Annotated in this window: 51 protein-coding genes and 1 pseudogene (2 of these 52 running past the window's edge); 32 read left to right on the plus strand and 20 right to left on the minus strand. The window is 63.3% G+C overall.

Going from position 1 to position 57,146, the window contains the following annotated elements; genetic code table 11:
* The 12 genes from ACUXVA_RS07405 to ccoS all read left to right on the plus strand — a co-directional run.
* Positions 1–201, plus strand: the final stretch of a protein-coding gene (locus ACUXVA_RS07405; protein WP_265080886.1) for an ABC transporter permease. The gene continues 1,026 nt to the left of window position 1, outside the view; only the last 201 of its 1,227 coding nucleotides appear in the window; its start codon lies beyond the left edge, outside the window; the stop codon is at positions 199–201.
* A complete protein-coding gene (locus ACUXVA_RS07410; protein WP_265080885.1) occupies positions 194–877 on the plus strand; it encodes an ABC transporter ATP-binding protein in 684 nt (227 codons plus the stop codon). Before ACUXVA_RS07405 ends, ACUXVA_RS07410 begins: the two co-directional genes overlap by 8 nt.
* A gap of 107 nt (positions 878–984) precedes the next feature.
* Positions 985–1,950, plus strand: coding sequence for a tripartite tricarboxylate transporter substrate-binding protein (locus tag ACUXVA_RS07415; protein WP_265080884.1), 966 nt, complete (start codon positions 985–987; stop codon positions 1,948–1,950).
* A 74-nt stretch (positions 1,951–2,024) separates the two neighbouring features.
* Positions 2,025–2,399: a nuclear transport factor 2 family protein gene (locus ACUXVA_RS07420; RefSeq protein WP_445491483.1), complete on the plus strand. Its 375-nt coding sequence runs from the start codon at positions 2,025–2,027 to the stop codon at positions 2,397–2,399.
* Between the two features lie 267 nt (positions 2,400–2,666).
* Complete coding sequence (ccoN, locus tag ACUXVA_RS07425) at positions 2,667–4,313, plus strand: cytochrome-c oxidase, cbb3-type subunit I (RefSeq protein ID WP_445491485.1); 1,647 nt, start codon at positions 2,667–2,669, stop codon at positions 4,311–4,313.
* 9 nt (positions 4,314–4,322) lie between these two features.
* Positions 4,323–5,057, plus strand: coding sequence for a cytochrome-c oxidase, cbb3-type subunit II (gene ccoO / locus ACUXVA_RS07430; RefSeq protein WP_265080881.1), 735 nt, complete (start codon positions 4,323–4,325; stop codon positions 5,055–5,057).
* A 9-nt stretch (positions 5,058–5,066) separates the two neighbouring features.
* Positions 5,067–5,231, plus strand: a complete 165-nt coding sequence (locus ACUXVA_RS07435) for a cbb3-type cytochrome oxidase subunit 3 (RefSeq protein ID WP_265080880.1) — start codon at positions 5,067–5,069, stop codon at positions 5,229–5,231.
* Between the two features lie 7 nt (positions 5,232–5,238).
* Complete coding sequence (gene ccoP, locus ACUXVA_RS07440; RefSeq protein WP_445491488.1) at positions 5,239–6,111, plus strand: cytochrome-c oxidase, cbb3-type subunit III; 873 nt, start codon at positions 5,239–5,241, stop codon at positions 6,109–6,111.
* A 107-nt stretch (positions 6,112–6,218) separates the two neighbouring features.
* On the plus strand, positions 6,219–7,679 hold the full coding sequence (gene ccoG, locus ACUXVA_RS07445; RefSeq protein WP_265080879.1) for a cytochrome c oxidase accessory protein CcoG: 1,461 nt from the start codon (positions 6,219–6,221) through the stop codon (positions 7,677–7,679).
* Between the two features lie 19 nt (positions 7,680–7,698).
* On the plus strand, positions 7,699–8,199 hold the full coding sequence (locus ACUXVA_RS07450; RefSeq protein ID WP_445491490.1) for a FixH family protein: 501 nt from the start codon (positions 7,699–7,701) through the stop codon (positions 8,197–8,199).
* Positions 8,200–8,209: 10 nt separating this feature from the next.
* A complete protein-coding gene (locus ACUXVA_RS07455; RefSeq protein ID WP_445491492.1) occupies positions 8,210–10,402 on the plus strand; it encodes a heavy metal translocating P-type ATPase in 2,193 nt (730 codons plus the stop codon).
* The gene (gene ccoS / locus ACUXVA_RS07460) at positions 10,402–10,578 is read left to right on the plus strand and encodes a cbb3-type cytochrome oxidase assembly protein CcoS (protein ID WP_265080877.1); all 177 of its coding nucleotides are present in this window, start codon (positions 10,402–10,404) and stop codon (positions 10,576–10,578) included. The genes ACUXVA_RS07455 and ccoS overlap by 1 nt, the downstream gene beginning before the upstream one ends.
* Positions 10,579–10,593: 15 nt before the next feature.
* Here the strand turns inward: ccoS and ACUXVA_RS07465 are convergent, their stop codons facing one another.
* The 4 genes from ACUXVA_RS07465 to ACUXVA_RS07480 form a co-directional block, all read right to left on the minus strand.
* Positions 10,594–10,794, minus strand: a complete 201-nt coding sequence (locus tag ACUXVA_RS07465) for a hypothetical protein (protein WP_265080876.1) — start codon at positions 10,792–10,794, stop codon at positions 10,594–10,596.
* Between the two features lie 39 nt (positions 10,795–10,833).
* Complete coding sequence (locus ACUXVA_RS07470) at positions 10,834–13,572, minus strand: bifunctional acetate--CoA ligase family protein/GNAT family N-acetyltransferase (protein WP_265080875.1); 2,739 nt, start codon at positions 13,570–13,572, stop codon at positions 10,834–10,836.
* Between the two features lie 44 nt (positions 13,573–13,616).
* Positions 13,617–14,060, minus strand: coding sequence for a CBS domain-containing protein (locus ACUXVA_RS07475; protein WP_265080874.1), 444 nt, complete (start codon positions 14,058–14,060; stop codon positions 13,617–13,619).
* 94 nt (positions 14,061–14,154) lie between these two features.
* On the minus strand, positions 14,155–14,634 hold the full coding sequence (locus ACUXVA_RS07480) for an Hsp20/alpha crystallin family protein (protein WP_445491496.1): 480 nt from the start codon (positions 14,632–14,634) through the stop codon (positions 14,155–14,157).
* Between the two features lie 209 nt (positions 14,635–14,843).
* On the opposite strand from ACUXVA_RS07480, the gene ACUXVA_RS07485 reads away from it, so the two are divergent.
* A complete protein-coding gene (locus ACUXVA_RS07485; protein WP_265080872.1) occupies positions 14,844–16,400 on the plus strand; it encodes a bifunctional aminoglycoside phosphotransferase/ATP-binding protein in 1,557 nt (518 codons plus the stop codon).
* A gap of 7 nt (positions 16,401–16,407) precedes the next feature.
* Here ACUXVA_RS07485 and ACUXVA_RS07490 read toward each other — a convergent pair whose 3' ends face one another.
* On the minus strand, positions 16,408–17,400 hold the full coding sequence (locus tag ACUXVA_RS07490; protein WP_265078738.1) for an IS481 family transposase: 993 nt from the start codon (positions 17,398–17,400) through the stop codon (positions 16,408–16,410).
* Between the two features lie 57 nt (positions 17,401–17,457).
* On the minus strand, positions 17,458–19,059 hold the full coding sequence (locus ACUXVA_RS07495; RefSeq protein WP_265080871.1) for a CYTH and CHAD domain-containing protein: 1,602 nt from the start codon (positions 19,057–19,059) through the stop codon (positions 17,458–17,460).
* Between the two features lie 297 nt (positions 19,060–19,356).
* Here ACUXVA_RS07495 and ACUXVA_RS07500 point away from each other — a divergent pair, with 297 nt between their 5' ends.
* Entirely contained in the window at positions 19,357–19,680 is a 324-nt protein-coding gene (locus ACUXVA_RS07500; RefSeq protein ID WP_265080870.1) for a c-type cytochrome, read from the plus strand.
* A 17-nt stretch (positions 19,681–19,697) separates the two neighbouring features.
* Here the strand turns inward: ACUXVA_RS07500 and ACUXVA_RS07505 are convergent, their stop codons facing one another.
* The 3 genes from ACUXVA_RS07505 to ACUXVA_RS07515 are packed head-to-tail and all read right to left on the minus strand — an operon-like array spanning position 19,698 to position 22,726.
* On the minus strand, positions 19,698–20,804 hold the full coding sequence (locus ACUXVA_RS07505) for an ABC-type transport auxiliary lipoprotein family protein (RefSeq protein WP_265080869.1): 1,107 nt from the start codon (positions 20,802–20,804) through the stop codon (positions 19,698–19,700).
* A gap of 3 nt (positions 20,805–20,807) precedes the next feature.
* Positions 20,808–21,587: an ABC transporter ATP-binding protein gene (locus ACUXVA_RS07510; RefSeq protein ID WP_265080868.1), complete on the minus strand. Its 780-nt coding sequence runs from the start codon at positions 21,585–21,587 to the stop codon at positions 20,808–20,810.
* A gap of 2 nt (positions 21,588–21,589) precedes the next feature.
* Positions 21,590–22,726: an MlaE family lipid ABC transporter permease subunit gene (locus ACUXVA_RS07515; protein WP_445491501.1), complete on the minus strand. Its 1,137-nt coding sequence runs from the start codon at positions 22,724–22,726 to the stop codon at positions 21,590–21,592.
* 391 nt (positions 22,727–23,117) lie between these two features.
* Here ACUXVA_RS07515 and ACUXVA_RS07520 point away from each other — a divergent pair, with 391 nt between their 5' ends.
* The gene (locus tag ACUXVA_RS07520; RefSeq protein ID WP_265083888.1) at positions 23,118–24,101 is read left to right on the plus strand and encodes a zinc-dependent alcohol dehydrogenase family protein; all 984 of its coding nucleotides are present in this window, start codon (positions 23,118–23,120) and stop codon (positions 24,099–24,101) included.
* A 10-nt stretch (positions 24,102–24,111) separates the two neighbouring features.
* Here the strand turns inward: ACUXVA_RS07520 and ACUXVA_RS07525 are convergent, their stop codons facing one another.
* Together ACUXVA_RS07525 and ACUXVA_RS07530 are read right to left on the minus strand one after the other, a co-directional pair.
* Positions 24,112–25,965 carry a PHA/PHB synthase family protein gene (locus tag ACUXVA_RS07525; RefSeq protein ID WP_445491503.1) on the minus strand — a complete coding sequence of 618 codons (1,854 nt, stop codon included), beginning with the start codon at positions 25,963–25,965 and terminating at the stop codon, positions 24,112–24,114.
* A gap of 20 nt (positions 25,966–25,985) precedes the next feature.
* The gene (locus ACUXVA_RS07530) at positions 25,986–26,351 is read right to left on the minus strand and encodes a hypothetical protein (RefSeq protein ID WP_265080866.1); all 366 of its coding nucleotides are present in this window, start codon (positions 26,349–26,351) and stop codon (positions 25,986–25,988) included.
* Between the two features lie 212 nt (positions 26,352–26,563).
* On the opposite strand from ACUXVA_RS07530, the gene mgtA reads away from it, so the two are divergent.
* Positions 26,564–29,164, plus strand: a complete 2,601-nt coding sequence (mgtA, locus tag ACUXVA_RS07535; protein WP_265080865.1) for a magnesium-translocating P-type ATPase — start codon at positions 26,564–26,566, stop codon at positions 29,162–29,164.
* Here mgtA and ACUXVA_RS07540 read toward each other — a convergent pair.
* The gene (locus ACUXVA_RS07540) at positions 29,135–29,965 is read right to left on the minus strand and encodes a universal stress protein (RefSeq protein WP_265080864.1); all 831 of its coding nucleotides are present in this window, start codon (positions 29,963–29,965) and stop codon (positions 29,135–29,137) included. The two genes, mgtA and ACUXVA_RS07540, sit on opposite strands and share 30 nt — an antisense overlap.
* Positions 29,966–30,253: 288 nt before the next feature.
* Between ACUXVA_RS07540 and ACUXVA_RS07545 the strand changes: the two genes are divergently transcribed.
* From ACUXVA_RS07545 to ACUXVA_RS07570, 6 genes and pseudogenes are all read left to right on the plus strand, one after another.
* Complete coding sequence (locus tag ACUXVA_RS07545) at positions 30,254–31,006, plus strand: universal stress protein (RefSeq protein ID WP_445491506.1); 753 nt, start codon at positions 30,254–30,256, stop codon at positions 31,004–31,006.
* A 32-nt stretch (positions 31,007–31,038) separates the two neighbouring features.
* Positions 31,039–31,848, plus strand: coding sequence for a universal stress protein (locus ACUXVA_RS07550; RefSeq protein WP_445491508.1), 810 nt, complete (start codon positions 31,039–31,041; stop codon positions 31,846–31,848).
* A 96-nt stretch (positions 31,849–31,944) separates the two neighbouring features.
* Positions 31,945–32,673 carry a CBS domain-containing protein gene (locus ACUXVA_RS07555; protein ID WP_445491510.1) on the plus strand — a complete coding sequence of 243 codons (729 nt, stop codon included), beginning with the start codon at positions 31,945–31,947 and terminating at the stop codon, positions 32,671–32,673.
* 33 nt (positions 32,674–32,706) lie between these two features.
* A complete protein-coding gene (locus tag ACUXVA_RS07560; protein ID WP_265080860.1) occupies positions 32,707–33,111 on the plus strand; it encodes a translational machinery protein in 405 nt (134 codons plus the stop codon).
* Between the two features lie 197 nt (positions 33,112–33,308).
* A pseudogene (locus ACUXVA_RS07565) lies at positions 33,309–35,721 on the plus strand (phosphoketolase family protein).
* A 63-nt stretch (positions 35,722–35,784) separates the two neighbouring features.
* On the plus strand, positions 35,785–36,969 hold the full coding sequence (locus ACUXVA_RS07570; protein WP_265080858.1) for an acetate/propionate family kinase: 1,185 nt from the start codon (positions 35,785–35,787) through the stop codon (positions 36,967–36,969).
* 93 nt (positions 36,970–37,062) lie between these two features.
* Here the strand turns inward: ACUXVA_RS07570 and ACUXVA_RS07575 are convergent, their stop codons facing one another.
* Positions 37,063–37,689: a response regulator transcription factor gene (locus ACUXVA_RS07575; protein WP_413776416.1), complete on the minus strand. Its 627-nt coding sequence runs from the start codon at positions 37,687–37,689 to the stop codon at positions 37,063–37,065.
* A 536-nt stretch (positions 37,690–38,225) separates the two neighbouring features.
* Here ACUXVA_RS07575 and ACUXVA_RS07580 point away from each other — a divergent pair.
* The gene (locus ACUXVA_RS07580) at positions 38,226–38,726 is read left to right on the plus strand and encodes a response regulator (RefSeq protein WP_265080857.1); all 501 of its coding nucleotides are present in this window, start codon (positions 38,226–38,228) and stop codon (positions 38,724–38,726) included.
* On the opposite strand, the gene ACUXVA_RS07585 is transcribed toward ACUXVA_RS07580, so the two are convergent.
* Both ACUXVA_RS07585 and ACUXVA_RS07590 read right to left on the minus strand, forming a co-directional pair.
* Positions 38,723–39,973 carry an EAL domain-containing response regulator gene (locus tag ACUXVA_RS07585; RefSeq protein WP_265080856.1) on the minus strand — a complete coding sequence of 417 codons (1,251 nt, stop codon included), beginning with the start codon at positions 39,971–39,973 and terminating at the stop codon, positions 38,723–38,725. The two genes, ACUXVA_RS07580 and ACUXVA_RS07585, sit on opposite strands and share 4 nt — an antisense overlap.
* A 156-nt stretch (positions 39,974–40,129) precedes the next feature.
* Positions 40,130–40,516, minus strand: coding sequence for an Hpt domain-containing protein (locus ACUXVA_RS07590; RefSeq protein WP_265080855.1), 387 nt, complete (start codon positions 40,514–40,516; stop codon positions 40,130–40,132).
* Between the two features lie 302 nt (positions 40,517–40,818).
* Between ACUXVA_RS07590 and ACUXVA_RS07595 the strand changes: the two genes are divergently transcribed.
* From ACUXVA_RS07595 to ACUXVA_RS07605, 3 genes are all read left to right on the plus strand, one after another.
* Positions 40,819–41,118, plus strand: a complete 300-nt coding sequence (locus ACUXVA_RS07595; protein WP_265080854.1) for a ribbon-helix-helix domain-containing protein — start codon at positions 40,819–40,821, stop codon at positions 41,116–41,118.
* 829 nt (positions 41,119–41,947) lie between these two features.
* Entirely contained in the window at positions 41,948–42,574 is a 627-nt protein-coding gene (locus ACUXVA_RS07600; RefSeq protein WP_445491514.1) for a response regulator transcription factor, read from the plus strand.
* Between the two features lie 476 nt (positions 42,575–43,050).
* Entirely contained in the window at positions 43,051–43,959 is a 909-nt protein-coding gene (locus ACUXVA_RS07605) for an HNH endonuclease (RefSeq protein WP_265080852.1), read from the plus strand.
* A 431-nt stretch (positions 43,960–44,390) separates the two neighbouring features.
* Here ACUXVA_RS07605 and ACUXVA_RS07610 read toward each other — a convergent pair whose 3' ends face one another.
* Entirely contained in the window at positions 44,391–45,299 is a 909-nt protein-coding gene (locus ACUXVA_RS07610) for a sugar-binding transcriptional regulator (protein WP_445491516.1), read from the minus strand.
* A 293-nt stretch (positions 45,300–45,592) separates the two neighbouring features.
* On the opposite strand from ACUXVA_RS07610, the gene ACUXVA_RS07615 reads away from it, so the two are divergent.
* From ACUXVA_RS07615 to ACUXVA_RS07635, 5 genes are read left to right on the plus strand one after another with little or no spacing between them, the layout of a single operon-like run.
* A complete protein-coding gene (locus ACUXVA_RS07615) occupies positions 45,593–46,885 on the plus strand; it encodes an alkaline phosphatase family protein (RefSeq protein WP_265080850.1) in 1,293 nt (430 codons plus the stop codon).
* On the plus strand, positions 46,885–48,009 hold the full coding sequence (locus ACUXVA_RS07620) for an ABC transporter ATP-binding protein (protein WP_265083886.1): 1,125 nt from the start codon (positions 46,885–46,887) through the stop codon (positions 48,007–48,009). The genes ACUXVA_RS07615 and ACUXVA_RS07620 overlap by 1 nt, the downstream gene beginning before the upstream one ends.
* A complete protein-coding gene (locus ACUXVA_RS07625; RefSeq protein ID WP_265080849.1) occupies positions 48,006–48,944 on the plus strand; it encodes a carbohydrate ABC transporter permease in 939 nt (312 codons plus the stop codon). The genes ACUXVA_RS07620 and ACUXVA_RS07625 overlap by 4 nt, the downstream gene beginning before the upstream one ends.
* Positions 48,945–49,000: 56 nt before the next feature.
* Positions 49,001–49,828, plus strand: a complete 828-nt coding sequence (locus ACUXVA_RS07630) for a carbohydrate ABC transporter permease (protein WP_445493263.1) — start codon at positions 49,001–49,003, stop codon at positions 49,826–49,828.
* 16 nt (positions 49,829–49,844) lie between these two features.
* Positions 49,845–51,134: an ABC transporter substrate-binding protein gene (locus ACUXVA_RS07635; RefSeq protein WP_265080848.1), complete on the plus strand. Its 1,290-nt coding sequence runs from the start codon at positions 49,845–49,847 to the stop codon at positions 51,132–51,134.
* A 107-nt stretch (positions 51,135–51,241) separates the two neighbouring features.
* Here the strand turns inward: ACUXVA_RS07635 and ACUXVA_RS07640 are convergent, their stop codons facing one another.
* The gene (locus ACUXVA_RS07640; protein WP_265080847.1) at positions 51,242–51,472 is read right to left on the minus strand and encodes a hypothetical protein; all 231 of its coding nucleotides are present in this window, start codon (positions 51,470–51,472) and stop codon (positions 51,242–51,244) included.
* 121 nt (positions 51,473–51,593) lie between these two features.
* Here ACUXVA_RS07640 and ACUXVA_RS07645 point away from each other — a divergent pair, with 121 nt between their 5' ends.
* Positions 51,594–51,941 carry a hypothetical protein gene (locus tag ACUXVA_RS07645; protein WP_265080846.1) on the plus strand — a complete coding sequence of 116 codons (348 nt, stop codon included), beginning with the start codon at positions 51,594–51,596 and terminating at the stop codon, positions 51,939–51,941.
* A 98-nt stretch (positions 51,942–52,039) separates the two neighbouring features.
* Here ACUXVA_RS07645 and ACUXVA_RS07650 read toward each other — a convergent pair whose 3' ends face one another.
* The 3 genes from ACUXVA_RS07650 to gyrB form a co-directional block, all read right to left on the minus strand.
* A complete protein-coding gene (locus tag ACUXVA_RS07650) occupies positions 52,040–53,086 on the minus strand; it encodes a sigma factor-like helix-turn-helix DNA-binding protein (RefSeq protein ID WP_265080845.1) in 1,047 nt (348 codons plus the stop codon).
* Between the two features lie 743 nt (positions 53,087–53,829).
* On the minus strand, positions 53,830–54,768 hold the full coding sequence (locus tag ACUXVA_RS07655; RefSeq protein WP_265080844.1) for a hypothetical protein: 939 nt from the start codon (positions 54,766–54,768) through the stop codon (positions 53,830–53,832).
* 252 nt (positions 54,769–55,020) lie between these two features.
* A protein-coding gene (gene gyrB / locus ACUXVA_RS07660; protein WP_265080843.1) for a DNA topoisomerase (ATP-hydrolyzing) subunit B crosses the window boundary here: on the minus strand, positions 55,021–57,146 show its 3' portion. Its footprint extends 316 nt past the window's final position; only the last 2,126 of its 2,442 coding nucleotides appear in the window; its start codon lies beyond the right edge, outside the window — the gene reads right to left on this strand; it ends in the stop codon at positions 55,021–55,023.

Raw genomic sequence — 57,146 nt, forward strand, 5'->3', positions numbered from 1 at the left:
GCCACGCTGGGCGCTTTGACCCTCATGTACTGGCACTCGGTCGCCGTGCAGGCCGATGGATCGGAACTGTTCCCGCTGATCCTGGAGCGGCAATTGTTTGTCAACACTGCGGTGCTGGCGACCCTGACGGGCTTGCTGGCGGCCACCGCTCCGGCGCTGCGTGCCGCGAAACTCGATCCCGTGGTGGCAATCCGTGGCTGATGAAATCCTGCGCCTCGAGAAGGTCTGCAAGGCCTACAATGTCGGTCAATCCTCCGAGACCGAGGTGCTGCATGATATCGACCTGACGCTGGAGCGCGGCGAATTCCTGGCACTGATGGGGCCGTCCGGGTCCGGCAAGAGCACCCTGCTCAACATCGTCGGGTTGCTCGACCGGCCGACGTCGGGACGGCTTTACATCAAGGGCCAGGACACGGGCAGTCTCAACGACGCCGAACTGACCCGGTTGCGCGGCCATACCATCGGCTTCGTGTTCCAGTCCCACCTGCTGATCTCGGCCTTCACCGCACAGGAGAATGTGATGATGCCGATGCTGGTGGATCGCGGCTTTCCCGCCGCGGACATGGAAGCGCGGTCGCGACAGCTTCTCGCTCAGGTCGGACTCGAAAAGGTCGCCGGCAATCTCGCCACCAACATGTCGGGCGGCCAGCAGCAGCGGGTCGCTGTCGCGCGTGCGCTGGCGATGAGCCCCGACCTGGTTCTCGCCGATGAGCCCACCGGAAATCTGGACACAAAGTCCGCCGAGAGCGTGTTCGAGCTGATGCGGCAGGTCAACCGCGACAGCGGCACCAGCTTCCTGCTGGTCACCCACAATCTCGATCTGGCGAAGCGCTGCGACCGCATCATCGACGTCGTCGACGGTCGCATTCAGCGCTGAGCAAGCGAGCGCATTGCAGCATGCTGTCTCCAGCCTGATTGCGAATCCATCCGTTGCGCCGTCATGCCATCCTCGTACACTCCCCGACAAAATCAGGGAGGGGATACATGGCTTGTTTCAGGCTGGGGTCTGCTTGTCTCGTGTTGGCGCTGGCGTTCGGGGTGGCAGCCGCTGCCGACGATTATCCCAGCCGTCCGATCACCCTGATCGTGCCGTTTGCCGCCGGCGGCAGCTCCGACGTCAACGCCCGGCTGATCGGCGAGCAGATGAGCCAGCATCTCGGCCAGCGCATCGTCATTGAAAATATCGGCGGCGCCGGAGGTGCCGTAGCTCTGGCCCGCGTCGCACAGGCGCCGCCCGACGGCTACACCATCGTGCAGGGCAACAGCGGCACAAACACCGCGGTCTATCTGTTCACCCCCGACGTGAAATTCACCCCGGAGGACTTCGCGGCGATCGGCATGTTCAACAAGAGTTCGGCGGTTGTCGCGGTGCGCAAGAACTTTCCGGCCCGCACCTTGGCCGAATTCATCGCCCACGCCCGGCAGCATCCCGGCACCCTGAACATCGGTCATTCCGGCGTCGGTTCGCAGAATTACCTGTTCTGCAAGGCCTTCATCCAGGCCGCCGCGATCGACGTGACGCTGGTCGGCTATCGCGGCGGCGGACCGGCGCTGAACGACCTGATCGGCGGCCAGATCGACGGGCTGTGCGATTCGTCGGCCTCGGTGACCCCCGCGATCCAGGGCGGGCTGGTGCGCGGCATCGCGCTGGCCTCGAAGACCCGGCTGGCGCATCTGCCTGATGTCCCGACCGCTGCCGAGGCCGGGCTGCCGCAATTCGAGATCCAGGGCTGGTATGCGCTGTTCGCCCCGAAGGGCACGCCGCCGGTCGTCATCGCCAGACTCAACGCGGCGATGCGTGCCGGCGTGGCAAGCGCGGATTACCAGAAGCGGCTCGACGATCTCGGTTCCTACCCCGCCGATGACAGCGAAATGAAGCCGGACTATCTCGCGCAACTCGTGCCGCGTGAAATCGATAAATTCCGGAAAATGCTTGGCGACGGCAAGTGACCTGGCGGTTTCCATGCGGTGGTACTCTGTGGCATAGTCGCGACGGGATCGCTTTCATCTGAAGGAGACCAGCCTTGTCCTACGACCGTTCCACACTCGACGCAGTGGTCCAGCACTACTTCGATGGTCTCTACGATGGCGACGCTGACAAGCTCGCCGCCATCTTCCATCCCACCGCAGACCTGCGCTGGGTCGAAGGCGGCGAGCTGAAGATCCTCACTTTGCCGGAGTGGCTGGCACTGGTGCGCACGCGGGGATCGGCCAGGGCCGAAGGCAAGGCGCGCGACGATTTCGTCGTCACCGTCGACCGTTCGGATGAGGCGACGGCCTTCGTCAAGGTTCGCTGCCGGCTGCCACCGCGCTATTTTACCGATTACCTGGTGGCGATGAAGCTCGCAGACGGCTGGCAGATCGTGTCCAAGGCCTACCGCTACGACATGCGGGGATGATTGCGGCCCGCTGCCGCCTGACCGGACGCGCCTGATCAGGATCGTCCGCACGTCCTCTTCCCCTGGCGTGTTTATTCGTTGACACCGCGCTGGCCCTCAGATTTTGAGCCGCGCGTCGATCGGTGCTGCCTGACAGGGGCGGCCTTATGTTGCGGTCCGGACATTCAACAAGCTTCTTCCACAATCGCGCCATGATTTGATTTCGATCAAATCGGGGATCGCGCCGCTGTGATTGATAGTCTCAGCCTCGCACATAAAAGATTCAGCATGACACAGACACACAATGGGAAATCGATGACGGGCGGCGAAGCGGGCCTGGCGGGCCTGCTCGCGGTGTCCGTCTTCTTATGCATCGTCGCCACGGCCAAGGCGGAAGATGCCGCCTTCGCATTCCACGCCGCGCTCAGCGCGGCGGCAAGTCTGGCTGGCGTCTTTGCCATCCTGAACCGCTACTATGATCGCAAGGAGCTGGCGCCGCAGGAAATCTTCGGCCGGCCGAATTACAATTACGGCCCGATCAAGTTTGCCAGCTTCATGGCGGTGTTCTGGGGCATTGCCGGCTTCACCGTCGGCCTGCTGATCGCCTGCCAGCCGGCCTGGCCGATCCTCAACTTCGATCTGCCCTGGACCAGCTTCGGGCGGCTTCGCCCGCTGCATACCTCGGCGGTGATCTTTGCCTTCGGCGGCAACGTGCTGATCGCCACCTCGTTCTATGTGGTGCAGAAGACCTCGCGAGTTCGTCTCGCCGGCGACCTGTCGCCGTGGTTCGTGGTGCTTGGCTACAACTTCTTCATCCTGATCGCCGGCACCGGCTATCTGCTCGGCGTAACCCAGTCGAAGGAATATGCCGAGCCGGAATGGTATGCCGATGCGTGGCTGACCATCGTCTGGGTGGTCTATCTGCTGGTGTTCCTGATGACGCTGGTGAAGCGCAAGGAACCCCACATCTACGTCGCCAACTGGTTCTATCTCGCCTTCATCGTGACCATCGCCGTGCTGCATCTCGGCAACAATCCGGCAATCCCGGTCTCGGTGTTCGGCTCGAAGTCCTACGTCGCCTGGGGCGGCGTGCAGGATGCCATGTTCCAGTGGTGGTACGGTCATAACGCGGTCGGCTTCTTCCTCACCGCCGGCTTCCTCGCCATCATGTACTACTTCATTCCGAAGCGGGCAGAGCGGCCGGTCTACTCCTACCGGCTCTCGATCATCCACTTCTGGGCGATCATCTTCCTCTACATCTGGGCCGGCCCGCACCATCTGCACTACACGGCGCTGCCGGACTGGGCGCAGACGCTCGGCATGACCTTCTCCATCATGCTGTGGATGCCGTCCTGGGGCGGAATGATCAACGGCCTGATGACGCTGTCCGGCGCCTGGGACAAGCTGCGCACCGATCCCGTGCTGCGCATGCTGGTAGTGTCGGTGGCATTCTACGGCATGTCGACCTTCGAGGGGCCGCTGATGTCCATCAAGGTGGTGAACTCGCTGAGCCACTACACCGACTGGACCATCGGTCACGTTCACTCCGGTGCGCTCGGCTGGGTCGGCTTCGTCTCCTTCGGCGCGCTCTACTGCCTGGTGCCGTGGATCTGGGAACGCAAGGCGCTGTACAGCCTGAAGCTGGTCGGCTGGCACTTCTGGATCGCGACCATCGGCATCGTGCTCTACATCTCCGCGATGTGGGTGTCGGGCATCCTGCAGGGCCTGATGTGGCGTGCCTACACCTCGCTCGGCTTCCTTGAATACTCCTTCATCGAGACCGTCGAGGCGATGCACCCCTTCTACATCATTCGCGCCTTGGGCGGCGCGCTGTTCCTGATCGGCGCACTGATCATGGCTTACAATCTTTGGATGACGGTGCGGGTCGGCGAGGCGTTGGTTGAAACCGGCGCCACCCTGCAGCCGGCTGAATAGGGGCTATCAATGTCTTTCTGGACCCGACACCAAATCTTCGAGAAGAATTCGATCATCCTGGTCGTTGGTATTCTCCTGGTCATCGCCGTGGGCGGTCTCGTCGAGATCACGCCGCTGTTCTATCTCAAGAGCACGATCGAAGTCGTCGATGGCGTCCGCCCTTACACGCCGCTGGAATTGACCGGTCGCAACATCTACGTGCGGGAAGGCTGCTATCTTTGCCACTCGCAGATGGTTCGGCCACTGCGCGACGAGGTCGAGCGCTACGGCCACTATTCGCTGGCCGCGGAAAGCATGTATGACCATCCGTTCCAGTGGGGTTCCAAGCGCACCGGACCGGATCTCGCCCGGGTCGGCGCCAAGTATTCCGATGAGTGGCACGTCACCCATCTGACCAATCCCCGCGCCATTGTCCCGCAGTCGGTGATGCCTCCCTATTCGTTCCTTGCGGAAACCGAGATCAATCCGGAATCGATCGCCGATCATCTGCGCACCAGCCGCTTGGTCGGGGTGCCCTACACGGACGACCAGATTGCCAATGCGAGCGCCGACCTGAAGGCGCAGGCTGATCCGGACAGTGCCGGCGCGGATGCCTTCAGCAAGCGATACGCCAAGGCCGTGGTCCGCAACTTCGACGGCAAGCCCGGCAATCCGACCGAGATGGACGCCCTGGTCGCCTATCTGCAGATGCTGGGCACTCTCGTCGACTTCAAGCTTTACAACGAAAAAGCCAACCTCCGCTGAGAAACGAACATGAAAGCAATATTGACTGTTCAGAATTTCGCTTCGGATTTCGTCATGACGTTCTGGACGCCGATTTTCGTCGCGACGTTCATCGCAATCGTGGCCTACGCCTTGTGGCCGCGCAACAAGGAAACCTTCGACGCGGCAGCGCGACTGCCGTTGCGAGAGGAATAAAGCAATCATGAGCAAGCACGAGGATATCGATCAGGTCTCTGGAACCGCAACCACGGGTCACGAGTGGGACGGCATCAAGGAGCTGAACACGCCGCTGCCACGCTGGTGGATCATTACCTTCTATCTGACCATCGTGTGGGCGGTCGGCTACTGGATTGTCTATCCGGCGTGGCCGATGATTTCCGGCTACACGACAGGCGTCATGCACTATTCCTCGCGCGCCGATGTTGCCGTTGAACTGGCAAATCTGGAAACCATCCGCGGTGCCAAGATGGTGGCGCTCGGCAATGCGCCGCTGGCTGACATCGAAAAGGATCCGGCGCTGCTGGCGATGGCCCGCGCCCGCGGCAAGGCGGTGTTCGGCGACAACTGCGCGCCGTGTCACGGCAGCGGTGCGGCCGGCGCCAAGGGCTACCCCAACCTGAACGACGACGACTGGGTCTGGGGCGGTTCGCTTGAGCAGATCCAGCAGACCATCGAATTCGGCGCCCGCAATGGCAATGCCCAGGCACATGAAGGACAGATGCTTGCCTTCGGTCGCGACGGTACCCTGAAGAAGCCGGAGATCGTCACGGTGGCCAATTACGTCAGGTCGCTGTCCGGGCTTTCCACCGCTCCGGGCTACGATGCTGCGGCCGGCAAGAAGCTGTTCGCCGAGAATTGCGTCGCCTGCCACGGCGACGACGCCAAGGGCAATATCGAGCTTGGCGCGCCAAATCTCACCGACGGTATCTGGCTCTATGGGTCGGATCAGGCGACATTGGTGGAAACCATCACCAATGGCCGCGCCGGCGTGATGCCGGCTTGGGGTGGGCGTCTCGACCCCGCCACCATCAAGGCGCTGACCGTCTACGTTCATTCGCTCGGGGGAGGCAAGTGAGCCTCCCGCTGGGAGCCGGGCTTTTCGGCAATTCTGTTTGAGGTGGATCAAATGCGCGTTTGAGATTGGGCTTAGGTTCAATCTGTAATGCGAGATGAATCCTTACCATGAACCAGCCTGTCCGACCCAGCGAACTGCAAGTTGACGACTATGGGCCGCTTTATGCGGCCCATAAGAAGGTCTACCCCCAGAGTGTTTCCGGTACCTTCCGCCGTATCAAGTGGGGCCTGATGGCCTTCTGCCTCGGCGTCTACTACCTGCTGCCGTTCGTGCGCTGGAATCGTGGTCTCGGCGCGCCCGACCAGGCGGTGCTGATCGACCTTCCCAACAGCCGCTTCTATTTCTTCTTCATCGAGCTGTGGCCGCAGGAGGTGTATTATTTCACCGGGCTGCTGGTCGTCGCCGCGCTCACTTTGTTCCTGATGAATTCCATCGGCGGCCGGATCTGGTGCGGCTATCTGTGTCCGCAGACCGTGTGGACGGATGTGTTCTACGCCGTCGAGCGGCTGATCGAGGGCGACCGCCGCGAGCGCATGAAAAAGGATGCCGCCGGCGGCATGAACATGCAGCGCTTCGCGGAAATCCTGCTCAAGCATTCGATCTGGCTGATGATCGCATGGTGGACCGGCGGCGCCTGGGTACTGTATTTCAACGATGCGCCGACGCTGGTGAAGGAGCTGGTGACCTTCCAGGCGCCGATGATCGCCTATATCTGGATCGGCATCTTGACCGCCACGACCTATGTGCTGGCCGGCTTCATGCGCGAGCAGGTCTGCGTCTACATGTGCCCGTGGCCGCGCATCCAGGCCGCGCTGACCGACGAATGGGCGCTCAACGTCACCTACAAATACGACCGCGGCGAATCGCGAACGTCGCTGAAGAAGGCGGCAGAGCTGCGTGCCCTCGGTCAGCCCGTCGGCGATTGCATCGATTGCTATCAATGCGTCGCGGTCTGCCCGACCGGCATCGACATCCGCGACGGTTCGCAGATGGATTGCATCCAGTGCGGGCTATGCATCGATGCCTGCGACACAGTCATGGCCAAGATCGGTCGCGAACCCCGGTTGATCGGCTACGACAACGACATCAACATCCATCGTCGCATGGAAGGCAAGCCGGACGTGTTCCGGCCGATCCGGCCGCGCACCATCGTCTATCTGGCGATGATCGCGGCGGTCGGCGGCATCATGCTCTACGCGCTGCTGACCCGGACCCTGCTCGACATCAACGTGCTGCATGACCGCAACCCGGTGGCGGTCCGGCTGTCCGATGGCCAGATTCGCAACGCCTATACGGTCCGTCTGCTCAACAAGCGCGGCTTCGATCGCGTTGTGGCCATCGACGTCGACGGCCCCGCCAATCCGACCATCCACGTGGTCGGTGCGGATTCCGTCACTCCCGACCGTCCCATGATCGTGCTGGGGCGCGACCAGACCACCGAGCTTCGCGTGCTGGTCAGCGCGTCGCCGCTCAAGGAAGGCGAGAAATCCGTTCCGCTGAAAATTCGCGTCACCGACATCGGCCTCGGCGACGTGACCTCCGCCACCGACAATTTTGTGATGCCATGACCGCATCAAGGAGCCATTCATGAGCAAGCCCGTCGCCGCACCGCGTCCACTCACCGGGCGCATGGTCCTGATCATGCTGATCGCTTTTTTCGGCGTGGTGTTCGGAGTCAATCTGACCCTGGCGAAGCTCGCCATCGACACGCTGCCCGGCACCGAAGTAGATAGCGCCTACAGCGCCAGCCTGGCCTACGAAGGCGAAATCGCTGCGGCCCGCAAGCAGAACGAGCGGGGCTGGAAGGTCGATGCCCATGTCGAGCGCGCTGCCGATGGCGTCGCCAACATCCTGGTCAATGCCCGCGACAGCCTGGGCAGCCCGCTGGCGGGGCTGGCTTTTTCCAGTCGTCTCGAGCGGCCGACGGATCGCCGCGGCGATCGCGAGGCCAATCTGGTCGAAGCCGAGAGCGCGGTCTATCGCGGCAAGGTCGCCGATGTGGCGCCCGGACAATGGGATCTCGTGCTGGAAGGCGATGCTTCCGGCCGGCGCGTGTTCCTGTCGAAGAGCCGTATCATCCTGAAGTAGGACCGCCGTCATGCTGGCAACGCGCGATTTCTCGCACTACGTGAAGAATGTTGGGTCGGGCCTGGCGCATATCGACCTTGCCGTCGAGGGCGTCAGTTGCGCCGGTTGCATGGCGAAGATCGAGCGCGGCCTCTCGGCGATCCCCGACGTGACGCTGGCACGGGTGAATCTGACCGACCGCCGCGTCGCGCTGGAGTGGAAGACTGGCACCCTCGATCCCGCCCGCTTCATCGATCGCCTGGCCGAACTCGGCTACAAGGCCTATCCGTTCGAAACCGTGCGCGCCGAAGCGGTCGAGGCCGAACAGTCCAGGTTCCTGATGCGCTGCCTCGGCGTCGCCGCCTTCGCCACTATGAACGTGATGATGCTGTCGATCCCGGTGTGGTCCGGCAGCGCCGGCGACATGATCCCCGAACAGCGCGATTTCTTCCACTGGCTGTCGGCGCTGATCGCGCTGCCCGCGGCCGCCTATGCCGGGCGGCCGTTCTTCCAGTCGGCCTGGCGCGTGCTGCGCACCGGCAACACCAACATGGACGTGCCGATCAGCATCGGCGTGGTGCTTGCGCTGGCGATGTCGGTTGCCGAGACCATCGCCCACGCCGAGCATACCTATTTCGATGCAGCCATCATGCTGCTGACCTTCCTGCTGGTCGGCCGCTATCTCGACCAGAACATGCGCCGCCGCACCCGTGCGGTCGCCGGCAATCTCGCCGCGTTGAAGGCCGAGACCGCCACAAAATTCGTCGCCGACAATGAAATCAGCGAGGTGCCGGTGGCGGCGCTGCGTGTAGGCGATATGGTGCTGCTGCGTCCGGGCGAGCGCTGCGCCGTCGACGGTACCGTGGTCGAGGGCCATTCCGAGATCGACCAGAGCCTGATTACCGGCGAGACGCTGTATGCGCCCGCCGAGCGCGGCACCGCGGTCTATGCCGGCACCATGAATATTTCCGGCACCCTGCGGATCCGGGTCTCGGCGGCGTCCGAAGGCACGCTGCTGGCGGAGATTACCCGGCTTCTGGAAAACGCCCTGCAGGCCCGCTCGCGCTATGTGCTGCTGGCCGACCGCGCGTCGCGGCTCTATGCGCCGGTGGTGCATGCCACCGCGCTGCTCACCATGATCGGCTGGGTGCTGGCCGGTGCCAGCCGGCATGACGCCATCGTCACCGCCGTCGCGGTGCTGATCATCACCTGCCCCTGCGCACTCGGCCTCGCTATTCCCACCGTGCAGACAGTCGCTTCCGGCGCCATGTTTCGTGCCGGTGTGCTGCTCAATGCCGGCGACGCCATTGAGCGCACCGCCGCGGTGACCCGCGTCATCTTCGACAAGACCGGCACCCTGACCCTGCCCGAACTCGACGTGGTCAACAGCGGCAATGTGCCGGCCGATATCCTTGAACTCGCAGGACGGCTGGCGCTGGCCAGCCATCATCCGGTCGCCGCCGCCGTGGCGCGTGCAGCCGGCGTGAAATCGCCGCTCAAGGGTGTAGTCGAGCAGCCCGGGCAGGGCGTGCGCGGTGAACTCGACGGAATCGAGCTGCGGCTCGGCCGGCCGTCGTTCTGCGGCGCCGAGGACATGGCGGAGCAGTTGCTGCGGCTCGATCCGGAAGTGTCCGTCGTCGCCTTCCGCATGGGCGATGAGCGTTATGTGTTCGCGGTCCGGCAAAGCCTGCGCCCCGATGCGCGGGAGATGATTGCCGGCCTCAAGGCCCGCGGCATCGCGGTGGAAATCCTGTCGGGCGATCGTGAGCTTGCGGTACACGCCGCGGCGCTGGCGCTCGGGGTCGACGAATGGCGCGCCGCCGTCACGCCGGCTGAGAAGATCGCGCGCATCGAGGCGCTGAAGAACCAGGGCATCAAGGTGATGATGGTCGGCGACGGCCTCAACGATGCGCCGGCGCTGGCCGCGGCGCATGTCTCCATGTCGCCGGTGACCGCCGCGCATCTGAGCCAGGCCGCCGCGGACATGGTGTTCCTCGGCAAGAAGCTGTCGCCCGTGGTCGCCGCCATCGATTATTCCCGCAAGGCATTGCGGTTGATGCAGCAGAATCTCTGGCTTGCGGTAGGTTACAACATCATCGCGGTGCCGGTGGCCATCACCGGCGTGGTGACGCCGCTGATCGCCGCATTGGCGATGTCCGGTTCGTCACTGCTGGTGATGCTGAACGCTTTGCGGGCGCGCCGGGTCGCGTCGGAAAGAACCTGATGGAAGTTCTCGTCTATCTCGTCCCGGCAGCGCTCGGCCTTGGGTTGGTCGGACTGCTGGGATTCATGTGGTCGCTGAAGAACGGCCAGTATGACGATATGGAAGGCGCCGCGTGGCGGGCTATCGCCGATGACGAGCCTGCGCCTACGACCCCCGCGGACGGCCCCGCCAAATAGGTTGCCTTGCCGACCTCAGCCGCAGCAGCACAGGAACGCCGTGACCGGCGCTTCCTGCCAGTGCGTCGGCTTCACGGCGAGTTCCTGCAGGGTCTCGGCATTCACCCAGCTCTTGCCGGTATGAAAGCAGGGGTAGCGCAGTTCATGGATGCGGTCGTCGATGATGGCCAGCTCGACTTCGCGAACCCGCGGCGCGGTTGAGATGTCTTTCCACATGCTCCGAATCTGCCAGTGGCGGCGGTGCCGCGCCTTGATTCAGATCAGCGCGGGCGCCTTTGTCTCTGTGTCTTTCCCGGGAGCCAGCGACAGCGTGACATGGTAGATGCTGTGGTCGTCGCGGTCCGGCTTCACGGCGAAGCCGAGATCCCGGCACATGTTGAGCATGACGGTATTGTCGGCCAGCACCTGGCCGGCGATGGTCGTCAGGCCCTCCGCCTTCGCGTAATCGATCATCAGCTGCATCAGCGCCCAGCCGAGCCCGCGTCCTTTCAGGTCCGAGCGCAGCAGGATGGCGTATTCGCCGCTGTCGTAGATCGAATCCGAATGCAGCCGGACGACGCCGATCATTTCGCCGCTGGCCTCGTTGAAGGCGACGAAGGCGATGGCGCGGGCATAGTCCAGCTGGGTCAGCCGGGCGATGAATTCATGGGTGAATTCCTTCATCGGCGCGAAGAAGCGCAGCCTGAGATCGCCGAGCGTGACATAGCGCAGCATTTCGTGGATCTGCGGTTCGTCTTCCGGGCGGATCGGCCGCGCGAACACGTTTAGCCCGTCCTTGAGCGAGAAACGGCGCTGCCATGAGGACGGGTAGGGGCGCACCGCGAAATTGCCATTGCCGGGGCCGGCGAATTTCTTCTGGATCACAGGCCGGACCGCGACGCGCGCGTCCACGGCGATCACGCCATTCTCGTCTGCCAGCAGCGGATTGATGTCGAGTTCGCTGACCTTCGGCAGATCGGCCGCCAGTTGCGCGACCTTGACCAGCGTACGTTCGACCTCGCCGGGCTTGACCGGAGGGACGTCCCGATAGCCGGCGAGAATGCGCGAGACCCGAGTGCGGCTCACGAGGTCGCTGGCGAGGTTGAGATCCAGCGGCGGCAGCGCCAGCGCCTTGTCGTTGATGACCTCCACCGCCGTGCCGCCACGGCCGAACACCACGATGGAGCCGAAGGTCGGATCGTTGGCGATGCCGAGGATCAGTTCCCGCGCCTTGGCGCGCACCATCATCGGCTGCACGATGACGCCGTCGATATGCGCGTCCGGCCGCTTGGCCTTGGCGCGATTGAACAGTTCGTTGACGGCGATGCGGACCGCCTCGACGCTGGTGACATTGAGGATGACGCCGCCGACATCGGACTTGTGCGGAATGTCCTTAGACAGGATCTTCAGCACCACCGTCTGGCCATTGGTGAAATGCACCGAAGCCTGCGCCGCCGCTTCGTCGGCGTTCGCTGCGGCGCCGGTAGCGACCATCGGGATCTGATAGGCGTCGAACAGCTGCTTCACCTCGATGGGATCGAGCCAGTCCCGTCCGTCGGTGATGGCCCCATCGACGATGGCGCGCGCGCGTTCCACGTCCGGCACGAAATCGCTGGGCAGGCTTGGCGGCACCTCGGCGAGCGCGGTGACGATCTCGCGGTGATGCACCAGATGCATGAAGCCGCGCACCGCGTCGTCCTCGGTGGCGTAGTTCGGAATGCCCGCGGCGCTGAGCGCCTTGATGATGTTCTGTTCGGCGCCGACCCAGACCGCCAGCACCGGCTTCGGAATCACATCGCGCTTGCGGCGATGCGAATCGATGACTCCGGTGACGGCCACGGCGATGTCGGCGGCGGGCGCGATGGCCGTCTGCACGTTCATCACCAGCACCGCGTCATTGCTCTTGTCAGCCAGCAGCAGCTCAAGCGTCGCGGCGTAGCGCGCGGCATCGGCATCGCCGACGATGTCGATCGGATTCGAGCCGGACCAGGTCGGCGGCAGGACGGCATCAAGCTGCTGCCGCGTATCGTCGCCGATGGCCGCGGGAATGCCGCCGAGTTCCGCCAGCCGGTCGATGGCCAGCACGCCGATGCCGCCGCCATTGGTCAGGATCGCGAGCCGCTTGCCCGGCGGCGCCTTGACCCGGCTGAGGGTTTCGACGCAATCGAACAGTTCGCGCAGGTCCGACACGCGCAGCATGCCGGCGCGGCGGAATGCCGCGTCATAGACATCGTCGGCGCCGGCCAGCGCGCCGGTGTGGGTCGCCGCCGCCTTGGCGCCCTGCGCCATGCGCCCGGCCTTGACCACGATCACCGGCTTCACGCGTGCCGCGGCGCGCGCCGCGGACATGAACTTGCGGGCATCCTTGATCGCTTCGACGTAGAGCAGGATCGCCTTGGTGCCCGAGTCCAGCGCGAAATAGTCGAGCAGGTCGGCGATATCGACATCGAGCTGGTCGCCGACCGACACGATGCCGGAAAACCCCACGCCGCGCTGCGAGGCCCAGTCCACCATGCCGGTGGCGATGGCGCCGGATTGCGAGATCAAAGCGAGATTGCCCGCCGCCGGCATGTGCGCGGCGAAACTGGCATTGAGCCGCGCGTTCGGCATCAGGATGCCGATGCAGTTGGGGCCGATCAGCCGCATGCCGTGTTGCCGGGCCGCGCTTTCGGTCGCCTCCGACAGCGAGCCGGTACCGTGGCCGAGGCCGGCACTGATGATGACCGCGCCGGCGACGCCGAGGGCGCCGGCTTCGGCGATGATGCCGGGGATCGCCGGCGCGGGCGCCGTGATGACGACCAGTTCGGGAACGAAGGGCAGCTCGGCGAGGCTGCTCACCGCCGTGGTGTCGCCGATCGTCCCGTAACGTGCGTTGACCAGGCCGAACTGGCCCTTGAAGCCCGCCGCAACGATGTTCTTCATCACCGCATGCCCGACGGAGCCGGGCCGCGGGCTCGCGCCAATCAGCGCCACCGAGCGCGGCGCAAGCAAGCTGCTCAATCGGTAGACGGACATCCGGTCACGACGTTTCTAAAAGGGGGATCTGGTCGGTCGACGGATCATGAAGCTGACCGTCCGTCATCGATGGCACACGCCTGCAGGGCACGCATGACATCCTCGCGCGAGATGATGCCTTGCAGCCGATGGTCGGCCGTCGCCACGATGACGCTGCGCATGCGGTGCTCCACCATCAGTTGCAGCACCCTGACCAGCTTGCTGGATTCGTCGACCGCGATGAATTTCGGCGTCATGAGCTCGCCGACGGTGCGCTTCATGAGCTCTTCATAGTTCGGCACCATGCTGCCCGGCTGCAGCGCAAAGCACTTCAGGAAATCGAACTTGGTGACGATGCCGACAATCTTCGAATTCTCAACCACCGGATAGGTGTTGAAGTCGTCCTTCTCGACCAGCGTGTAGAGATCGCGCATGGTCATGTCGCGTGTCACCGTGGCGACATCGCGGGTCATGAAATTTCCGACGGTTTCTTCGAGAAATTTGTACACGCGCCATCCGCTGTTCGGTCTTGAGACTATATCACTCAGTTGGTCGCAGGAACAGTGGCGCGCCGCGGCTGGCCGCAGCGCGCCACCGAGACGATCAGGCTGCGGTTTTGATGTCAATCTTCTTCGACTGCGCCGGAGCCGGCTTGGGAACGGTCACCTTGAGCACGCCATTGGCGATCGTCGCCTTGATGCTGTCGAGGTTGACGCCAGCCGGCAGTTGGACGGTGCGCATGAACGAGCCATAGGTCCGCTCGACCAAGTGGTAATCCTTGTCCTTCTCTTCGCGCTGGTTCTTCTTCTCGCCGCGGATGGTCAGGAGATTGTCGGCGGCGTTGAGCTGGATGTCCTTTTCCTCAAGGCCGGGCAGGTCCGCGGTGATTTCGATTTCCTTGTCGGTTCCCGCGACGTCCATGTTGGGAACCAGCGGATAGGACGCGGACGAAAACGATGGCAGGCCGCGGGTGAAGCCGTCGAACAGGCGATCAATTTCCTGCTGCAGGGCGGAAAACGGGTTGGCGGCGGGGCGGCCAGGGCTGCGGTCCTGGCCGACGGGAATGAGCGATTTCATGTTCATGATATCCTCCATCTGGGGCTCCTTGCCCCGGTGAAGCGATACCGTATTTGCGGCATTGCTGTTTTGATCAGGGTCAAGTAGGCGCAAAGTTCATTGCGCCATAGATGAACCGGTGCCCTTGCAACAGGCTGTTGTGACTTCGCACAATGTGGATTGGATGAGCGATCTCGCCATCTTCCGTCATGCATCAACAGGAAGCCGATCACCAGATGACAGGCGCCATCGCTTCCGAGGCGGCCTCGCAGGAGCAGGTATTTTCATTCCTGGCCGATCCCGCCACCCATGGTGGCCGCGCGGTCCAGCGCATCGACACCCATGCTGCGTCGGTGTTCCTCGCCGGCGATGACGCCTTCAAGGTCAAGCGCGCGGTGCGCTACCCCTATCTGGATTTTTCGACGCTGGAAAAGCGCAAGGCAGCTCTTGAGGTCGAACTCGAGGTCAATCGCGCCTTCGCCCCGCAGATCTATACCGGCGTCGTGCCGATCATGCACCGGCCGGATGGTGCGCTGGCCATCGGCGGCGAGGGCGCGCCGGTGGAGTGGGCGCTGCGGATGCGGCGCTTCGACGAGACCCAGACGCTCGATCATCTTGCCGCAGCAGGCCTGCTCGATGCCGGCCTTGCCGCCGCCACTGCCGAGGCGATCGTGGCGTCGCACGATGCGGCCGCGATCTGCCGCGATGCCGCATGGCCGCAGTCGATTCCCGCGCTGATCGCCGGCAATACCGGCGCCTTCGTTGCCGCCGGCTGCTTCGCCGCAGATCAGGTGCAGGCACTCGATCGCGACAGCGAAGCCGCCTTCGCGCGATGCAACGTTCTGCTTGCAAGACGGCGCGACGCCGGTTTCGTCCGGCGCTGTCATGGCGACCTGCATCTGGCCAACATCGTCCGGATCGACGGCAAGCCAGTATTGTTCGACGCGCTCGAATTCGATGCGGCGATGGCCACCACCGACGTGCTCTACGATCTGGCCTTCTTGTTGATGGACCTGATCAGCTATGGGCGTGGCGCGGCCGCCAACATCATCCTGAACCGCTATCTCGCGACCACATCGCTGGATAATCTCGACGCCCTGTCGACGCTGCCGCTGTTCCTGTCGATCCGTGCGGCGATCCGGGCCAACGTGCTGCTCGCCCGGCTCGATCGCAAGGGCAGCGACAGTGCGGGCGTGAAGGCGCGCGCCGAGATCTATTTCACGCTCGCCCGCCGGATGATCGCGCCGGCAAAGCCGCGGCTGATTGCGGTCGGCGGACTGTCCGGCACGGGGAAATCAGTGCTCGCGCGCGAGCTAGCGCCTGACATTGCGCCACTGCCGGGCGCCGTCTTGCTGCGCTCCGATGTGTTGCGCAAGCAGCAATTCACGATGCGGGAGACCGATCGCCTGCCGGGCGAGGCCTATCGGCCCGAGATCACCGCGAAGGTCTACGACACCCTCGCCGAACACGCCGGCCGCGTTCTGGCGGCCGGCCATTCTGTGGTCGTCGACGCGGTGTTCGCGCGGCCCTCCGAGCGTGCGGCGATCGCCGCGGTTGCCCGCGGTGCCAGCGTTGCCTTCACAGGCCTGTTCCTGGAGGCCGATACGGCGATCCGTGCCGCGCGTGTCGTAAGTCGTCGCAACGACGCTTCCGACGCGACCGCGGAGATCGCGCGGCAACAGGACGCCTACGATCTCGGCGCGATGGACTGGATTCCGATCGATGCGTCCGGGACGCCGGAGCAGACGCTGGCGCGAAGCAGGGCAACACTGTCGGACGACAAGACGTCGTAACGGAGCGCTAGATGTTTAGTCCCGGACTTTGATGGGTCGGATCAACATTGAATCTGGTGGGCTCTTTTGTCCAGATCTTACAAACGTACTCGTAGGGTGTGAGGCCCTGCAGGGTCTTTAGCCGACGCGCGAAGTTGTAGGCGTCGATGAAGTCGCCGAGGTGGCGACGGAGTTGGTCGTGGGTCTCGTAGTGGAAGCGCTTGACGGTCGCTTCCTTGATAGTCCGGTTCATCCGTTCGACCTGGCCATTGGTCCAGGGGTGCTTGGGCTTGGTGAGGCGATGATCGATGTCGGCCTGGGCGCAAGCCAACTCAAAGCCATGGGCCCAGACCGGCTCGCCACGCTCGAGGGCCAGCTTGATCTCAGGGACCGCTGAGCCACCGGCACCGGGCGTGGTGAAGTGCGTGCCATTGTCGGTCAGCACGGTGTGGATCTTGTAGGGCACGGCCGCGATCAGGTGGCGCAGGAAGTCGCCGGCGATGCGCCGAGTGGCTTTCTCGTGCAACTCGACGAAGGCGAACTTTGAGGTCCGGTCGATCCCCACGAACAGATAGAGCTTGCCCTGCTCGGTGCGGACCTCGGCGATGTCGATGTGAAAGTAGCCGATCGGATAGGTCTTGAACTTACGCCGATCTGGCTTGTCGCCCTCGACTTCAGGCAATCGCGAGATGTCGTGGCGCTGCAGGCAGCGATGCAGTGACGAGCGCGTCAGATGCGGGATGGTTGGTTGCAGGGCATACAAGCAGTCATCGAGCGGCAGCAGCGTGTGCCGCCGGAAGGCGACAATAAGCGCCTCTTCCTCGACCGTCAGAACCGTCGACTTCGGGTCTTTCGGCCCGGTTCGTAGATCTTCGACCGAGGCCCGCGCCTTCCACTTGGCGACGGTCTTGGGATTGATCCCATGCCGCCTGGCCAAGACCCTCAGGCTCTCTTGACTATGTTGTATCGCTCGACGGACCGCCGCTGTCGTTGTGGCGCTCCCGTGGTGAACCTGTCCCATAGCGCATCCTTCCAACCGTCGGAGAATAATGCACCATCAAATGCTGGGACCAAACATCTAGTCGTTTTCGTCGTCGACCCAGAATTTATCGGTACGGGCAAAGGCGCGATAGGCCTTGATCGAGGTCTTCAACAGCGCCTCCGCCTCTGACTGGCCGTCGCGCGCCAACAGTTGCCTGACCAGCGATCTCGCCGGCGGCGCACGCCGGGTACGGCGGGCTTTTTCCGCAGCGGCATCCAGCATTTCCTTCCAGCCCGCCTGATCGTTCAACTCGCCGAGCGCGGTCTGCAGGCGTTCCAGTGCGACGAGCGAACGGTCGATCGACGGCGCATTGCGCTTGCCGTCAAATATTCCGCGGGTCAGTTCGGTGGCGTAGCGCATGCGCTTGGCGCGCAGCCGTAGCTTGTGTCGCTGCGCTGGATCCAGCTCATCCAGATGCCGACCGTTGCGCATCTTTCGCTTCTGCCGCGTCAGTTCTTCCGCCACCACGGCGCTCGCTTTGCTGTCGGCGTACACGTCGTTGATGCAGCTGCCGTCGGCCCATTCCACGGCGCGCAGCGCAAAGGCGCGAAAGCGGTCGGATGTCAGCGCCGTTTTTACGCGTCGATACGCCATCGCACGTTGTCGCGCGAATGTCCGATGCAGTTCCGCGACGCTTTTGCGTCTGGGATGGGCTTTCATCAGCGGCCGCACCGCCTCGGCCAGGAACACGTCGAACTCCCGCGCCTTGCCGAGCTCGCCACCGATCCATTTCAACTCGCGCGCGACGATGGCGGGTTCGTCTGCGGAGAGGACTTCGGAAAATACCCGGATCGCCGCATCGAGCCGGCGCGCGGCAACGCGCATGGCATGCAATGCATCCGCATCGCCCGCACATACGCCGGCCCGATTGGCCAGCAGTTGGGAGAGGCAGGCGCCAAACACCGTCGTCACCGCTTCCGCCGCACTCATGGTCGGGGTCAAGGCGATGGCAGACGCCTTGATGGCGACGATCTTGTCGCCGTTCAGCAGTTGATAGCCGGCTTGAGCCGGGGATCTGACCGAGATGTCGGCCGGGACGATAGCCTGGATCTGTCTAGCGACGTCGAACAAGGCGGCGCGACGACCGCGCGTCAGTTCGAGGACCACGGCATGAAATGGCACGACGCTGTCGCCGGCGTTGATCCGGCCACTGTCGAGGGAAACCTTGACGCCGCCGAGGCGACAGCTCCGGCGCGTGGTCTCGGTGGTGAAGACGGATTGCAGCGCTGTCGGCAGGCGGTCGCCGCACAGCCGGGCGATCAGGTGGTCGGGAACTGAGGGCTCGCCGGCGGACGATGTCGTGTGCTGTTCGCAGCGTTGCAGAATCCCCAGCCGTGGTGCCTCGATGGTCTGCACCAGCCCGCCGGCTTCGCCGTGCAGCCGGAATGAGAATCCGGCACGGCCGAAGGCATGGTCCCTGGTGTCGAGATAGGTCGATCTCAGGATGCCAGCCTTGCGCGATTGCGACAGGCGGTCGCGTAGCAACGGGTGACGACTCAGGCGGAGAATGTCCGCGGCAGTGACGTCGAATGTGAGTTCGGCCAAGCCGGCGATGGCCGGGCTGTCGCCGGCTGACTCAGACGCGTCGCAATCCGGATCGTTCGATGGAGACGGCGGCAATGCATGACCTTTCTCCATGGCAGGCTAACCTAGTCGACGATCCGCGGGCAGGCGGGGGACTTGCTGCCCATCGAGAATTGTAGCGCGATAATACCGTCGATGAAACTCGCATTTTTGCGTGACAATTCGATTGCGACGGTCGACGCTGATGTATGATTGTTGCTCGGTCCGGATCTGCCGACGCGCCTCACGCCATCGGCGGGCAATCGGACTCAGTCTATTGATGCAAATCAATCGGCGACGGTGCTTGACTTAGTAAAGAATACTCTACGGAGAGTCGCTGCGCTCCCTGCACGTCTTGAAAGGTCCGGCTTCATGCTGCGAATGATCGTTGGTCAGATCGCCGTCGCGCTGCTGCTCCTCGCATCCGCGCAGGCTCAGGGGCCTTCGCCCGCCGTACAGCGCGGCAAGGCTTTTGCAATCAACAATTGCAGCAAGTGTCACTCCGTCGACAAGGTGACGCAAAGCCCGCTCAAGGTTGCGCCGCCGTTCCGCACCCTGCATCTGCGCTATCCGGTCGATACCCTCGCCGAAGCCTTGGCAGAAGGCATTGTCACCGGACATCCGTCGATGCCGGAGTTCAGGCTCGATCCCGACCAGATCAACGACTTCCTGTCTTATATGAAGACGCTAGAATAGATCGCGGCGGACCGCTTTTACAGCGCGTCCGCGGTCCAGGCGATCATCTCCTTGGCGATGCGGCCGAACGCGGCATCGAACGCGGCCACGGCCCCGATGGGATCGACCGTGTCGAGCTTCTGGCTCTGCTGAAACAGCTTTGACGCAACGACCTTGCCGTCCTTGTCGAGAATGCGCGCCGACAGCGCGATATCGGCGGTCGGCTCATGGTCCGTGTCGATCCGGAAGCGCCGGATATCGATGGCGATCTGGTCGTCTGCGGTCACACCGTCCATCGCGCGCAGCGGCGCGTGCGCCACGTCGTAATTCTCAAAACTCTCGATCAGCTTGGCTTGCAGCAGTTTGGGAATGCTGTCGGCCCATTGCGCGTCCTCGAAGCCGGGAAAGTCCTTGGCCGGCGAAAACAGGAAGCGCTGGGTCTGCAGCATCACCACGGCGGTCGGCTCCGGAATGGCGAGCTGTCCCTTGAGGGTCTTCGTCGGTGCGGCGAAGCCCTGCGCTGCTTGCAAGTTGTAGGTGGTCTTCTTGGCGGGCGCCGCGCCGCCGCCGGTCATGCGCTCGAGCCCGGTGACGATGCCGTCGAGTTTTCCGGTGTTGCGCGCCAGCCCCTCGGAGAACACCTGCAGATTGCCGATGGTTTTCTTCAGCGGATCCGCATTGTCGGCCAGCACGCCGTCGACGCGCTGCAGCGCGTCGCGCGCGGCCTGGGTCATGCTGCGTGTGGCGCCCGGATCGGCGATCAGGGTCGGCACCGGCCCGGTATTGCCGAGCATCTTGCCGCCTTCCAGCGCGACGACGGGAACGCCGGTCAGACCCTGGAAATCCAGCCCGACCCGGGTATCGGGTCGCACCGGCGTGGTGGTGGCCACCGAGATGGTGGCGTTGACGCGGCGCGGATCGTCCGTTGCCAGACCCAGTTCGGTGACCTCGCCGACACGGATGCCGTTGAACAGCACGCCGGCACCCACCAGCAGGCCGGGCACCGAGCCCTCGAACTGCACATGATAGGTGGTGCGCGCGCCGAGGCCGCCGGTGTTGTGCAGCCAATAGACGAAGCCGAACACGGCGACGATGGCCGCCAGCACGAATGCTCCGACGATGACGAAGGGGGCGCGTGTTTCCATGGCTCAGCTCGCTCTTGGTTGCAGCATCTGGGATCGCTTGCCGTGGAAATAGGCTCGCACCCAGGGATGTTCGGATCGCATCAGTTCGGGCAACGGCCCGATGGCAACGATCTTGCCGTCGGCCAGCGCGGCGACGCGGTCGCACACGGTATTCAGGCTGGCGAGATCATGGGTGACCATGAACACCGTCAGGCCCAGCGTCTTCTGCAGCGTCTTGATCAGCGTATCGAAATCGCCGGCAGCGATGGGATCGAGGCCGGAGGTCGGTTCGTCGAGAAACACGATCGCTGGGTCGAGCGCCAGCGCGCGCGCCAGCGCCACGCGCTTGGTCATGCCGCCGGACAGCTCCGATGGAAACTTGTCGCCATCCTCCGGTTTCAGTCCGACCATTTCCAGCTTGGCGTTGGCGATGTCGTCCATCAGCGAGGCGGACAATGTCAGGTTCTCACGCAGCGGAAACTGCACGTTCTGCCGCGCCGTGAGCGAGGAGAACAGCGCGCCCTGCTGGAACAGGATCCCCCAGCGGCCGGCGCTCTTCTGGGTGATGCGGTCGTTGACCCCACCGATCGGAACGCCCATCACCTCGATCTCGCCGCTGCGGCGCGGGATAAGGCCAATAATTGTCCGCAGCAACACCGACTTGCCGCCGCCGGAGGCGCCGACGAGGCCGAGGATTTCGCCGCGCCGGACGTCCAACGACAGGTGATCGATCACCACATGCTTGCCGAAGCCGACCACGAGGTCGCGAACCCGGATCGCGAAGGGGACTGCTGTCTCGGTCATCTTCACATTCCGATCGAAGCGAAGAACACCGCGAACAGCCCGTCGAGCACGATGACCAGGAAGATCGATTTCACCACCGAGGTGGTGGTCTGCTTGCCCAGGGATTCCGCGCTGCCCTTGACCCGCAGGCCTTCGCTGCAGGCAATGATGCCGATCACCAGCGCCATGAATGGCGCCTTGATCATGCCGACCTCGAAATGGGTGACGGTGACCGCGTCATGCAACCGGGCAATAAAGATGGCCGGACTCATGCCGCCGTAGAACCAGGCGGTCAGGCCGCCGCCGTACAATGCGGCGATCGACCCGATGAAGGTCAGGATCGGCAGCGCGCAGACCAGCGCCAGAATGCGCGGCAGGATCAGCACATCGACGGGATCGAGTCCCATGGTCGACAGGGCATCGATCTCCTCGCGCATCTTCATGGAGCCGAGTTCGGCCGTATAGGCGCTGCCGGAGCGGCCTGCGACCATGATGGCGACGATCAGCACGCCGAGTTCGCGCAGAACCAGGATGCCGACCATGTCGACCACATAGGAATCGGCGCCGAACCTGCGGAAATGAAAGATGCCCTGTTGGGCGATGATGGCACCGATGAGGAAGGTAATGAGCACGACGATGGGGATTGCCTGCCAGCCGACCCGGTAAAGCTGGTACACAAAGGATGTGAGCCGGAGCGAGCGCGGCCTGGCGACGATACGCAGCAATGCCATGCAGAGCGAGCCGAGCATCTGCAGGAAGATCGAGATGTCCTCGGTCGCGCCGAGCGCGGAACGGCCGAGCTCGTCCAGTTTGGTGACGACCATGCCGCGCGGCGCCGATGGCTTGGGAGCGTGGCGGTTGACCTGGCGGACTTCCTCGATCAGTCCGGCATAATCGGGCGACACGTTGACGATTTCGGCACGGTGACCGGCAAGTGGGACGCGCCGGGCAAGTTTCTCAAGCAGCCAGGCGCCGATCGTGTCGATCTCCCGGACACCGGCCAGATCCATCGTCACGCGGGCGGCGCGATCGATCTGGGGGGCCACGGCTGCTGCCAGCGTTTCCAGTGCTTCAGCATGGACTGCCGTCCACGCGCCGCTTGGACGCAGTTCCAGCGCGGCGTCCGTCGCCGTGGCAGTTAGCAGAGGGGCAGTGGACACGACGACCGTCCTTTTGCGATTCGGCTCCAGGGGGAAGCCGGGCTGTGCGAATGCTTGACTGTTGAGGAAGCGTGCACTCTGCGCACGCGAACCGTTTTGACGCACGTCAATGGGTGCCCGAACGGCTGGCGTACCGTCGCTATGGTTCGAAGGCAGCTCGATGCTTCCATCAAGGGGACCGGCCCTGTTGAGTCCGGGAGCCACCTTGGTCCGGTCGATGACCTCACTTGTGCGATCCTCGTTTGGCGACGAGCGGTTGATAGTGGGGAAGTATGTTTCGATCAGGGCAGGCTGCGGCATCCCGACATCGCAGGTGGCGCCGGTTGGATATCTTTGATGCAGGCCGCATTCTGGTTCGTCCGGATGCAGGCCATAACGCACGGTAGGCATGATGCGAGCAATGGTATTGTCGGGTCCGGGTGCTCAACTCCGTATGCAGGAGCGCGCCGACCCGCTTCCCGGTGCGGGACAGATTCGCGTCAAGGTCAGCGCCTGCGGCGTCTGCCGCACCGATCTGCATGTGTTCGATGGCGAATTGCCCGATATCAGATATCCGATCGTGCCGGGCCATGAGATCGTCGGCCGGGTCGATCTCGTTGGCGCCGAGGTCACCACGCATCGGATCGGCGATCGGGTCGGCATTCCTTGGCTGGGCAGCACCTGCGGCGTATGCCGGTTCTGCCGCGAGGGCATGGAGAACCTCTGCGACAACCCGACCTTCACCGGCTACACCCGCGATGGCGGCTTTGCCACGCACACCATTGCCGATGCGCGCTTTGCCTTTGCCCTTGGCGAGCACGGCGACGACGTGGCGATGGCGCCGCTGTTGTGCGCAGGCCTGATCGGCTGGCGCTCGCTGGTCATGACCGGCGACGCGCCGCGACTCGGCATCTACGGCTTTGGCGCCGCGGGGCACATCATCGCCCAGGTGGCGATATGGCAGGGCCGCTCGGTCCATGCCTTCACGCGTACCGGCGACACGGCGGCGCAGGATTTCGCGCGCCGTCTCGGCGCGGTCTGGGCAGGCGCCTCCGGCGAACTGCCCGACGCGCCGCTCGATGCCGCCATCATCTATGCGCTGGCCGGCGAGTTGGTGCCCATGGCGCTGCGCGCGGTGCGCAAGGGCGGGCGTGTGGTCTGTGCCGGAATCCACATGAGCGACATTCCGACGTTTCCTTACGACCTGCTTTGGGGCGAGCGGAAACTGTTGTCGGTTGCCAATCTGACGCGGCAGGACGGCATCGATTTCTTTGCCATCGCGGAAAAGGCGGGCATCCATGCCCAGACGACGGCCTTTCCGCTCAGCCAGGCCAACGACGTGCTCGCCAAATTGCGCGGTGGGGAGCTCCTTGGCGCCGCGGTGCTGCAGCCATAGGGGTCTGCGGTTACGGCTGGCGAACATAGTCGCCGGGCGCGTCTGGCAGGGAGCGAGCATCCGCGCCGCCGCCGCCCATGGGCGGTGGATCGCAAAGCGCGCCGGATCGCGCGGTCAGCCAGGTCGTCCATTCCGGCCACCACGATCCGTCATGATGCGGCGCCGTCTTCAGCCATTCATCCGGGCCGATATAGGACCCGTCGGCGGGCTTGAGGAGAACCTGATAGCTGTGACTGGGCTGGTCCGGCGGCGCGACGATGCCGGCATTGTGGCCGCCGCTGGTGAGCAGGTAGGTGACGTCGGCATCCACCAGGAAATGGATCTTGTAGGCTGACTTCCAGGGCGCCACGTGGTCGCGCACCGTTCCGACCACGAACATCGGCGTGTGAATGTCTGACAGCGAGATCGGCCGGCCGTCCACCAGATAGCGGCCCTCGGCGAGATCGTTGTGCAGGAACGGCTGGCGCAGATATTCCGAATGCATGCGGTAGGGCAGCCGCGTGGCGTCGGCATTCCAGGCCATCAGGTCCGACGGCGGCGCGCGTTCGTCCATCAGGTAATCGTGCACGATCTTCGACCAGATCAGGTCGTTGGAGCGCAGGATCTGGAACGCGCCGGCCATCTGCGTGGTGTCGAGCACCCCGCGCTGCCACATCATGTCCTCGAGAAAGGCCACCTGGCTTTCGTTGATGAACAATGAGAGTTCGCCGGCTTCGGTGAAGTCGGTCTGCGCCGCGAGCAGGGTGATCGATTTCAGGCGGGTATCGCCATCGCGGGCCATCGCCGCGGCGGCGATCGACAGCAGGGTGCCGCCGAGGCAGTAGCCCAGCGCGTGGATGCCGCGATCAGGCAGGATGTCGGCAATGGTCGCGACGGCGGCGTCGACGCCGAGCCGGCGGTAATCCTCCAGGCTGATGTCGCGATCCGCCGAGCCGGGATTGCGCCACGAGATCATGAACACCGTGAAGCCGGCATCCGTGAGGAATTTCACCAGCGAATTGTGCGGCGACAAATCGAGAATGTAGTATTTCATGATCCAGGCCGGCACGATCAGGATCGGCTCGGGATGCACCTTCGCGGTGGTCGGCTGGTACTGGATCAATTCAATCAGGCGATTGCGGAACACCACCTTGCCGGCTGCGGTGGCGACGGTCTTGCCGACCACGAAGGACTGATTCTCAGTGCTTTTTTCGCCGGCCAGCGCGTGGCTCCAGTCGCTGCAGAAATTCTGCCAGCCACGGACAAAATTTTCGCCTCCGGTCTCGATAGTTTTCCGCAGTACGTCGGGATTGGTGGCGGCGAAATTCGAGGGTGCCAGCACGTCGAGCGGCTGCCGCATCGAAAACTCGACAATGGCCTCGTTGGCCGGCGCCACGCCGCGCACCCCGGTCGTGGCATTGTGCCACCATTGTTCGCTGAGCAGGAAGGCCTGCGCCATCAGATTGAACGGCGGTAACTGCCAGTCCGGCCCGGCGAAGCGGCGATCCTGCGGCAGCGGCGCAATCAGCGGGGCAGGCTGGTCCTTCGATGAAGCCGCGGCTACGGCGTAGGTTGCGAGCTGCCTGCTGCGCTGCACGGCGTCCCGGGTTGTATCGAGCCGCTTGGCCGGCGCCGAAGCCAGATGCGCGGCCCAATCGAGCCATGCCATCGCCAGCGCCGTCGGCGAAAGGCCGCCGGTGAGCTGCGCCAGCATGGCGTGGAAGGCGCGATCGGCATCGTGCGGTTCATGGAGCGCCTGGTCCCCGGCGGCGGCGACCGGGTGCACAATATCAGGCACGGCGACCGGCGCGCGATGCGGAGGCGCGGGCTCTGCCACGCGCGGGAGCGGACTGCTTGAAGCCATCCGCTGCTCGACCTTGGTCATGTAGTCGTTCCCGGCCGTGCTCAGTCGTTGCGGGGGTGGTTGGTCAACTGCGCCATTGCCTGGACGACGCGCTCGCCATGGCGGAACAGGCGCTCGGCGTCGCGGCGCAGGAAGTCGAGCTGATGCTGGCTACATTCTGTCCACATGGTCTTGATATCGTTGGTGGAGTGCGCACCGGCCATCTTCGAGACGAGCTCGTTGAACAGGTGCGTTTCGGTGCGCGCGCGCTCGAACATCTCGTTGCCGGCGACCATCCATTCGTCGAGGAATACCCGCTGCGCGGTGAGCAGAATGTCGAATGTGCGCTTGCCGGCCACTGTCGAGCGCGTGACCGCGTCGGCCGCGGTTTGCTCGCCTGTTGCGATGTGCTCGGAAAGTTCTGCCATGACCGTCTCCGTGATCCAGAGGGTTCGAAAAAACAATGCCAGCGTTGCGCCGCTCCCGCGTTGCGCTGAATCAATTCAGCGGGAAGTCAGCAGTATAGCGCGGCGCCCGCGACGGGATCTTGATTCAGCTCAAGCGGGCCGGCGTCATTCCGGGGCATTCAGGTTGCTCTCGGAATCTGGCTCAATTCGTTCGACGGCGACCGGCACAGTCCATGACATTTTTCGTCAAGCACAGCTTTCCCATGCGGCGGCAGCGGCATGCCGCCAACGCTGCACCGGCCGATCTGTTCTGGCAGAAGCCGCCGGACGCCCTGCTGGCGGGCCTGCAAAGCCGGCGCGAGGGGCTGACAGCCTCGGTCGCTGCTGACCGGCTCGCGCAAGTTGGACCGAATGCCTTTCACGAACCGGTCAGGCAGCGCCTGCTGGCCAAGATCGCCAAGCGGGTGCTCAATCCGCTGATCGCCATCCTGCTGGTCGCCGCCGCCATCTCCAGCATCAGTGGCGATATCGCCAGTTTCATCATCATCGTGACGGTGATCGCCGGATCGATCGGGCTCGATATTGTTCAGGAACACCACGCCGAAGTCGCGGTGGAGACGCTGCGGCGCTCCGTTGCGGTCAAGGCCGATACCCGCCGCGACGGCAAGGTGATCGCGGTTGCCGTCGAGGATCTGGTGCCCGGCGACATCGTCGAGCTGCGCACCGGCGATCTGGTGCCGGCGGACGGCGTGGTGCTCGAAGCACACAATGCCCAGGTCAACGAATCGCTGATGACCGGCGAGGCATTTCCGTCTGCCAAGAACGACCAGTCGTCCAGCAGCGCGACGCCGAGCGATGCCGGCAATGCGCTGTTCGCGGGGACGTCGGTCGTCGGCGGCAGCGCGCTGATGCTCATCGTCGCCACCGGCCCGAACACCCGCTTCGGCGCCATCGCCGCGGCGCTGTCGTCGAACGAGCCGCCCACCGCGCTGGAACGCGGCGTGCACAATCTCGGCCTGCTGATCCTGAAGCTGACCATCTTCCTGACGCTGTTCGTGCTGTTCGCGCATCTGGTGGCCGGGCGGCCGCCGGTCGAGTCGTTCCTGTTCGCGGTGGCGCTGGCGGTTGGCCTAACGCCTGAACTGCTGCCTATGGTGATGACGGTGACCCTGGCGCGCGGCGCGCTGCGCATGGCGCGGAAGCAGGTGGTGGTGAAGCGGCTGTCGGCGATCCACGATCTCGGCGCCATGGACGTGCTGTGCGTCGACAAGACCGGTACCCTGACCCAGGCAAAGATCACGCTGGTCGATCACATCGGCACCGACGGTCGCGGCAGCGATCGCGTGCTGACGCTGGCATACCTCAATTGCAAGTTCTCGACCGGTATTCGCAGTCCGCTCGACGATGCCGTGTTGTCGCATGCCGACTTGCCGGCGGTCACCGAATGGACCCGGCACGGCGAGGTGCCGTTCGATTTCGAACGACGTTGCGTCTCGGTGCTGGCGAGCTATCGGGATAAGCCATTCCTCATCATCAAGGGCGCGCCGGAAGCGATCCTGTTGCGCGCCACGGCGATGGAGGACGGGAGCGGAGCCGCCCGTCTGATCGACGATACGGCGCTCGCGGCGCTGCACGAGGTCGAGACGCGGCAGATTGCGGCCGGATATCGCCTGCTGGCGGTGGCCATCAAGCCGATGCCGACCGGGACCGTCGAAGCCCACCTCGCTGACGAATGCGACCTGACCTTCGTCGGCTTCTGCGTGTTCTCCGATCCGCCGAAGCAGGACGCAAACGCCGCCATTGCCATGCTCCAGCAACTCGGCATCCGGCTCAAGATCATCTCGGGGGACCATGCCGCAGTCGTGCAGCATGTCGCCGGCGCGGTCGGGCTGACCTGCGAACGGGTGCTGACGGGCGACGAAATCGCCGAGCTGACCGACACCGCGCTTGCCACCGCGGTCGACGGCGTCGACCTGTTCGCACGCGTCGCCCCGGACCAGAAGACCCGCATCATCAGGGCGCTGCAACGCCGCGGCCACGTGGTCGGCTTCCTCGGCGACGGCATCAACGACGCGTCGGCAATCCACGCCGCCCATGTCGGCCTGTCTGTGGAGGGCGCCACCGACATCGCGCGCGGCGCCGCGGACATGATCATGCTGGCGCCGGATCTCGGCGTGCTGGCCGACGGCGTGCGCGAGGGCCGCCGGACCTTCGCCAACATCCTGAAATATGTCCGCATGGGCACCAGCTCGAATTTCGGCAACATGCTGTCGATGGCGCTGGCGTCCATCGTGCTGCCGTTCCTGCCGCTGCTGCCGATGCAGATCCTGCTCAACAACTTGCTTTACGATCTGTCGGAAATAGGCATCCCGTTCGACAGCGTCGATGCCGAAGAGGTCGACAATCCGCATAGCTGGGACATGAAGAGCATCCTGCGCTTCACCATCGTGATGGGCGCGGTGTCGTCGCTGTTCGACGCCGCGACCTTCACCCTGCTGCTCAAGGTGTTCCATGCCGATGCGCCGACGTTCCAGACCGCCTGGTTCCTGGAATCCATCGCCACCCAGATCCTGGTGATCTTCCTGATCCGCTCCCGCGGCGCGTTCTGGAAAAGCCGGCCGCACTGGATTCTCGTCGCGACCTCGCTGGGCGCGCTGGCGGGCACCATCCTGATGGTGGTCAGTCCGCTACGCCATCTGTTCGGCTTCGTAGCGATCGGCGCCCAGCTCGGCTGGACCATTGTGGCAATCGTGATCGCCTATCTGGCCTGCGCCGAGGCGCTGAAGCGGTTTGCCATTCCGCGCTCAGCGCGACAGCAGCGAGCAACGCGTTGACGGGTTGACCAGTTGCCGCGTTACGCCGCCGAGCACCCATTCGCGGAATCGCGAATGACCGTAGGCGCCGGCGACGATCAGCCCGGCGCCGACATCGGCGGCGATGCTTTCAAGTTGCTTTGCGGTATGGCCGTGGTCGTTGGCGACCTGAGCGCGGGCGGTGACGCCGTGCCGCGACAGCCAGCCGACCACGTCGTCGAGTCGCGCTTGCGCCGCCGGACGCCGCGTCTCGTCGTCGATCAGTTCGGCCACCGTCACGTCCCTGGCCTTGCGTAGCAGCGGCAGCGCATCGGAGATGGCGCGCCGCGCCTCGGTCGTATCCTTCCAGGCCACCAATACGCTGCGCAGATCCAGCCACGTTCCGGCATCGGGCACCACCAGCAGCGGCCGTCCGGCCTGCATCAGGAGATCGCTGGGACTGGCCTTCTCGAAGGGATCGCCGAGCCCGCCGCCGCCATCCTGGCCGACGATAAGAATATCCGCCGCGCGCGCTTGCTGGACGATATAGCGTGCCGGGAAATCTTCCGCGCTGCGCCACTCCAGCCGGTCCGAACGGGAGTGCAGCGCCTTGCGAAACTGCGCTTCCAGCGCGGCGACGCGGTTGCTGATCTCGGCCCGACCCTGGTCGAGGAGTTCCTGCGCTTGATTGCCGTCCGTGAAGTAAAGCGGCGGGCTGAACTGCGCAGCGGTGATTCCGATAACATGGGCGTCGAAGCGTTCGGCCGTCTCCCGGGCGATTTCCAGGCACGCGTCATTGGATCGGTCCAGTGCAAGGCCGACCATCACCGTTGCGTACGTCATCGTTGCTCCCTCATTGCGGCTGCCGTCACCGCTTTTCGCGCGCCCGGCACCGTCAACGCGCGCAGGACGCCGTGGCGTAGTCATTCTTGATAGCGAGGAATTAGGCCGAGAGGATGAGCTAGATCAAAGTATCGCGGCTGGCGACACGTCACAATATGAGCGCGGTCATGAAATCCGACCAGGTACCCCGACGAGAAGGCGTAGCTCATGCTGAAAGATATCGTCGTCCATATACCGGTTGAGCGGCCTGCGGCTCCGCTGATCGACTGCGCCCTGTCGGTGGCGACCATGTTCGGCGCCCATCTGGATGGCGTGGTCTGCACCTACCAGAGCATCAATCCGGCCATGTCGGTGGGCCCGACGGCTGCCGCCTTTGCGCTGCCCACCGAGTACAATACGGATCCGCAGCTGGCCGAGAGCCGGCTCGACAAGTTTGTGGCGGCCGCCGCACAGGCTGGCATCCCAGCCGGTCGCGGTTGCGTGTCGGACACGCCGTTCCTGGCCAATCGTGCGCTCGCCGAAATCTCGCGGCTGTACGATCTGGCCATCGTGGCGCAGGCCGATTCGGCGCAGCCAACCCATGACGGGGCGTTGCCCGAGGCCTTGCTGTTCGGCTCCGGGCGTCCGATGCTGTTGGTTCCGTATATTCATCGGGGCCCCCTGAAGACCGGCCGTGCCTTGATCTGCTGGGATGGTAGCAGCCAGGCATCGCGGGCCGTTCACGATGCGTTGCCGCTCCTCAGGCGGGCGCAGGCTGTCGATGTGGTCAGCGTCAACGGCAGCAATTCCGCTGCAGGCGAAAGTTCGGCGCCGGCGCTGATCAGCCATCTGGCGCGGCGTGGCCTATCCGCAAATCTGCAGCATGCGACCGCCGAATCGTCGAATATCCATAACGTCATCCTGTCCCTGGCGGCGGATCTCGGCAGCGATTTCCTGGTCATGGGCGGCTACGGTCATTCGCGGCTGCGTGAAATCATCCTCGGCGGCGTGACCCGTGGTATGCTGGAATCGCTCACCATCCCGGCCCTGATCTCTCACTGAATCCGGAGCGCGATGTGACCTACCGATCGCTGATGGTCTATCTCGACCCCGACCATTCCAATGAGTCGGCGTTGCGGGTCACCGCCGAACTGGCCACCCGGTTCAAGGCGCAGGTGACCGGGGTCGCCGCCGGGGTGCCTGTAATGCCGGTTCACGCCGATGGAATGATCGCCACCAGCGTGCTGGAAGTCGACTACACCCAGCTGGAAGAAGCGCTTCGCCGCTGCGAGGGCCGCTTCCATGCAGCGCTGATGCCGGTGGGCGATGCGCTGCAATGGCGCGCGGCGATTGCCGCGCCCGCCGAATACTTGGCGAGCGAAGCGCGGGCTGCCGATCTGATCATCGTCGGTCGTTCTGCAGACGAAGCCGGACCATTGCTGAACCAGTCGCTCGACATCGGTGACATCGTGATGGGCGCGGGCCGGCCGGTGCTGGTCGTGCCGCCGGGAAAAACCAGCCTCGCGCCGGACCGCGTCCTGGTGGCGTGGAAGGACACCGCCGAGGCGCGCCGCGCCATCGTCGCGTCGCTGCCGTTGCTCAGGCAGGCTGTTGACGTGACAGTCGTCGAGATTGTCGCCGGCGATAGTGATATTGCCGACGCGGCCGTTCGCCTCGCCGATGTCGCCGCCTGGCTTCAGCGTCACAACGTGACCGCAACCGCCCGCGTCGAGCTCTCGGCCGGCCCGGCCGGCAATCATCTGGACCTGCTGGCCGAACAGAACGGCGTCGATATCCTGGTGGCCGGGGCCTATGGCCATAGTCGTCTGCAGGAGTGGATCTTCGGCGGCGTCTCGCGCCATCTCCTCAAGGCGTCGTCGGTCTGCACGCTCTTGATGCATTGACCGAAAGTCCGCCGGCAATTGACCTGCGTCAAACGGCGGCGCGGGCTTTGGAATAGCATTTCACCATCGATTTTACGTCCAACCCGGAGGTCGCACATGCGCGCACATCAGATCATGACCCGGCAGGTCGTCACGATTCGGCCCGAAGCCACCATCGTCGAGGCCGCCGGCACGATGCTGCAGAAGCATATCAGCGGGCTTCCGGTGGTTGATGCCGCCGGCAAGCTGATAGGCATCGTCTCTGAGGGCGATTTCATCCGCCGCTCCGAAATTGGAACGCAGCGCAAGCGCGGTGGCTTTCTCAAGTTCCTGCTCGGCCCCGGCGCGTCCGCGGCAGAATTCGTGCACGCGCAGGGTCGCAAGGTCGGCGATGTCATGACGCGCGAGCCATTGACGGTGACCGAAGATACGCCGCTCGAGGATATCGTCCAGCCGATGGAGAAGAACCATGTCAAGCGGCTGCCGGTGATGCGCGGCGCGGACATCGTCGGCATCGTGTCGCGCGCCAACCTGCTGCAGGCGGTGGCCGATCTGGCGCGCGCGGTGCCCGATCCCACGGCCGATGACGATCACATCCGCAATCGCATCTATGCCGCGCTGGAAAAGAACGACTGGATGCCGTTCGGTCTCACCATCACGGTGCGCGACGGCATCGTTCACATCAGTGGCGTGATCACCGAGGAGCGCGCCCGAAAGGCGACGATCGTCGCCGCGGAAAACGTTCCGGGAGTCAAGGAAGTGCACGATCATCTGTGCTGGATCGAGCCGATGTCGGGCATGTATCTGAATTCCGCGGAAGACGAAGCGATCGCGAAAGCCGGCTAGGCCGGCTGCGAAAACGACACTGAGGAGCCATTCATGCAGCCGCACTATCACGCCATCATCTGGATCGACCATCGCGAAGCCAAGGTGTTTCACGTTGGGCTGTCCGGTGCCGATCAGATCGATCTGCATCCCCACCTTGAGACCCGGCACATTCACCACAAGGCCAATACGGTCGGCAGCGGCCATGTCCATGAAGACAAGGACATGATGAAGGCCGTCGCGGACGCGGTGGCGGACGCCGGCGAGATCCTGATCATCGGTCCGGCGCAGGCCAAGACCGAACTTGCCGGCTATTTGCGCGAGCATATGCCGAAGATCGGCGCCAAGATTGTCGGCGTAGAACCCGCCGATCATCCCAGCGACCGTGAAATCTTGGCCTATGCCAAGAAGCACTTCAAGATCGGCATCCTGCGCGCCGCAGCATCCGCGGGCCATTAAGCGCGCTTGCGCGGCCGGCGAAGTTGTGCCGGCCAACCCTGACATGCGGCGGTCGTGATCCGCGATCTATAAATTGCAGTGGCGGCGAGGGTCCCGAGGGACGCTCGCCGCCATGCAAGTTTATTGCACGAGCAATGCCACCATTGCGGGTCCGCGACGTTTAGTCTTCGCGGTCGACCGCGACGAAAGGTTCTCCGATGCAAGATGTCTCACGCGCCCCCGAATCGTCGCTGAGCCCCGGCGAGATGGACCTGATCGATCGCTACTGGCGCGCAGCCAACTATCTGTCGGTCGGGCAGATCTATCTGCTCGGCAATGCGCTGCTGCGCGAGCCGTTGCGGCGCGAGCACATCAAGCCGCGCCTGCTCGGCCACTGGGGCACCACGCCGGGACTTAATTTCATCTATGCCCATCTCAATCGCGCTATCCGCGCCCGCGATCTCGACATCATCTATATCTGCGGTCCCGGCCATGGCGGCCCCGGCATGGTGGCCAATACCTATCTGGAAGGCAGCTACAGCGAGATCTATCCGGATATCAGTCGCGATGCCGGCGGCATTCAAAAACTGTTTCGGCAGTTTTCCTTTCCTGGCGGCATCCCCAGCCATGCCGCGCCGGAGACCCCGGGCTCGATCCATGAAGGCGGCGAACTGGGCTATGCGCTGGTGCACGCCTATGGCGCGGCGTTCGACAATCCCGATCTGATCGTGGCCTGCGTGATCGGCGACGGCGAGGCCGAGACCGGACCGCTGGCGGCGTCGTGGCATTCCAACAAGTTCCTCAGTCCGAAGCATGATGGCGCGGTGCTGCCGATCCTGCATCTCAACGGCTACAAGATCGCCAATCCCACCGTGCTCGGGCGCATGAGCGACGACGAGATCCGCCACCTGTTTCTCGGCTTCGGCCATGAACCATTGTTCGTCGAGGGCAGCGATCCCGCGCTGATGCATCCGCAGATGGCCGATGCGCTGGGCAAGGCGTTCGACATGATCTCGCGCGATCCAGCTTGCAGCGCGCGACGGCCGTGCCACCGTCGAACGGCCGAAATGGCCGATGATCGTACTGCGCAGCCCGAAAGGCTGGACCGGGCCGAAGGAAGTCGACGGCAAGCGGGTGGAAGGTTTCTGGCGCGCGCATCAGGTGCCGATCGCCGATCCGCGCAGTAATCCGCAACATCTGCAACTGCTCGAACAGTGGATGCGCAGCTACCAGCCCGATACCCTGTTCGACGAAAGCGGCCGGCTGATGCCCGAACTGCAAGCGCTGGCACCGGACGGCGCGCGCCGCATGGGCGCCAATCCGCACGCCAATGGCGGTTTGCTGAAGCGTGAGCTCAAGCTGCCGGACCTTCACGCCCACGCGGTCGATGTGCCGCAGCCGGGCGGCGTCGAGGCCGAGGCGACCCGCGTGATGGGGCAATTCCTCAAGGACGTGGTGACGCTCAACGCCGAGGCACGCAACTTCCGCATCATGGGGCCGGACGAGACCGCGTCGAACCGCCTCGACGCGGTGTTCGACGTCACCGAGCGGGTCTGGATGGAGGGCATCGAGCCTTATGACGTCCATCTCGCCCAGGACGGGCGGGTCATGGAGGTGCTCAGCGAGCACCTCTGTCAGGGCTGGCTGGAAGCCTACCTTCTCACCGGCCGCCACGGTCTGTTCTCCTGCTATGAGGCCTTCATCCACGTCGTCGATTCCATGTTCAACCAGCACGCCAAATGGCTGAAGGTGTCGCGCGAACTGCCGTGGCGTCGGCCGGTGGCCTCGCTCAACTATCTGCTGACGTCCCATGTCTGGCGCCAGGATCACAACGGCTTCAGCCACCAGGATCCCGGCTTCGTCGATCTCGTGGTCAACAAGAAGGCCGACGTGGTCCGGGTCTATTTCCCGCCGGACGCCAACACGCTGCTGTGGATCACCGACCACTGCCTGCGCACCTATGACCGCATCAACGTCATCGTCGCCGGCAAGCAGCCGGCGCCGCAGTGGCTGACCATGGCCCAGGCCATCACCCATTGCGATGCCGGCGCCGGTATCTGGTCATGGGCCGGCACCGAGGTCGAAGGCACCGAGCCCGACGTGGTCATGGCCTGCTGCGGCGACGTGCCGACGCTGGAGACGCTGGCCGCCGTCGACCTGTTGCGGCAGGCGCTGCCGGCGCTCAAGATCCGTGTCGTCAACGTGGTCGACCTGATGACGCTGCAGCCGAAGGAACAGCATCCGCATGGCTTCAGCGATCGCGATTTCGACAGCATGTTTACCCCCGATCGGCCGGTAATCTTCGCCTATCACGGCTATCCTCACCTGATTCATCGCCTGACCTACAGCCGCACCAACCACGACGGCATGCATGTGCGCGGCTTCGAGGAAGAGGGCACCACGACCACGCCGTTCGATATCGTTGTGATGAACCAGCTCGATCGCTTTCATCTCGCCATCGAGGTGATCGAGCGCGTTCCGGGGCTTGCCGTCGCCGCCGCCGAGGTCAAGCAGGGCTTCCGCGACCGCCTGATCGAGCACGGTCGCTATATCCGCGAACATGGCGAGGACATGCCCGAGATCCGCGACTGGAAATGGCCCCATGGCACGGCGGCCCATGCGGGCGATTGAAGCAAAGGCAGGAATCGCGCAGGGTTGCCTTCACAGCCCTGCAACGCAACCAGGTTTCCATTGATGTCCGACGCCATCCTGGTCCTGAACGCCGGCTCGTCGAGCATCAAGTTTGCGCTGTTTGAGGTCGCGCAGGACCGCGAACCGGTGTTGCTCTGCAAGGGCATGCTCGATGAGCACGACGCCGAGCCGCGGCTGATCGTCAAAGATACAGCCGGAGAGGTGCTCTACGAGAAGCATCGCCATGCCGCCGACAGCGACAGCGAAGTGCTGATGCTGGATACGCTGAGCTGGGTGGACACCTATCTCGCTGCCGACGATCTGCTCGCGGTCGGGCATCGCGTTGTCCATGGCGGCCAGGAATTCTCGGCGCCGGTGCAGATCGACGAACGGATTCTCGAAGCGCTGAACGAGCTGACGCCGCTGGCGCCGCTGCATCAGCCGCGCAGCCTGGCACCGGTGCGCGTCCTCATGAACCTGCGACCGGAAATGCCGCAGATCGCCTGTTTCGATACCGCCTTCCATCACAGCCTGATGCCGGAGGCACGTCGTTTCGCCATCCCGCGCAATCTGGACGAAAGCGGCATCCATCGCTACGGATTCCACGGCCTGTCCTTCGAATATGTCGCCCGGCGGCTCGGCGCCATTGCACCGGAGCTGCCCGGCAAGCGCACCGTTGTGGCGCATCTCGGCAGCGGCGCCAGCCTGTGCGCGCTGCGTAACGGCCTCAGCATCGACACCACCATGGGGCTGACGCCGCTCGACGGGCTGATGATGGGCACGCGCTGCGGCGCGCTCGATCCCGGCGTCGTGCTCTATCTGCAGCGGGTGCGCGGCATGTCGGCGGATGCGGTCGAGCGCATGCTGTACGAAGAATCCGGCCTGCTCGGCGTCTCCGGCATGTCCGCCGATATGCGGGCGCTGCTCGCCAGCGCGGATCCGCGCGCTGCCGAAGCCGTCGATCTCTTCACCTTCCGGGTGGCGCGGGACGTGGCGATGATGGCCAGCAGCCTCGCCGGCCTCGAATGCTTGGTGTTCACCGGCGGTATCGGCGAGCACTCCGCGGAGGTCCGCCAGCGCGTCTGCGACCGGCTGGGCTGGCTCGGCGTCGCGCTTGACGCGGCGGCAAATGCGCAGGCGATGCCGTGCATCAGTTCGGCGGACAGCAAGGTGATGGTGTTGATCGTTCCCACCAGCGAGGAAACGATGATCGCGCGGCACTGCCGAATGGTCCTGAACGAACGTTGAGGCGGCCGCCGCCGTTTGCCCTGGTCGCCATGATCTGACGTGCACCGAACATGCAGGCGACGTCGCTGCCAGGGCGCCGCGGGCGGCCGAATGTCAGGAGTCGTGGCTGGCGTCGAGCACGATGCGGATGAGGTCCGTCGAATTCTTGGCGCCGAGCTTCTTCATGATGTTGGCGCGGTGATCCTCGATGGTGCGCGGGCTGATGCCGAGCTGCCGGCCGGCGTCCTTGTTGGAAAGGCCGGATGAAAACAGTTCGAGCACCTCGCGCTCGCGCCGCGTCAACGGCTCGCGTCCGGGGAAATTGAGCGACAGCACCTTCGATGCACTGGGCTGCGTCCGGCGTCGGGTGAACGCGCCGATGGCGTCCTCGATACGCTGCACGATCTCGCTGCCGCGAAACGGCTTCTCGATGAAATCGAGCGCGCCGGACTTGATCGCATCCACCGCCATGGCGATGTCGCCCGATCCGGAAATGATGAAGATCGGCGCCGGATAGTCCTGGGCGCGCAACTCCTTCAGAATATCAAGCCCGGATTTGCCGGGGATATGAACGTCGAGCAGCATGCACAGCGGACTGCGACTTCGCGCGGTCGCCAGCAACGCGGCGCCATCGGCAAAGCAAATCACCTTGTAACCGGCCGCCGACAGCACGATCGACAGCGTCTCTCTGACCGCTGGATCGTCGTCGACCACATAGATTTCACCAATGGAACTATCCAAAATATCCGGGCTCCGTCGTGGCCGACACTGCGTATTTTGCAATCGGCCGTCCCGTAGTCGTACGGGGAAACAGGTTAACGCTCAAGTAGCATCGGGCTCACTATATCTCCAAGGCGAGGAGAATGAGATGCGACAGGCAATCACCAATCATAACAGAGGCGTGGCAACTCGATTTGACGGACATCAAGGTATGAGCAGTTTCGAACTCGCTGAAGGTCTCGATCATTGCGCGGGGAGGCAGAGCGAAGACTCCCCTCAGATCGCGGTTGTCAGCGACGAAGGTAACTTCTTAATTCTCGACGACACGCATCAGAGGTATTCCAGTATATCCGCCCGGAACTCCGATTCGAATGCCCATCTTGAAGGGGTACCTCCGTGTCCTGCAATCCATCGTCGGCGGGTCGCGACCAAAAGAGATCTGACAGACGCGTTGACGGGCACAGGACGTTTGCCGCGCAGGCGACCAGGACTCGCGAGCTTGGCGGTGCCTCGATGGGCATCTCCGGCTGAGCGGTCGAAACGGAGCAGGGATTCACATGCAGCGTAAACAGAAGGTCCTGGAGGCTGCCGCAGGCGCCGCCGCGGTGAAGCAGCAGTTGCACCTTCTGGTTATCGATGACGACGCCACCCAGCGCAAGCTTGTGAGCCTCGCTGCGGCCAAGGCCGGTCATGCCGTGACCTTCGCGATCTCCTGCGCCGACGCCATTGCGAGACTCGGCGAGCGGCAGTTCGATTGCGTCACGCTCGATCTCGCGCTCGGCGATGGCGATGGCCTCAAGGTGCTCAAGGCGATGAATGCGACGGGCCAGGTCGTTCCGGTCATCGTCATAAGCGGGATGGACAGGGGCCGGCGCGAGGAATCGCGTTTCATGGCGCGCGCACTGGGCATCGAGATGACGAGCCTGCCGAAGCCCGTGGATCTTGCCGCGCTTCGCGTTCTCCTGGCCAATTTGCGCTATCAGTCGCTCGGGCTGCCGATGATCCACATGTGGGGCGGCGTGGCAGTCAGCAATCTTGCCGACGACCACCGCAACTAGGTCCCGCTCAGCCGGTTGCGCGCGCCGCGGCTGCGCGATTGCCACGGCTGGCCCTGCCACCGCGCCGCCCAGTCGAAGAAGTCCTGTTCGGTCAATCCGGCGCTGATGACGAAACCCTGACCGAGGTCACAGCCCGCAGCGGCGAGCGCGTGCCATGTTTCCTCGTCCTCGATACCCTCCGCGACAACCTTCATATTGAATTCATGGCCGATGGCGACGCAGCCGCGCACGATCTTCCACATGTCGGGGTCGGTCTGGCAATTCCGGACGAAGGATCTGTCGATCTTCAGTTCGCTGAACGGCATTCGTGCCAGCGCGGACAGCGACGAATAGCCGGTGCCGAAATCGTCCATCGAAACGCCGATTCCCTTCAGCCGCAGCCGCAGGATGATATCGATGGCGCGCGCGACATCGGACATCGCCGTGCTCTCGGTCACCTCGAGCATCAGCGAACTCGGCGACATGTTTATGTCGGCGAGAAGGCCTCTGACATATTTGGGGATCGACAAATCGGTCAGCAAGGTTGCCGACAAGTTGACCGCGACAACGAAATCCGGGATCAGCTTTGTAAACGTGGAAGCCGCGGCGATTGAACGGGTCAGCACAAGTTGCGTCAGCGGCAGAATGTGGCCGGAGCGTTCGGCCAGAGGGATGAACAGTTCGGGCGAGACCATGCCTAATTCGGGGCTACGCCATCGTGCGAGCGCTTCGCAGCCGACCACCTTGCCAGTGGCGAGGTCGACCTTGGGCTGGAAAACCGGGAAGAACTCGTCGTTGGCCAGCGCGCGCGCGAGGTCGCGCTCGTCGACGGCGACCGCATGTCCATGGTCGCGGGTCGATGCAGGCCGTTGCGGTTGCACAAAAGCGAGTGTCGTGCGCAGCAGTCCGAAATCGACCGGCTTCGGAACCGATCGCACGTCCATGATGCCCGCTGCATGCGCCATTCGCACCGTCGCATTCAGGATGCGGGTATCGCAGCCGCTAATCACCACCACCTTCGGGGTGGGGCGCAGCTCGCCGATCAGACGCAGCAACTCGATACCGTCGTGTTCGCCAAGCGAAAGGTCGACGGTGATACAATCGAAGCGGCGATCGGTGATCAGCTCTGCCGCTTCGTCGAACGACACCGCCATCGTCGTTTCGTAACCAAGCCGCTGTGCGATCCTGCTGATGACGCTGCGTTGGGTGGCATCGTCGTCAACGACGAGGAGCGTTGATGCGCCCGGTTGCTCAGAATGAGTTGACATGTGTGCATCCGATTTCGCGCATACAGTTGAATGGCCGGCGACGATTGTAGCGGTCGGAAGCGGCTAATCCGTAAACACCCGCGCATAAACTTCGATGTAGTCGCGCATTCGAAGGTGTCTCAATTGGAGATTGCGTTCAGCCGCTGACGGATAGCGTCACGGGCATGGCACCGCGTGCTGTGGGATGGCCTGCCGAAACGCCGCGTCGAACTGCGCGAGACCGGTGGCGAACGCCGACCCGAGTTCGATGACCATCGCGCGGAAGTCCGGGTCCTGGATGGTCGGTGCCGATTTCTCGAGGCTGGCGGCGAGCGTCGCCAGTTGGGTAAAGCCGAACGTTGCTGCCGTCGATTTCAGCGAGTGCGCGTCGGTCTGGATCTCTCCGCGATGGGCCTCCAGTCCGATAGTTTCCAGCGCGAGGAGGCGCCTTTGCGTGTCCGTCTGAAATACCGCAAACGTCTCCAGGGCGCCCTCGACCTCGATTTCCGCGGCAAGCCGTTCGAAGGCGGTGCGGTCGATCTGCGACTTGTAACGCAGCGGCATTGTCTCACTCCGTTCGGTGGTCTCGCATCGGGACACGGTCAGGTTGAGATACCAGCCGACTATTGAATCCTGCGTTAAACGAAGCTGCGGAATCCGCGGCCCCGTAAGACTACGGGGTTCATCAGAGATGTGTAGCGCGAGCAGCCAAATACCACGTACTAATACGGTGCGTCGGCGTAATACGTAGTTAGTGAGCATTAGGCGATGGTCATTTCGAAGGTGCGACTCGGCTGGATCGAATCGATCCGCGTTATCCGAGCGAAGCCGTCATCAGGCGGGATCAATAATAGGGATTTGAAAAAATGCGCGAGAATGTGAACCGTAAACGGTCGATTGTCGTTTCAGGCAAACGGACCAGCGTCAGTTTGGAAGACAGTTTCTGGTCCGGGCTCAAGGCGATTGCCCGGATGGAAAACATGACCATTGAAAAGTATATCGAGCAGATAAACCTGCATCGCAAGACGCCGAATCTGTCGTCGAATCTCAGGATCGCCATTCTGGAGTACTTCCTGAAGAACGGCCGCAGCGAATGGCAACAGCTTGTCATCAGCAGCAGCCCGGCGCCTGTGGCCTATCTGGGCGTTCACGAAGAGCGCGCCTGAAGCTGTGCCCCGCGAACATTTTGCTGGTCGTTGGCCGCTGCGTTTGACGCAAGAGTCCGGCGGCCAGCGACCGCGGCCATGATGGCGCGGGCTGTGATTGCGCTCCGATTGCGATCGTACGATTGATCGCCCTGGATGCGTGTCCCCCGATGCCGGCCCACCGCGCTGTGCAGAAATGATCCGCAACCGCCTCTCCCGTTGATAAGCTCTGCAGGCAACGATGGCGTTGCTGAGTTCCTGTGAGCAGGATCGTCGTCGCCACAACATTCGTTCCCCGGTCGCCGCGTGCTAGTCCCGGTGAAGCGAATCACCGCGATGCGGTGTCGAGATCACGCGACAGAGAATCCATTTTCATTCGAAGCTGATTCGCGCAGCAGACGTTTGTTCGACGCGGCATGTGCCGGGCTGTGCTCGCTCCCCGACAGTCGTAACGTATTTCACAGGCGTGGGTTCCCCCATCGCTGATCATCCATCGCGGCGCCGGATGGTGTCCGAGTAACGTTGCCTTGCATGGAACTGCAACGTGGCATTGCGCGTCACCGATTGCGTACTACGAATTGCAGTTGAGCAGTAGTTCCACGGGCGTAGTTCTACGTGCGTAGTTCTACGCGGGTATTTTCCCTTGGTGTAAAGTTAACTGCTGCCTAAGATGCAATCGACAGACTACGTATATCGCGCAATGAGCGCGCCGGATGGGATGAGATTTATCGACTACCGGACACAGGTATCAGTGTGCGGATAGACGTTGCCAACCGCAGATCTCTCGGGCTCCCGGCTATCCAGCGTTTGCGCAAGTTGTCGACGTTGTCGTCATGATTGGACTATCTCGATGTCGCTGATGAGCTTGAAGATAGAGAGCGCGAGATCCGCACAGGGCGGTGACAAGCGAGCGCATGCTATGGTCGATGCTGTCGCCATGTCGAGCGCACGGCGCTGGGCGGTCAACGAGGTCGGCGCGGCGATCGCGCAGCAACTCGTCGAGCCGCTGACCGCGCTGATGGTCTACGTGCAGGAAATCAAGCGCTTGAACACCGGGCGAACTGGTGCCGCGCCAAACCCGATGCAGGAAGTGATCGACGGCGCTCAGCGCGAGACCGAGCGCGTGTGCGCCATCATGGAGCGCATTGGCAACAGAAGCGACAGCACTGCCGGCTCCGAATTTGCGACCGGTGGCGGGAATAGTGCCCCGACCTGGTGGTCGCCCTCCGACGCTGCTGATGGCTCCGCAGAGACCGTGGCAGACGCCGCGCCGGCCGGCCATCACGGGCTGACGCCGCGCGAACAGGAAGTGTTGAATCTGGTCAGCGGGGGCGTCACCAACAAGGAAGGCGCGCTGCTGCTCAAGATCAGCCCGCGGACCTTCGAGGCGCATCGCGCCCAGATCATGCGCAAACTGGGCGCACGCAATGTCGCCGACCTGCTCCGCAAAGTGCTGGTCGAACCCCGCCCGGGTTGATCTACAAAATTTCAGCCGCTCGATCGTTTTCCGGACACGGTGCAGCGCTCTCAGGCGATGCACTTGCATCGCCATCGCGCTGCTCCGCAGATCCGGGCTCCCGGTGGGGTGCTGCGTGCAGGCAAGGCCGTGTTGGGCAACAGATAACCCTGACTCCGGCCGGAAAAATTCCGCTGCGAAATCAATGGTTTGATACTGCGCTCCAACACATAAACCTGACTCCGAACAACCCACTTCCCTGACTCTATGGCCACGAATAACAACCTTCCCTGACTCCGGACGAAAACCGCGCCCCTTCAGGTTGCAGCACGCAGGCGGAGGTTGGCTCCGGTCAGGCTCAAGGGCGCTACGGCAGGTTGCGGAAGGATGGTTAAGGCCGTTCGTCGTTTCGGTGTTGCTGAGGCCCATCCGCCTGGTAGGTTGTTCCCGCTGAGGGAAACGCCGTGCTTGATCTGCCAGAAGACGCACAGATGAGGATGGCGGCGTTCGCCGCGCTCGACCGGATGCTCGCCGGCCGGGGCGTGCTGCCGTGGGCGGAGATCGATAAGGGTTTCGCCGCTCCGGGATTTCCCGAGCCGATTCGGTTCGCCGGCCGGGCTTCCGGCATCTTCAAGCCAAAAGAAATGAAGGGTGTCCTGTCGGTCAGAACCGTGGTGCCAAGGCCTGGGCGGAAGGTCTGGTACCACGATCAGAACGCCAGCCGTGACGCCCTGTTCGCCGCCGACACCGAGGTCAAGTACGCCTTCAAGGGCTCCGATCCCAACACCTGGGAGAACGTGCTGCTGCGGGAGGCCGCCTATCGGCAGACGCCGCTGATCTACTTCGTGGCCGTGGCGCCGACGATCTATGCCGCCCTCTATCCGGCCTTCCTGGTCGACTGGGATCCGGTCAGGCTTGAGACCGGCGTCGTGTTCTCCAAGCCGGCTTCACGTGGCGCCGGCGCTTCCTTCCCAAAGAGCGAAATCGAGCGGCGGTACCGCATGGTCGAGGTCAAGCGGCGCGTCCACCAAGCCGAATTCAGGGAAGCGGTGCTCGACGCCTACGGCAACCGTTGCGCCATCACCGGGCTGCCCGTGAAGGATCTGCTCGACGCCTCCCACATCGTCTCCGACGGCGACGAGGACTGGGGCCAGCCGGTGTTACCGAACGGGCTGCTGCTCAACAAGATCCACCACGCCGCCTACGACTCCGACCTGATCGGAATCGATCCCGACCGACGCGTCCATATCTCCGACAGGCTGCTTGCTCAGCAGGATGATCCGATTCTGCTAAGGACCATCCGCGCTATGAGCGGCGCCGTGCTCAGGGCACCGAGGCGGGAGGAAGACCGGCCGGATCTGGAGCGGTTGGCGCGGAGGTTCGAACGATATCAGATTGCGAACTAGGACACTTCTGCAATCATATTTTGGCTATTGGCCGCTTTGCGCCAGAAGCGGCCGATCACCATGCATAACGCTAGATAGCAGTCGTCCGAACTCAGCTTCCGAAAAATGCGTGGCGAGGTCGGCCCATACTTACGTGAAAGATTGGTAGGCAATCTAATTTGCTGCCGGGCATAAGCCGTCGGCGGCAGGCCCAGCAAGCGTCCTGTGATTATCTTGCATCGACGGGCTACACGACGAGGGAGGCCTGGCATTCCGAACGCCGGATGGTCAGTTGAGCGCTGCTCACGGTCGGTGGTACTCGGCGATCCGGATTAAATCTACTAAGCTTACCCAAGGATCGCCAGCCGTCGTCCGAGCTAATCGGCACGCGGCAGTGTCCAAAACAGATCAGGCGGGTTGATACGCTTATAGGCTCAGCGGCGATGGTCGTCCTAAACCGTCAGCTCCAATGCCGCATTTTCGTCTGTAATCAGTACATGGCACAGCCCGGCGCGAATGCTGGCGAGAATGATCGCGGTTTTTTGCCGGCCACCTGCGGCCAGAACGATTTCGGGTAAACGCAACAGGTCGTCGAGCGCGGGATTGACGACGCGCGACGTCAGAGGGTGGTCGATGATTCGGCCTGCCGCGTCGAGATAATGCCCGCAGATATCACCCACCGCTCCGGCATCGCGCAGCGATTGCCAGGTTTCTCGGCTGATGACGCCGTATTCGAGCGACTTCGATTGTTCCGACAGGTCGATGGCGCTGAGCAAGGCCAGATCGAGGGTCGGCACCATCGCCAGCACGCCGCGGATCGGCTCGCTGCGGACCAGCACGTTGCGCAGTTCGGGCGTCTCGGCGAACATCGGCGCCGTGATGTAATAGCATCTGGCATCCAGAGCGCGCGCCATCATCGCCGCGTTGTCATACGGATTGACCAGCGTGCTTTCCGCGAGTCCGCCGCACAGCAGCACCACCCGGTTGTTCATGCCGGCGCGCCGCCTCAGGTTCTGGGCGGCGGCATTGATCGTGCCTCCCCAGCCGATACCGATAGATGCTGACGGTCGCAGATTGTCGGACACATATTGCCCAGCCGCAGCGCCGACCATGGCCCTGACATCGGTGCCTGCCATCGGCGAAGGTACGACGACCGCGTGACGCAGCCTGTATCTGGCGACCAGCTTGGTTTCGAGATCATGGCACGGCCCGGTCGGACCGGCGATGGTGATTTGCACCACGCCGCTCTCCCGGGCGTCGCCGAGAATCCGGTTGACCCGCTTGCGCGTGATTTTCAGCCGCCGCGCGATCGCATCCTGGGTCTGGCCTTCCTTGAAATAGTACCAGGAGATCCGCGCCATCAACGCGGCGTCCGCAGGCTCCTCGCTTTTTTCCGGCGCGGAAGTCGGCTCGTTCTTCGCCCGAATCAATAGCGTCGTCCTTTGATCGCCCATCAGCATCGCACATCCCTACCAATAGGCGTGCGACAATGAAATCCCAAATGTGCCGGCTGCGTCACATATGTGTCGCCGGACTTGCCTATGTCTTTCGTTGAACGAAGCCGCGGGCCCGATGGCCCTGAAAAGGTCTCCGACGACATGACATTTCCGTACGCCATCCTTGCCTTCGCCTTCGCCGATGGGGAGGCCTCATAATGCGCCGCGCCATCATCGTCACGCTGGACGGGCTTCGCCCGGACATGATCTCGCCCGAGACCACACCGAACCTGGTCGCTTTCGCCGAACAGGCCGAGCGGTTTTCCGACTACCGCACCGTGTTTCCGTCCTGCACCCGCGTGGTTTGCTCCAGCCTGGCGACTGGCTGCCATCCCGCCCGGCACGGCCTGCAGGGCAACTCGGTCGCGCTGATGGAAGATGGCCAACTGGTGCTGCGCGACGCCGGCGATCCGGATTTCCTGCAGCACAAGCGTCGCGTGACCGGTCAGTCGCTGGCGATGCCGACGCTAGCGGAGCGGCTGAAAGACGATGGCGGCGTCATCATTTTCAGCAACGTTTCGCCGGGCGCTGCCTATGCGCACGATCCCGACGGCTATGGCCATGTCTATCATCGCGCCGGCTCGTTCGGCCCGGGACGCGTGCCGGTCTCGGCGGACGATGCGCTGGATGCGACACCAGACCTGGCGGGCGACCGCCGGATGACCGAGCGTTTTATCGAACAAGTTCTGCACACCGCCAGGCCGGCGCTCGGCATACTGTGGCTGTGCGAGCCCGACCATATGCAGCATGAGTCGCCGCTCGGATCGCCCGAACATCTCGCGGTGCTGGCGCAGGCCGACATCCACGCCGGACTGGTCATCGATGCCGTGGCCCGGCTGCGCGCCGCCGGCGACGATATCCTGCTGCTGATCGGCTCGGACCATGGCCATCAAACGGTGACCGGTGTCATCGACATCGACGCCGAATTGATCGGCGCCGGCCTCAAGGCCGATCCCACGTCCGGCGACGTCATGGCGGTGTCCAACGGAACTGCGGCGTTGATCTACGTGCATCCGGATCATGCCGCGGCGACGCCCCGCATCCATCAATTCCTGATGTCGCGCGAGTGGGCCGGGCAAGTGATCGGCCCACAGGACCTCGGCGACGTCGGACAGGCGGCGATGGCGAGCCTCGCCTTCGCCGTTTCGATGCGCTCGGACGATGCGCCGAATGCATTCGGCATCCCGGGTTCGAGCCTGGCCGCCAAGCCTGCGATGGGCAAGCCGGACCGGCTCGGCTGCGGCCAGCACGGCGGCCTCGCTGCCTGGGAACAGACGCCGTTCTTGTTCGCTTCCGGCGCCGGCTTTGCGCCGGGTGCGACGCGTCCGGGTCAGGCCCGCATCATCGACATCGCGCCCACCGTGCTCGCTTATCTCGGCATAGCTGCGGACGGCATGGACGGACAGGCGCTGCAGCACGATGCCGATATTCATACCCAGGGAGCGGCATGATGGGCGGCATCACGTTGACCGACATTGCCAAGCGGCACGGCGATACGCCAGTGCTGCGCGGGCTGTCGCTGGACATCCATGACGGCGAATTTCTCACCCTTGTCGGCCCCTCGGGCTGCGGAAAATCCACCCTGTTGCGCATCATCGCCGGCCTCGACAGCCAGGACAGCGGCCGCATCGCCATCGCCGGCCGCGGCGTGGATGGCCTGCGCCCCAAGGACCGCGATGTCGCGATGGTGTTCCAAGCCTACGCGCTGTATCCGCACATGACGGTCTACGACAATATTGCTCTGCCGTTGCGCGTCCGCCGGCTGTCGGGAATGCAGCGCACGCCGCTGCTGGGCCGGCTGATCCCGGGCCGCGGCGCCATCGAAGCGGGCATTCGCTGCGAGGTCGAGGACACCGCCGCCGTCCTCGATATCGCCCATCTGCTGGGCCGTAAGCCCGGGCAGCTCTCTGGCGGCCAGCGCCAGCGCGTGGCGCTCGGCCGCGCGATGGTGCGCCATCCCGCCGTCTTCCTGATGGACGAGCCGCTCTCCAACCTTGACGCCAAGCTGCGGGTGCAGATGCGTTCGGAAATCACGGCCCTGCACCGGCGGCTGCGCAGCACTATCGTGTTCGTCACCCACGACCAGGCGGAGGCGATGACCATGTCGGACCGCGTCGCCGTGATGATGGGCGGCGAACTGATTCAGGTCGGCGAGCCGGAAGCTCTGTACCGCGATCCGCAGGATCTGCGCGTCGCCGAGTTCATCGGCAGCCCCAAGATCAATACGGTGCCAGTGGCGGCACTGTCCGCGCCGTACCGCCGCGCCATGCTGCTTGATCCGGAAGCGACGACGCTGGCGTTTCGACCGGAAGCCTGCGCGCTCGCCGCACCGCATGACAGCGCGCTGGCCGGCCACGTCGAGATTATCGAGCATCTCGGCTCCGATATTTTCCTGACCATCGCCGTCTCGCCGACGAACCAGACCCCCGGCCTGCAGGTCATTGTCCGCGTCACGCCGTCGTTCCGCCGCATGACGATCGGCGACGCGGTCGACATCGCACCGGACTCGACGCGCGTGTTGCAGTTCGATGCGTCGGGGCGCCGTCTGCAGGCGCAGCAACGGGTCGCGGCATGAACCCGCCTGCAACGGCCGCGCCGGCGCCGGCGGGCGAAACCGCCGCGTCGCTCGGCAACCGCACGCGGCGCGAGCGCGCCACGGCGTGGCTGGCTGTGACGCCTGCCACGACCTTGCTGATCCTGTTGATGGCCGGGCCGGTCGTTGCGGTGGTGCTGATCTCGCTGACCGACTGGCAGTTCGGCGCCTCGACCTTGCGCTTTCTCGGCATCGACAATTATCGCGCGTTGTTCACCGATAGCATCTTCTGGCGGACGCTGGCCAATACGCTGCTCTATGTCGCCATCGTGGTGCCGGGCACGGTGATCTTGGGCCTCGTTGTCGCGTTGCTGATCGAGGCGCAGCCGGGCTTGCGCGGCTTTTACCGCGCCGCGCACTTCCTGCCGGTGATGTCGACGATGGCCGCGATGGCAATCGTGTGGGGCAGTATGCTTCATCCCAGCATCGGAATGGTGAACCGCCTGTTGGCTGAATTCGGCATCACCGGGGTGAACTGGTTGCGTGACGAGCGCACCGTTCTGCCCGCGCTTGCCGTCATCGGCATATGGCAGGGCTTCGGCTTCGCCATGGTGCTGTTCGTGGCCGGGCTAAAATCAATCCCGCAGTCGCTCTACGACGCCGTCGCCATCGACGGCGCTGACGGCATGTTCGAACGGCTATGGATCGTCACGCTGCCGATATTGGGGCCGGTGACGATGTTCGTCCTGATCCTCACCGCGACGCGCGCGTTCGAGGTGTTCGATACCGTGCGGGTCCTGTCGCAGGGCGGACCGAACTTCGCCTCCGAGGTGCTGCTGCATCGACTTTATGTCGAAAGCTTCGACTTCCTGCGCACCGGCTACGGCGCAGCGCTGACCGTGGTCTACCTGGCCATCGTCATGCTGCTGACGCTGGTGCAGGCCAAGGTGCTCGATCGACGGGTGCACTACTCATGAGCATGTCGCAACAGACCATCGCTGGCCGGACCATCGCGCCGCCTCGCGCGACATTCATGTCGCGTCGGCGCGTGGGCGCCGTCGGGCGTCACGCCGCCTTGCTCGTGACCGCTGCGTTTGCGCTGTTGCCGTTCGTCTGGATGCTCAGCCTGTCGCTGAAGCCGCCGGGCGAAATTTTCCAGCCCCAGTTTCGTCTGTGGCCGCAAGAATTCTACGGCTGGGAGAACTACCGGGCCGCGCTCACCGCGGTGCCGATGTTGCGGTTTCTGATCAACGGCCTGTTCGTCTGCAGCACGATCTTCATGTTGCAGATGATGGTGTGCGTTCCGTGCGCCTATGCGCTGGCGAAGCTGCGGTTTCGCGGCCGCGACACGCTGTTCTCGGCTGTTCTAGTGGGGCTGCTGGTTCCGCCCCAGGCACTGGCGATCCCTCAATTCGTGATGCTGCACCGGTTCGGCCTGCTCGATACTTACGCCGCGCTGATCTTGCCCTGGATCATTTCGACGCTCGGCATTTTCCTGATGCGCCAGTTCTTTCGCGCGGTGCCCGATGAACTGATCGATGCCGCGCGCCTCGACGGGCTCGGCGAGTTCGAGATCATCTGGCGGGTGATGCTGCCGGTCGCCGTGCCGGCGATCGCCGCGTTCGGTATCTTCTCGGTCGTGGCCCACTGGAACGATCTGTTCTGGCCGCTGATCGCCGTGCGCAGCCCGGAACTATCGACGCCGGCGCTCGGCATCCTGCTGTTCCGCGACGATGAAGCCGGCCAGTTTCTCGGCCCACTGATGGCCGGCTCCGTCATCATCGTTGCCCCTCTCGTCCTTGGCTTTGTATTCGCGCAGCAACGCTTCATCGACAGCATGTCCTTTACCGCCCGCAACTGATCACCGGAGAATTCTGATGTTCCAACTATCCGCTGCCCACGCCGGACGCCTCGCCGCAACCGCGATCGGCGCCATCACCTTCACCGCGCCGGCCTCGGCCGAGATCGTGCTCGACGTGCTCTACACCACGCCCGGCATCTTCAATTTGCTGCAGCAGGATCTGGCCAAGCGGTTCACCGAGCAGCACCCCGACATCAAGATCAAGTTTCGCAATCCGGCGGGCGGCTATGAAGAAGCAGCGCAGCAGATCCTGCGCGATCAGCTCACCGGCCGACTGCCCGACGTCGCTTTCAACGGCATCAACCAGATCGGGCTGTTCGCCGATCGCGGCATCGGCGCGCCGCTCGACGGCTTCATCGCCAAGGACGGCGGCATCGACAAGCTCGGCTACTACGCGACCCTCGCCGAACTCGGAAAATGGAAAGCAAAGACTTACGGATTGCCATTCTCCGTCTCGACGCCCGTGCTCTACGTCAACGCCGATCTCGTGGAAAAAGCCGGCGGCACCGTCGAGACGCTGCCGCGGACCTGGCCGGAGCTGATCGCGTTCGGCAAGAAGGCGGAAGCCGCGGCAGGCCCGGGCCATACCGGCTTCTACTTTCAGTGGGAGCAGACCGGCAACTGGCTGGTGCAGTCGCTGGTCACCAGCAAAGGCGGCCGCATGCTGAAGCCCGATGGCTGCGGCATCGGTTTCAATGACGACGCCGGCAAGTTCGCCCTGCAGACGCTCGAAGCGTTCGGCAAGTCCGGCATGCCGAACCTGTCGCTCGGCCAGGCCCGGCAGTCCTTTGTCTCAGGCAACGTCGCCATTGTCGCGGACTCCACGTCCTACGTCGCGGCCGCCGAGCGCCAGATCGCCGGCCGGTTCAAGTTCAGGACCGTGCCGTTCCCGCTGGCGGCTTCGAACGGCCTGCTTCCGGCCGGCGGCAACATGGCCATGGTGTTCGCCACCGATGCTGCCCGCCAGCAGGCGGCCTGGGAATATGTGAAGTTCGTAACCGGCGCCGTCGGCCAGACCCAGATGGTGAAGCTGACCGGCTATATGCCCGGCAGCAAACTCGCGGTGACGGAGCCCGAACTGTTGGGGAATTTCTACAAGACCAGCCCCAACCATCTGACCAGCATCGCGCAACTGCCGGTGCTGACCGAGTGGGTCTCGTTCCCCGGCGACAACTCGCTCAAGATCATTGAAGTGATCAAGGGGCACACGGAAGGACTCGTCACCGGCCGCCGTTCGGCCACAGAAACGATGCCATTGCTGGTCAATGACGTGGCAGCCCTGCTGCCAACCTGCGGCAAAAGCTGACCGGCCGATCTCTGCGTTACAACCGAAGACAGCGCCTCCTGGCAACAGGCGCCGTCTGACGACTGCCTTATGATATCGGCAGAATCGCGAAGTACAATGCTGAAATCTCACATATCAGATTTTTCCGGTTCGCCGCGCGCTCGCGGGGGCGCATAAAGGAAATACTTGCGCGAAAACTGCCGTTGCTCGACGATCCTGGACGCCTCGCGCAGCAACATCGCTGCAGGTCCGCGAATACGGCAATGACAACGGGACGTCGGCCGCAAACCAAGGCTGGTGCCACCGGTTTCCGTCGTTGCCCTGGCGATCAACGTGAACACCGACTTCCCGGACATCATTCAAGGATATGCCGGAGAAGATCTTTGAATTGCGCACGTGTGGATCGAGACCGCGAACCACGAAATCTCGAAGACCCCGCATACTGCCTAGACGCGTTCCTGCCCCCTCTCATCGACGCGTATGAAGCAGATCGACCTGGTCCGCTTTGCGCCAGAAGCGGCCAATGTCTCTAATTCTGGGCGATTACTGCAGAGACGCTGGCATGTCATGTCGCCGGATCTCTGGCATCGGGGTTCGAAGGACCAGCGACGACGCCTTTGCTTAGCGCTGTCTTCTGAATGTCTGGCCAAGTTCGACGCGGAGAATCTGTTCAGACGACCGGGACTACCTTACGCGCTGTTCGGCCTAGATCATGTCGCAAGTGGTGAAGGGGTCCTCGCCGCGTCGTCCTGTCCGAGTTCGACCGGATCGGGTGCGCCGCGCATCGCGGCCATCACTGCATTGACCTGGTCGATCCCGTCGCTGTGATCCCTGTTTTCAATCCGCATCGCGCCACACGGCATGCTTCAGGCAGCGGCGCCGCCCCCGCGTTTTGGGACCCGGTTGGGACGCAATCCCGTAGGCCATCAATAAACTTCTCGACATCGGCTCGCTTCCAGCCGATGAGGCCGTCGCCGAATAGCCACGCTGTTAGCGATGACTTCGATTTCCGTTTGAGACTTCATCATGCGCGTCGCGTCGGTCAAATTACGAAACCAGCCCGCGTCGGATTGATGGGCGATGGTCGAAATCCACGTCCGTACGTCCTCATGCACGACATCGATCGCCAAAAGGAAAATTGGATCTAAACCGCGAGCCTTCTCTGCCAGCTGGGATTCCGCCAAGTAGAGCGAAGCATCGCAGAGCGCACACCAAGTCGATTCATTTTCAGTCTCGATCAACGCCTCAAATGCAGTCCGACCTCTTTGGGTTTTCTGTAGTCTTCTGATTGCCTTTGCTTCGACTTGTCGGACGCGTTCGCGGGTGACATGGACACGTTGCTCAATGTCATTGAGAGTGCGAGGCGGACGACCGTCAAGACCATAGCGCTCGGTCAAGACCTGCAACTCTTTTGGTTGCAGGGCTGCGAGCAATTTTTGTATACGAAAGCGTGGTGGCGACGCATCATCAATGCCGTCGTGCGGCAAACCGATCGGTTGGATATCGTCTGCGCCTTCTTCTCCGCCAACTACTGACTCGGCGCTTTTGCGCGACATCTCCACATGATGAGAGAGGAGTGCCATAGCCTCTCCTGCCGTCTTGCGACCGGAGTTCGATGCAGACATGAATTTCGAATTTAATTCACCCGGATCGGCGATGAAGTCCGCAATAGTCGTAGCGTCGAATTCCCCCGATTTTACAACGTTTGATAAGCGCGTGGAAATATCCAGTTTCAACAGGATGTCAATTATCTTTTCACTCTGCAAATATTGTTCGGCGCCCGTCAAAATCGGCGTTTCAGGGACGGAAATTCCTTTGACTAGATCGTCATCGCTTTGTAGGTGCCCGACGATCTCCCAAGGATCTCGGTGATAAAGGTCGACGAGTTCAAGGATTTCGATCGCCGTCTTTTTCCCAAGGCTTGAACATCTTACGATAGTCGAAAAGAATAGATCGCCGGTTGGCGAGAACATCCGAGACTGAAAATTGTTCGAAAACCTCCCGATTATTTGGAAAGCAGTTGTGGAGCCGCACGCTGACGTCGGCGGATTCGATTAGTTGTTCGATAGAAAGTCGACGAGGAGGCACTTCGATGGCGTCAACGGAGTCTGGTATTTTTAGACGGCTTCCAAAATCAACGACGGGCAGAAGATTTGAACTCGTTGTGTTGGCAGCCGTGACGGGAGTTGAAAGTCAAGTCAAATACCGCAGTCTTTGATTGTACGTCTACGCATATCGATAGTGCGTTGGATTTGGGCGTTCAATATCTCTTGGTTGTGTTTTTTAATGTCTTGGCAGCCAGAGACAGTCGATATCTAAGACCGTTTAGCCCAGACAGCCACTAAATCTTTCTCAAGTCGCATCCAGCGAGCCCTGCGAGGAGCCTACCTCACTTAGCCAACGGGCCGTTTTGGATCATCTTATGCGTCGCTATCTTATGGGTAGCGCAACAAGCGTGTATCGCGTCCCGTAACTTGGCACTGACAGCCAGAATTGTACAATGATCAGTTCACCGCATCCCATAGATGGATCGCCCTAACCCATAAGTTGATAATACCGCGCGATCCGTGACCCATAAGATAAAGCGATTTTAAGCGGCGGCCGAGCAAGCCGATCTTAGCTTGTGCTGTTCGGCGACCTTTGCCTGTAGAAGGTTAAGTCGGGCCTTCGCTCACCGCGAAGATGGGCTGCCAGCGACGGCCGATTGGCACGTTTTTCAGTGCGGGATCCTGGCCGACTGGTCTCGCAGCGGGTCGCGGCCCGATGGTCCGGCTTCTTGGTCTACCAGAAAGCCGTTGAGCCCGTCAGGCCAGCGGGGCCACCTGGGACAGGTTGATGGCGACTTGCTGGTCGCAATGGCGCTGTGATCGATGGCGATTGCGACGTCGAGATAGGAGCCACTTGGGCAGTTCTCCTGCGCCAGGTCGCCATCGGCGTAGAGTTTTAGCCGTTTGATCTCCTCATCAAGCGCCAAGCCCGACAGGCAATTCTCGAGACGGTCGATCATGTCTCGGGTGACGGCGGCGATCGCGGCAGCGTTCCGCATATCGGGTCCGGCCGTCTCGCCGTCGAGATGCCGGCTAAAGCTACGAAGCTCGACAAGCTCGGCGTGCTCCTTTGCCTTCTGACGGACGAAGGCCTCGCGCTTGGCGATGCGATCCTGGCGGGCGCGCTCCCGCTCCCGGCGTTCCATCTCCTCCTGATGAAGGCGCTGGCGCTCCTCGAGCTTGGCGCGGTTGTGCTTGAGCAGGGCGACGCCAGCGTACATGGCGACGACCACCTCGTTAAGCTGCTGCTCTAGTGCGGCGGCCTTGCGATCGTGCCACCGGCCCAGGATGCGGTCGGTTGACCAACTCGTCCAAGATGGTGAGACCAGCGTTAACGAGATGCGCCCGGACGGGAAGTGATCCCAGGACCGCCAATGCTTCCGGTCGGAATTGTACAGAGTCGGTGAGATCAACCGGTTAGCGTCCCACGTCGCCTTCTCGGCAAGTTCGCCTGCCGTGGGGTGGTGCTCCGACTTGTCCTTGGTTTCATGAAACAGGAGCCGCAGCTTCTCACCGTCGACGACCAGATCGACACCGTTCTTTGCGTCAGCGGTCGTGTGGCCAAGGCGCTCAAGCGTCCGCGCGACGGTTTCGAGGATGAGGACCACGCGCTGGACGCTCGGCTTGCCTAAACGCCTCACGCTGGACCATCAATGTCCTCTGTCAGAGAGAGCGCCTTTGATGCGAGTCGGTTCAGTACCGCAAGGCAACACTTCGGCCGGGTTCGCGACTGCGGACGGTTTTCTTAGGTTGCCACAACCAAAAGATGAAAATATTTGAGTCTAGGTTGTGCGTAACCTGAGTCAGGCTATTGGCTCCCCGGGGCAAGCTTCTGCGTTCCCCAACAGGCCGAAGCGCCGTCAGACGTCGACGTTGGCGCTGAGCGAGTTTTCCTGGATGAAGTCGCGGCGCGGTTCGACCACATCGCCCATCAGCTTGGTGAAGATGTCGTCGGCCTCGTCGACTTCCTTGATCTTTACCTGCAGCAGCGAACGCTCGTTGGTGTCCAGGGTGGTTTCCCAGAGCTGGCCCGGGTTCATCTCACCGAGGCCTTTATAGCGCTGCAGGGCGACGCCCTTGCGGCCTGCATCGGTGACGGCCTCGAACAGGGTGACCGGGCCGTGGATCGGGCTTTCCACATCCTTGCGGCGCAGCACGCCCGGCTTCGGATAGGCGTCCTGCAGCGTGGCGGCATACTCGTCGAGTTTTCGCGCGTCGGCGGAGCCGAGCAGCGCGTCGTCGATCACAGCCACTTCCTTGACGCCGCGAATGGTGCGCTCGAAGGTGAAGCCTGCGCCCTCGGTGAAGGCACCGACCCAGCCGCGTTCGACTTCGTCGGCCAGCGCATCGAGGCGCCGTGCGATATAGGCGGCGGCTTCGTTGGCGGTGGCGAGGTCGGAGGTCACCTGCGGATTGAGCACGCCGGCAATCGCCGCCTGCTCCACCACACTGCGGTTATAGCGGGTGTGCAGGTTATGCAGCGTGCCGCGGATGATGCGAGCATCTTCCACGAGCGCCAGCAGGTCGCGACCGCCGCGGTCCTCGCCGGACGACAGCTTGAACACGCAATCGTCGAGGCCGGTGGCGATCAGGTAGTCTTCCAGCGCGCGCTCGTCCTTGAGGTACTGCTCGGACTTGCCGCGGGTCACCTTGTAGAGCGGTGGCTGCGCGATATAGAGGAAGCCGCCTTCGATCAGCGTCGGCATCTGCCGGAAGAAGAAGGTCAGCAGCAGCGTCCGGATATGCGCGCCGTCGACGTCGGCGTCGGTCATCACGATGATCTTGTGATAGCGCAGTTTTGACAGATCGAAATCGTCGCGGCCGATGCCGGTACCGAGGGCCGTGATCAGCGTGCCGATCTGCTCGGAGCCCAGCATCTTGTCGAAGCGCGCGCGCTCGACGTTGAGAATCTTGCCGCGCAGCGGCAGAACAGCCTGGAATTCGCGATTTCGGCCCTGCTTGGCGGAGCCGCCTGCGGAGTCTCCCTCGACGATGAACAGTTCAGACTTGGCGGGATCGCGCTCCTGGCAGTCGGCGAGCTTGCCGGGCAGGGAGGCGATGTCCAGCGCGCCCTTGCGTCGCGTCAGCTCGCGCGCCTTGCGCGCGGCTTCGCGGGCCGCACCCGCCTCGATCACCTTGTTGACGATGATCTTGGCTTCCGCCGGATGTTCCTCGAACCAGGCGGCCAGCGCTTCGTTGAGCACGTTTTCGACAACAGGCCGCACTTCCGAGGATACCAGCTTGTCCTTGGTCTGCGACGAGAATTTCGGATCGGGCACCTTGACCGAGAGAACGGCGGTGAGGCCTTCGCGACAATCGTCGCCGGTCAGCGCGATCTTTTCCTTCTTCGCCACCACTTCGGCATAGCCGTTGACCTGCCGCGTCAGCGCGCCGCGAAAGCCCGCCAGATGCGTGCCGCCGTCGCGCTGCGGGATGTTGTTGGTGAAGCACAGCACGTTCTCATGATAGCTGTCGTTCCACCACAGCGCCGCCTCGACATTGATGCCGTTGAGGTCGGCGGAGACGAAGATCGGGGAGGGCACCACGGGCTTCTTGTTGCGGTCGAGATATTTGACGAACTCGATGACGCCGCCCTCGTACATCATCTTCTCATGCCGCTCGACCGGATGGCGCAGGTCGGACAGCAGGATGTTGACGCCGGAATTCAGGAAGGCGAGCTCGCGCAGCCGGTGCTCCAGCGTGGCGAAGTCAAAATCCAGCGTCGTGAAGGTTTCGGCGGAGGCATAGAACGTCACCTCGGTGCCGCGCTTGCCATTGGCATCGCCGACCTCGATCAGCGGCGCCACCGCGTCGCCATGGGCGAATTCGATGAAGTGTTCCTTGCCGTTGCGCCAGACGCGCAGGATCAGCTTGCTGGACAGCGCGTTGACCACGGAGACGCCGACGCCGTGCAGACCGCCGGACACCTTGTAGGAATTCTGGTCGAATTTTCCGCCGGCATGCAGCTGGGTCATGATGACCTCGG

The organism is Rhodopseudomonas sp. RCAM05734 (assembly GCF_052658035.1).

Excerpts from the sequence above, each read along its gene's own strand:
- ACUXVA_RS07415 (WP_265080884.1), top strand. The coding sequence starts at position 985 with ATGGCTTGTTTCAGGCTGGGGTCTGCTTGTCTCGTGTTGGCGCTGGCG.
- ccoN (WP_445491485.1), top strand. The coding sequence starts at position 2,667 with ATGACACAGACACACAATGGGAAATCGATGACGGGCGGCGAAGCGGGC.
- ccoO (WP_265080881.1), top strand. The coding sequence starts at position 4,323 with ATGTCTTTCTGGACCCGACACCAAATCTTCGAGAAGAATTCGATCATC.
- ACUXVA_RS07435 (WP_265080880.1), top strand. The coding sequence starts at position 5,067 with ATGAAAGCAATATTGACTGTTCAGAATTTCGCTTCGGATTTCGTCATG.
- ccoP (WP_445491488.1), top strand. The coding sequence starts at position 5,239 with ATGAGCAAGCACGAGGATATCGATCAGGTCTCTGGAACCGCAACCACG.
- ccoG (WP_265080879.1), top strand. The coding sequence starts at position 6,219 with ATGAACCAGCCTGTCCGACCCAGCGAACTGCAAGTTGACGACTATGGG.
- ACUXVA_RS07450 (WP_445491490.1), top strand. The coding sequence starts at position 7,699 with ATGAGCAAGCCCGTCGCCGCACCGCGTCCACTCACCGGGCGCATGGTC.
- ACUXVA_RS07455 (WP_445491492.1), top strand. The coding sequence starts at position 8,210 with ATGCTGGCAACGCGCGATTTCTCGCACTACGTGAAGAATGTTGGGTCG.
- ccoS (WP_265080877.1), top strand. The coding sequence starts at position 10,402 with ATGGAAGTTCTCGTCTATCTCGTCCCGGCAGCGCTCGGCCTTGGGTTG.
- ACUXVA_RS07465 (WP_265080876.1), bottom strand. The coding sequence starts at position 10,794 with ATGTGGAAAGACATCTCAACCGCGCCGCGGGTTCGCGAAGTCGAGCTG.
- ACUXVA_RS07470 (WP_265080875.1), bottom strand. The coding sequence starts at position 13,572 with ATGTCCGTCTACCGATTGAGCAGCTTGCTTGCGCCGCGCTCGGTGGCG.
- ACUXVA_RS07480 (WP_445491496.1), bottom strand. The coding sequence starts at position 14,634 with ATGAACATGAAATCGCTCATTCCCGTCGGCCAGGACCGCAGCCCTGGC.
- ACUXVA_RS07485 (WP_265080872.1), top strand. The coding sequence starts at position 14,844 with ATGACAGGCGCCATCGCTTCCGAGGCGGCCTCGCAGGAGCAGGTATTT.
- ACUXVA_RS07490 (WP_265078738.1), bottom strand. The coding sequence starts at position 17,400 with ATGGGACAGGTTCACCACGGGAGCGCCACAACGACAGCGGCGGTCCGT.
- ACUXVA_RS07495 (WP_265080871.1), bottom strand. The coding sequence starts at position 19,059 with ATGGAGAAAGGTCATGCATTGCCGCCGTCTCCATCGAACGATCCGGAT.
- ACUXVA_RS07500 (WP_265080870.1), top strand. The coding sequence starts at position 19,357 with ATGCTGCGAATGATCGTTGGTCAGATCGCCGTCGCGCTGCTGCTCCTC.
- ACUXVA_RS07505 (WP_265080869.1), bottom strand. The coding sequence starts at position 20,804 with ATGGAAACACGCGCCCCCTTCGTCATCGTCGGAGCATTCGTGCTGGCG.
- ACUXVA_RS07510 (WP_265080868.1), bottom strand. The coding sequence starts at position 21,587 with ATGACCGAGACAGCAGTCCCCTTCGCGATCCGGGTTCGCGACCTCGTG.
- ACUXVA_RS07520 (WP_265083888.1), top strand. The coding sequence starts at position 23,118 with ATGCGAGCAATGGTATTGTCGGGTCCGGGTGCTCAACTCCGTATGCAG.
- ACUXVA_RS07525 (WP_445491503.1), bottom strand. The coding sequence starts at position 25,965 with ATGACCAAGGTCGAGCAGCGGATGGCTTCAAGCAGTCCGCTCCCGCGC.
- ACUXVA_RS07530 (WP_265080866.1), bottom strand. The coding sequence starts at position 26,351 with ATGGCAGAACTTTCCGAGCACATCGCAACAGGCGAGCAAACCGCGGCC.
- mgtA (WP_265080865.1), top strand. The coding sequence starts at position 26,564 with ATGACATTTTTCGTCAAGCACAGCTTTCCCATGCGGCGGCAGCGGCAT.
- ACUXVA_RS07540 (WP_265080864.1), bottom strand. The coding sequence starts at position 29,965 with ATGACGTACGCAACGGTGATGGTCGGCCTTGCACTGGACCGATCCAAT.
- ACUXVA_RS07545 (WP_445491506.1), top strand. The coding sequence starts at position 30,254 with ATGTTCGGCGCCCATCTGGATGGCGTGGTCTGCACCTACCAGAGCATC.
- ACUXVA_RS07550 (WP_445491508.1), top strand. The coding sequence starts at position 31,039 with ATGGTCTATCTCGACCCCGACCATTCCAATGAGTCGGCGTTGCGGGTC.
- ACUXVA_RS07555 (WP_445491510.1), top strand. The coding sequence starts at position 31,945 with ATGCGCGCACATCAGATCATGACCCGGCAGGTCGTCACGATTCGGCCC.
- ACUXVA_RS07560 (WP_265080860.1), top strand. The coding sequence starts at position 32,707 with ATGCAGCCGCACTATCACGCCATCATCTGGATCGACCATCGCGAAGCC.
- ACUXVA_RS07570 (WP_265080858.1), top strand. The coding sequence starts at position 35,785 with ATGTCCGACGCCATCCTGGTCCTGAACGCCGGCTCGTCGAGCATCAAG.
- ACUXVA_RS07580 (WP_265080857.1), top strand. The coding sequence starts at position 38,226 with ATGCAGCGTAAACAGAAGGTCCTGGAGGCTGCCGCAGGCGCCGCCGCG.
- ACUXVA_RS07585 (WP_265080856.1), bottom strand. The coding sequence starts at position 39,973 with ATGTCAACTCATTCTGAGCAACCGGGCGCATCAACGCTCCTCGTCGTT.
- ACUXVA_RS07590 (WP_265080855.1), bottom strand. The coding sequence starts at position 40,516 with ATGCCGCTGCGTTACAAGTCGCAGATCGACCGCACCGCCTTCGAACGG.
- ACUXVA_RS07595 (WP_265080854.1), top strand. The coding sequence starts at position 40,819 with ATGCGCGAGAATGTGAACCGTAAACGGTCGATTGTCGTTTCAGGCAAA.
- ACUXVA_RS07600 (WP_445491514.1), top strand. The coding sequence starts at position 41,948 with ATGTCGCTGATGAGCTTGAAGATAGAGAGCGCGAGATCCGCACAGGGC.
- ACUXVA_RS07605 (WP_265080852.1), top strand. The coding sequence starts at position 43,051 with ATGGCGGCGTTCGCCGCGCTCGACCGGATGCTCGCCGGCCGGGGCGTG.
- ACUXVA_RS07610 (WP_445491516.1), bottom strand. The coding sequence starts at position 45,299 with ATGGCGCGGATCTCCTGGTACTATTTCAAGGAAGGCCAGACCCAGGAT.
- ACUXVA_RS07615 (WP_265080850.1), top strand. The coding sequence starts at position 45,593 with ATGCGCCGCGCCATCATCGTCACGCTGGACGGGCTTCGCCCGGACATG.
- ACUXVA_RS07620 (WP_265083886.1), top strand. The coding sequence starts at position 46,885 with ATGGGCGGCATCACGTTGACCGACATTGCCAAGCGGCACGGCGATACG.
- ACUXVA_RS07625 (WP_265080849.1), top strand. The coding sequence starts at position 48,006 with ATGAACCCGCCTGCAACGGCCGCGCCGGCGCCGGCGGGCGAAACCGCC.
- ACUXVA_RS07630 (WP_445493263.1), top strand. The coding sequence starts at position 49,001 with ATGTCGCGTCGGCGCGTGGGCGCCGTCGGGCGTCACGCCGCCTTGCTC.
- ACUXVA_RS07635 (WP_265080848.1), top strand. The coding sequence starts at position 49,845 with ATGTTCCAACTATCCGCTGCCCACGCCGGACGCCTCGCCGCAACCGCG.
- ACUXVA_RS07640 (WP_265080847.1), bottom strand. The coding sequence starts at position 51,472 with ATGATGTCCGGGAAGTCGGTGTTCACGTTGATCGCCAGGGCAACGACG.
- ACUXVA_RS07645 (WP_265080846.1), top strand. The coding sequence starts at position 51,594 with ATGAAGCAGATCGACCTGGTCCGCTTTGCGCCAGAAGCGGCCAATGTC.
- ACUXVA_RS07650 (WP_265080845.1), bottom strand. The coding sequence starts at position 53,086 with ATGTTCTCGCCAACCGGCGATCTATTCTTTTCGACTATCGTAAGATGT.